Genomic DNA, 56,533 nt, shown 5'->3' with positions numbered 1-56,533 from the left:
ACGGGGCCGGGTCGCGGGCCTGGCCCTAGCCCGCCGCTTCCCCCAGCGCGTCGAGCACCGGGCGGATCAGCGGATGTTCCTCCGCTCCGCACCGCACCGCCGCGAACACCCGGCGGGTGGGAGCGACGCCCTCCACCGGGCGGATCACCACCCCCGATACGTCCATGCCGCGCAGCGCCGACCGAGGCACCAGGGCCACACCCATGCCCGCCGAAGCAAGGGCGACCACCGCCCGGAAATCGTCCGACCAGTGTTCGAGCAGGGGCTGGAAGCCCGCGGCCTCGCAGGCGAGTATCACCACGTCATGGCAGGGGTTCCCCGCGAAGGGCCCGATCCACGCGTCCTTGGCGAGCTCCGCGAGCGGTACGCGCTCCACCGCGGCGAGGCGATGCGTCTCGGGGAGGACCGCGTCGAACGGCTCGACGTACAGCGGGACCCGCGTGAGGCGCGGATCGTCCGCGCCCGGCGCGCCCCGGTACTCCACCGCCACGGCGACATCCACCTGCCGGTCGAGCACCATCGGCAGGCTCGCGTCGCCCTCCGCGTCCTGGACCCGCACCCGTATCCCGGGGGCGCCGGACGCAAGACGGGCGAGGGCGGGACCGACCACCAGGGCGATGCCCGTGGCGAAGGACGCCACGGTCACCGTCCCGGCCTCGCCCGAGTCGTAGGCGGCCAGCTCCGCCTCGGCCCGTTCCAGCTGGGCGAGGACCGCGTTCGTGTGGGAGAGCAGGATCTCGCCCGCCGGGGTGAGACGGACCCCGCGGGCGCCCCGCTCGACCAGGCGGTGGCCGGTCTCCTGCTCCAGGGCGGTCAGCTGCTGGGAGACCGCGGAAGGCGTGAGGTAGAGCGCGGCGGCAGCGGCCGTCACCGTGCGGTGGTCGGCCACCGCACGGAGGATGTGCAGCCGCCGCGCTTCGATCATGGGGTCGATTGTCCCAAACCGCGGACCTCACCGACACCAGCGGTCCGGCCAAGCCCCTGGGGCGCTCGTGGGCGCGCTCAGGCACCCGTGGGCACTCAGGCGCCCGAAGCGTCCAGCTCCGCCCGCGCCGCGACGAAGGCGTCCACGGCACGGTTCACGTCATCCGTGGAGTGCGCGGCCGACAGCTGGACGCGGATGCGGGCAGCGCCCTGCGGCACCACGGGGTACGAGAAGCCGATCACGTACACGCCGCGCTCCAGGAGCAGCTCGGCCATCCGTCCCGCGACCGAGGCGTCGCCGATCATCACCGGGGCGATCGCGTGGTCGCCCGGCAGGATGTCGAAGCCCTCTTCCGTCATCCGCGAGCGGAAGAGCGCCGTGTTCGCGGCGAGCCGTTCCCGCAGGTCGCCCGCGGACTCCAGGAGGTCGATGACCTTCAGCGAGGCCGCCGCGATCACCGGGGCGAGGGTGTTCGAGAAGAGGTACGGGCGCGAGCGCTGGCGAAGGAGCGCGACGATCTCCGCGCGCGCCGCCACGTAGCCGCCGGAGGCACCGCCGAGCGCCTTGCCGAGGGTGCCCGTGATGATGTCGACGCGGTCCATGACGCCGTGCAGCTCGGGTGTGCCGCGTCCGCCGGGGCCCACGAAGCCGACGGCGTGCGAGTCGTCGACCATCACCATGGCGTCGTAGCGCTCGGCGAGGTCGCAGATCTCCCGCAGCGGGGCGACGTACCCGTCCATGGAGAAGACGCCGTCGGTGACGACCAGCTTGCGGCGTGCGCCGCCCTCGGAAGCCTCCTTCAACTGCTGCTCCAGGTCCGCCATGTCGCGGTTGGCGTAGCGGAAGCGGCGGGCCTTGGAGAGCCGGATGCCGTCGATGATCGACGCGTGGTTGAGGGCGTCCGAGATCACCGCGTCCTCGGCGCCGAGCAGCGTCTCGAAGACTCCGCCGTTGGCGTCGAAGCAGGACGAGTAGAGGATCGTGTCCTCCTGGCCCAGGAACCCGGACAGGCGCCCCTCCAGCTCCTTGTGCACCTCCTGCGTACCGCAGATGAAGCGCACGGACGCCATGCCGTAGCCCCAGCGGTCCAGGGCCTCGTGCGCGGCGGCGGTCACCTCGGGGTGGTCGGCGAGGCCGAGGTAGTTGTTCGCGCAGAAGTTCAGCACCTCGCCGGGGCGGCCCCCCGCGGTGACGGAGACCGTGGCGGACTGCGGGGTGCCGATGACGCGCTCGGGCTTGTGCAGGCCCGCGGCGCGGATCTCGTCGAGGGTGGTGCGCAGGTCGTCGCGTACGGAGTCGAACATGCTTGATTCCTTCAGCAGCTGAGGCGGTCGGGACGGCAGGGACGGTCGGGTTTCAGGAGGTCCAGTCGAGGATGATCTTGCCGCCGCGGCCGCTCGCCGCGTCGTCGAAGGCCGCCTCGAAGTCACGGTGGCCGTAGCGGCCCGTGATCACGGGGGCGAGGTCGAGGCCGCCTTCGAGCAGCACCGACATGGAATACCAGGTCTCGAACATCTCGCGGCCGTAGATGCCCTTGATCGTGATCATGGAGGTGACGATCCGGGACCAGTCGACGGCGAATTCCTCGGCCGGCAGACCGAGCATGGCGATCTTGCCGCCGTGCGTCATGTTGGCGAGCATGTCGCGCATCGCGACGGGGTTGCCGGACATCTCCAGGCCGACGTCGAAGCCCTCACGCAGGCCCAGTTCGCGCTGGCCGTCGGCGATCGAGGTCTCGGCGACGTTCAGCGCCAGGCTCGCGCCGACCTTGCGGGCGAGCTCGAGGCGCTCCTCGCTGACGTCCGTGACGACGACGTTGCGGGCGCCCGCGTGGCGAGCCACGGCCACCGCCATCAGGCCGATCGGCCCCGCCCCGGTGATCAGTACGTCCTCGCCGACCAGCGGGAAGGACAGTGCGGTGTGCACCGCGTTGCCGAACGGGTCGAAGATCGCGGCCACGTCGAGGTCCACGGGGACGCGGTGCACCCACACATTGGCGGCGGGCAGCGCGACGAACTCCGCGAACGCCCCGTCCCTGCCGACGCCCAGGCCCACCGTCGCGCGGCACAGGTGGCGGCGGCCCGCCTGGCAGTTGCGGCACTTGCCGCAGACCAGGTGGCCCTCGCCGCTGACCCGGTCGCCGATCTTGATGTCCGCGACGTCACGCCCGGTCCCGACGACCTCGCCGACGAACTCGTGCCCGACGACGAGCGGCGCCTCGATCGCCTGCTGCGCCCAGCCGTCCCAGGCCCGGATGTGCAGATCGGTGCCGCAGATCCCGGTGCGCAGCACCTTGATCAGGACGTCTCCGTTGCCGATCACCGGCTCCGGCACGTCCATCAGCCGGAGACCCGGCTCCGCTTTCTCCTTGACCAGCGCCTTCAACGCAGCGGCTCCTGTCGTACGTCGCTTGTTCCACCGACGACACAGGAATCTTCCCTACGGCGGCGCCCCGGTCCATCGAGGATTTCTTAAGCGCCGCCGCAGCTTTCCTTCAGGCCCCTCGTTCAGGCCCGGGTCTGACCCCCCTCGAAGTACGCGATGAGTTCCGGATCGAGGACCGGCACCTCCCGCGGCGTACCCCCGTCCCGCAGCGACTGCGTCGCGCGCACGCCCGCCGCGACGGCCATCCGGGCGGCGACCGGAGAGGTGTCGGTGCGCCCTCCCTCGCGTGCGAAACGGACGAACTCCTCGATGAGCAGCGGGTCGGATCCGCCGTGCCCGCCCTCGTCCTCGGCATCCGGCACCGGGTACTCGGCGTCGGCGTCGGGGCGGTAGGTCGAGCGCTTCGTGTTCCAGACCTTGACCACTCCCCCGGGGCCGTCGCCGAAGTTCTCCAGGCGGCCCGCGTCCCCGATGACGGTGTAGTTGCGCCAGTAGTCGGGCGTGAAGTGGCACTGCTGGTAGGAGGCGAGAACCCCGTTGTCGAGGCGCATGTTGACCAGGGAGACGTCCTCCACGTCGATCACCGGGTTGAGGTCGCGCTGGGTGTTCGGCGGCCAGTGGCCGTCCTCGGTGTACCAGTCGTCCGTCTTCGGCTCGCCCGGCTCGCGGCGGTGCGGATTGTCCCCGTAGACCATGAGGTCGCCGAGCGCCTGCACCTGGCGGGTGTAGCCGTCGGCGAGCCAGTGCAGGACATCGATGTCGTGGGCGGCCTTCTGGAGCAACAGGCCGGTGGTGTTCTGCCGTTCGGCGTGCCAGTCCTTGAAGTACCAGTCGCCTCCGTAGGCGACGAAGTGGCGCACCCAGACCGTCTTGACCTCGCCGATGTCACCGCGCCCGATGATGTCGCGCATCAGCCTGACCACGGGCATGTGGCGCATGTTGTGGCCTACGTAGAGGCGGGTTCCCGTCTCGTACGCGGTCCGCAGGATCTCGTCGCAGGCCTCGATGCCGATGTCGAGGGGCTTCTCCACGAAGACGGGCTTCTTCGCGCGCAGCGCCTCGCAGGCGAGCTGCGCGTGGGTGTGGTCGGGGGTGAGGATCACGACGGCGTCGATGTCCGGATCCTCGATGACCTTGCGGTGATCGGTGGATATCAGGGCGCCGGGGAAGGCCACGGCCGCCTCCGTCCGCGCGGTGACGTCGTGGTCGGCGAGCGCGGTGACGCGGTGGCCCTCGCCGGGCCGGTGTGCGGTGCGGGCCAGCGAACCGCGCAGGCCGTAGCCGAGGACGCCGAGACGGAGGTCGGTCATGGTGTGCCTTTCCGTACAGATATCTATGAGACTTCGGGTGTTGCCTACGTACGTGACGGATGGACGAGCACATGGGCGAGCGCCACGCGTCCCGTCCCGGAGAGCTTGATCCTTATGTATCCGGCTTCCGCGTCCGTGTCGAGGAGTGTGGGCTTTCGGGGACATCGGCGGTCCAGGTGACGGTGTGCCCGTCGCGCCCGGAGTCGGCCGCGCCCAGCTTCAGCGGCTCGCTCATCTCGTAGGGTCCGTCGGCGAGTTCGCCTCAACGCAGGACTTCATCGACAACGCCGTCGCGGCACGGGCGGTCCGGGTACTGCGAGCACGTACGGTTCGGATCCTGTTCTCAGGCATGGGGCCGCAACGTAGTAATCGCTTACTGCCAGCGTCAACACCCCAGATATAGCCGGTGAACCCACTGACACCCACCACATAGACCCACGCCGGACAGAAAGAACATAGAAAGATTCCCGGCCCTCTTGCGCGTCATAGCAACCGCTTACATGCTGTCGCGGGATCACTCAGGCACCCCACTCCACTCCACGCCACCCCATGCCCTGACGCCCCCGACGCCCCGACGCCTCACGGGAGTTCCCCATGCGCACGCCCCACTCCGGCTCCGCCCCCGGACCACGACGCCGCACGATCCTCGCCGCGAGCGCCGCATCCGCCTTCGTGCCGCTGGCCGCGGGCGGTACGGCCTGGAGCGCATCGGACGTGGACGCGGACCCGTACGACACGCTGCTCGCCCACGCGGCGGCCCAGCTCACCGGCGGCGCGTTCGACGCGACCGACCCGGACTTCGCGGCGGCGCTCAAGGTCCTGGACACCCAGGCGTCCGGCTGGTGGCGCGACTTGGACCGGTCCGCGGGGCGCAGCGCCCTGTGGGCCGACCTCTCCCCGGTGAAGGACCCGGGCAACTTCGGCCAGAGCTACACCCGCCTGCGCACGATAGCGACGGCCTGGGCCACGCCCGGCACCTCCCTCAGCGAGAGCGCCGAGGCGGCGGACGCCCTGCTCGACGCCCTGCGCTTCCTGCACGCCGGCGCCTACAACACCGGGCTCCCCGAGTCCGGCAACTGGTGGTTCTGGGAGATCGGCGCGCCCCGCGCCCTGATGGACACCTGCGTGCTGCTGCGGGAGAAGATCCCCGCGGCCGACCTGACGAAGTACGTCTCCACGGTGGCGAAGTTCTGCCCGGACCCGGACCGCCGCACCAACGCACCGACCCTGGCTGAGACGGGCGCCAACCGCGCCGACAAGGCCGTCATCGTGGCGCTGCGCGGACTTGTGGCGAAGGACGCGGCCACGCTGGCCCTTGCCCGCGACGGTCTGTCCGACGTCCGGGACAAGGGCAGGAACAGCCTGTTCACGTACGTCACTTCGGGCGACGGGTTCTACGAGGACGGGTCGTTCGTGCAGCACGGCTCCGTCGCGTACACGGGGACGTACGGCAGTGTCCTGCTCGGCAGCGCGGGACAGCTGATCGCGCTGCTCGCGGACTCCGAGTGGGCCGTCACCGACCCGAAGACGTCCGTTCTGTACGAGGCGGTGGACCGGACGTTCTCGCCGGTGGTCTTCGACGGTCTGATGATGGACGCGCTGCGCGGGCGCGCGACATCCCGCGAGAAGGCACCGGACCACAAGGACGGCGCGGCAGCCCTCACCAACATCCTGCAGCTGGCGGACGGAGCCCCGGCCGCGTACGCCGAACGCTGGCGCGCGCTGGCCAAAGGGTGGATCCGCCGCAACAAGACCCATCCGTACCTGAGCCTGGTGGGCGTCCCGGCACTCGCCCGCGCCAAGACCGTCCTCGACGATTCCGCCGTACCGGTCACCGACCGGCTCACCGGGCACTTCGCCTTCGCTGACATGGACCGGGTGGTGCACCGGCGCCCCGGCTGGGCGCTCACGCTCTCGCTCTCGTCGAAGCGCATCGCCGCGTACGAGGCGGGCAACGGCGAGAACCTGCACGGCTGGTACACCGGCGACGGCATGGCCTATCTCTACGACGGCGACGACCTGGGGCAGTTCGGGGACGGCTTCTGGGCGACGGTCGATCCGTACCGCCTGCCGGGCACCACCGTGGACACCCGTACGCGAGCCGACATCGGCTCGGGCGGTGGCACGGGGACCTACCTTCCGAAGAACGCCGTCGCGGGCGGTGCGGTGCTCGACGGCACGTACGGCGCCGCCGCGATGGAGCTCATGGCCGACGGCAGCACACTGCGGGCGAGGAAGGCGTGGTTCTTCCTCGACAACGCGGTCGTCGCCCTGGGCGCGGACATCACCGCGAGCGACGGCCGGACCGTCGAGACGGTCGTCGAGAACCGGAACCTGTACGAGGACGGGGCGCCGCGGCTCACGGTCGACGCCCGGCGCCAGCCCTCCCGCACGGGCTGGTCGGCGTCCCTGCCCGGCGCCCGCTGGGCCCATCTCGACGGTACCGGCGGCTATGTCTTCCCCGCGGGCCCCGATGACCGCTCCGAGCGCCCCGCCCGCCTGCACGCCCTGCGCGAGGAGCGGACCGGCACTTGGCGGGAGATCAACACCGGCGCGGACACCGGAGGCAGCACGAATCCGGTCACCCGCCGCTATCTGACCCTCTGGCTCGACCACGGCGTCTCCCCCGCCGCGTCCTCGTACGCCTATGTCCTCCTCCCCGGCGCGAGCGCCACCGCGACCGCCGCCTGGTCCCTCTCGCGGCCGGTCCGCGTCGTCGCCAACAACGCCACCGCGCAGGCCGTCGAGGCACGCCGCCACGGCCTCGTCGCCGCGCACTTCTGGCAGCCGGGCAGCGCGGCCGGGATGACGGCATCGGGCCCCTGCACCGTGCTCGCCCGACGCGGCGGCGACGGCATATCCCTTGCCGTGGCCGACCCGGGCCGCACGGGTACGACGGTCACCCTGGAACTGCCCTTCCCCGTACGGAAGGTGGTCCGCGCCGATGACACGGTCACCGTCACCCCGGGCCGCCGCGCGCTCGTCACCGTCCGCGTCGCGGGCTCGCGCGGCCATACGCACACCGCCCACCTGCGCTGATTCACCCATGCCGAAGAAGGGCGACGGTGTCGCCCTCCACCGTGCACGTGATGGACTCCCTCAACGCCGACGGCCGGACGGTGTCCTGGGACAGAACGACGAGCGTGACGTGGATGCCGGCGACGCCCGGATGCCCGGCGAAGGGGTATGAGTCAGGGCAGGAGCATGAGTCAGTGCGGGAGTCAGATCCCGCCGTCCTCCCGGCGGTGAATCTGCTCGATCAGCTCCGCCGCCATCGCCTTGATCGTCTCCAGACCCGCCCTGCCCCAGGGCCGGGGCTCGACGTCCACGACGCAGACCGTGCCGAGCGCGATGCCCGTGCGGTCGATGAGCGGCGCGCCCAGATAGGAGCGGATCCCGATCTCGTCGACCACCGGGTTCCCCGCGAAGCGCGGATAGTCGCGGACGTCCTCCAGGACCAGGGCCTTGCGCCGCACGACCACATGCGGGCAGTACCCGTGATCGCGCTCCATGTAGCGGCTCGCCGTACCGTCCGGGGTGTGCAGTCCCGCGAAGAACTGCCGTTCCTCGTCGATGAAGTTGACCATGGAGTACGGCGCGCCCGTGACCGCGGCGAGCCTGTCGGCGAAGGCGTCGAAGGCGAGGTCGGGACGGAGTCCTATGCCGAGCCTGTGCAACCGCCGCACCCGGCTCGGCGCCTCCTTGTCGACGGGAGTGAGCAGCAGGTGCGCGGTCGAGTCGTACATCAGGTGTGGGCTCCGTAGCTCGGGGCGGCCGGGGCGTGGGCGAGGAGGTGTTTGACGAGGGTGAGGAGGGTCGCGATGCCCGAGCTGGAGATCCGCGCGTCGCACCGCACGACGGGCACCTGCGGATGCAGGTCGATGGCGGAACGTACCTCTTCGGGCTCATAGCGGTGACCACCGTCGAATTCGTTGATGGCGACGATGAATCCCATGCCGCGCTGCTCGAAGAAGTCCACGGCCGCGAAGCAGTCCTCGAGACGGCGGGTGTCGGCGAGGACCACCGCGCCGAGCGCGCCTTCGGAGAGTTCGTCCCACATGAACCAGAAACGTTCCTGGCCGGGCGTTCCGAAGAGATAGAGCACATGCTCCGGATCGAGGGTGATGCGCCCGAAGTCCATGGCCACGGTCGTCGTGGTCTTGTTCTCGACACCCGACAGATCGTCGGTGCCCTCGCTGACCGTGGTGAGGAGCTCCTCCGTGCTCAGCGGCGAGATCTCGCTCACCGCGCCCACAAAGGTCGTCTTGCCGACCCCGAAGCCTCCTGCGACCAGGATCTTCAGGGCGGTGGGGAAGGGGTCAGAGCTGTCGTCGTAGTCCATCGAGCACTGCCTCCAACAGGGACCGGTCGGTGGGGTTGTGGTAGAAGTCCGGGGCTCTCAGGGTGAGCGCCCCGCAGTCGACGAGATCGGAGAGCAGCACCTTGGTCACGACCGCGGGCAGCTTCAGCTGCGCCGCGATCTCCGCGACCGATGTGGGTGCCGCGCAGAGCCCGAGCGCCGCCGAGTGCTCAGGGCCCAGGTAGCCGATGACCGATCCTCCGGTGGCCATCACCTGGGTCAGGAGGTCCAGTTGGGCGGTCGGACGGGTCCGTCCGTCACTGACCGTGTAGGGACGGACGAGCCGTCCGGCGGATTCGTCGAGCCATGGCCCGTCGTGCGGGGCCGCCACGCTCAATGCCTCATCGGAGCGGGTTCGCCGGCGAGCTGCCGGGGAGCCGTCATGAGGTAGGGGCGCACGCTCTTGACCAGCATCGCCATTTCGTAGCCGAGCACCGCCGCGTCCGCGTCGCGCCCGGCGAGCACCGCCAGACAGGTGCCCGAGCCCGCCGTCGAGACGAACAGGAGGGTGGAGTCGAGTTCCACGACGACCTGGCGCACGTCCCCGCCGTCGCCGAACCGGATGCCGGCACTGCGCCCCAGTGAGTAGAGCCCGGACGCGAGGGCCGCCATGTGGTCGGCGCTGTCCGGGTCGAGGCCGTGGACCGACTTCACGAGTCCGTCGGACGAGAGCAGGACCGCGCTGTGGGTGTGCGGCACGCGCTGTACGAGTCCGCTCATCAGCCAGTCGAGGTCGGATACCTGCCCGGTCGGCGCATCGCTGGCCATGGTGGATCGACTCCTTGGGGTACGAGGGTCTGCCGGGGCAGACGTGGGGCTTGCGGGGTGGTGCGGTTCAGCCACCCTGGTCGCCTCCGTCACGGGGGGCGTTGATGTCGGGTCCGGGCGCCGGGTCACGCATCTCCTGTGCGGCGGCGAGTCCGATGCCGCGCTGGAAGGCGGCCATCAGGCCCGGGTCGTGACCGATGTGGTGTTCGCTCTCCGGGCGGGGCGAAGGACCGTCCCGCAGCTGGGGCGCGATGTGTTCCTGGGCCCGCCGCTTGGGCAGCCGGGGCTTTCCCACCCGGCCGTGCACGGCGCCGTTGAGGGGTGTCGGCGCGGTCCCGGCGTGCTCGGCCGCTGCCTGCCGGTCTTCCGGCCGGATCCCCGGCACGGCTTCGGCCGGGGTCGGCCTGCCCTCCCTGCCCCGCACGGGCAGCGGGGCGGGCGCGGAGCCGTTCACCGCGGGAGCGTTCACCACGGGTTCCTGCGGCGCCCTCGGCGGCGCGTCCCGCTGCGGCTGCCGCACCGCGGGCACCGGTTCCGGGTGCGGCGCCACCGCGGGTACCTGTGCCACTTCTCGTACGCCGTCGGGGGCGACCGGCGGCGCGACCTGCGGGGCCCGCTGCGGTCGTCCCGCGGCGGCGGGCTCGTCCTGCGGCTCGGTGCCCAACAGGCCCTGCGGCAGGATCAGTACGGCCTGCACGCCTCCGTAGATGTTGGTCTGGAGGCGGACCGCGATGCCGTGTCTGCGGGCGAGCGCCGAGACCACGTAGAGGCCGATCCGCCCGTCCTGGAGGAGGCTCGCGACGTTGACCTGGTCGGGGTCGGTGAGCAGGTGGTTCATCTTGTTCTGCTCGGTCAGGGGCATGCCGAGCCCGCGGTCCTCGACCTCGACGGCGAGCCCGGCCGTCACCAGGTTGGCGCGCAGCAGGACCTGGGTGTGCGGGGCGGAGAACACCGTGGCGTTCTCGACGAGTTCGGCGAGGAGGTGGATGACGTCGGCGACGGCGTGACCGCGCAGGGTGCCGGCGATCGGCGGCACGAGCTTGACCCGTGAGTACTGCTCGACCTCCGCGATGGCCGAGCGGAGCACCTCGGTCATGGAGACCGGGTTGCTCCACTGGCGGCGCGAGATGGCGCCGCCGAGCACGGCGAGGTTCTCGGCGTGCCTGCGGATGCGGGTGGCCAGATGGTCGACGTGGAAGAGGCCCTTGAGGAGCTCCGGGTCCTCGACCTCGTTCTCCAGGTCGTCGAGGATCGAGATCTCGCGGTGCACGAGGGACTGCAGCCGCCGGGCCAGATTGACGAAGACCTCGACCTTCTGTTCGCTGCCCGCGTGGCTGGAGAGCTGCGAGGCCTGCACGACGGCGGTGACGGCGACGTCCTGGGCCCGGGAAAGTTCATCGGCCAGCAGCCCGAACTCGTCGCCGTCCTGTGCGGATCTGACCGGCGCCCGGCGCGGGGGCGGACCGTCGCCGCGGCGCAGCTTCTCGACGACTTCGCGCAGTTCGGCCTGTCCGCGCGCGGTGGTGCGTCGCAGGGTGCCGACGCGGTCGCGTACGGAGGTGGCGGTGCGGTCGGCGGCGACGGCGGCGATCACGACGCTGGCGAGGCTGATGGCCCCGGCGGCGGCGAGGATGACAAGGAGCGCGGGGTCGAGCGGGCCGGGGGCCGACCGGACGATGAAAAGGACGGCGGCACCGGCGCAGAGCACCACCGCGACGGCCGGAAGCACGGCGATGCGCAGGAGCTGGGGCCGTATCCGGGCCTCGGGCAGCAGTGTGGCGGATCGGCTCCCGGGCCTGCCGTGCCGACCGCCCTCACGGCGGTCTGCGCGGGCGGCCGGTGCACGAAGGTGAGACATCAGCGTCCTCGGTCAGGGTGCGGGCTCCGACGGGCGCGCGACGCGTGGCTTCGCGGCATCGCCGTACCGGTCGGGAGGGCACAGACGTGATCGCTGTCATGATCCCTGCGTCGACCGGCGGACACTCACGGTAGTCACCAACGCGTGAAGTGCGGGGGTCAGTTGCCAAAGTCCGGCACCCGGCGTCCCGCTCTGGTATGACACGTCGCACGGTCGTCCGAATACGGCCCTCGGACGCCAGTTCGCCGAATTCCGTTGAAAATCCGGTGTCCGCTGGACGAGAGTCCGTGGCATGGAATTCTTCTGCTACCACCGTGACCGGCCCGGCTCCCTCACGTTGCGCGAGGACCTCATCGAGGACCACTGGTCGTACATGGACCAGTACGCGAAGGAACTGATCGCACGCGGCCCGACGTTCGCCGCTGACGGCGAGACGCCAACCGGCAGCGTGCACATCGTCGACCTGCCGAACCCCGCCGCCGCCCGCGCGTTCGCCTTCGACGAGCCCAACTACCAGGCGGGTGCGTACCGGGACGTACTGCTGCGCAGGTGGCGCAACCTCCTCGGCCGCACCATGTGGGACTTCCCCGGTGGCAAAGAGGGTGGCAACCGGTATCTGGTCATCGGCCTCGGATCGGGAAAGCCGGCCGACCTCGACGTGCCGCCCGGCCGGGACGAACTGATCGCGTACGGGCCGCTCCTGTCCGACGACGACACCCTATGGCTGGGCACGGCCGCACTGGTCCGGTCCCCTGACCCGGACACCGCACGCGCCGTCCTGACCCCGGACCGGTACGCCGACATCGAGGTCCACGACTGGGAGTTCGGCGGGCGGCGGTGAACCGACAGGACGCCCGACGTTCCTGACGCGACCGAAATTCTCAATATGACATCCGGTACACCGGGATATCGCGGACAAAGGACAACTGCGAATCCGTATCAGTGAAATACCGGCAGAACCCTGAAGGCGATCTCCGATGTGCTGCAACATCCGTCATCACAACAGGTGATGGACGACGTGGACGTGCGGCGGTGCGGAGGACGCGGTTCTCTGCCCGGGTGCGGATACGTCAGGTGAAGCGAGGCATCAATGATGTCAGTGGAAAAGCTGCGGGGCGCAGGAAGCCAGCCGGGGTTCTTCCGGGAGTTGGTCGAATCCTCGCAGGACGCGATCCTCATGAAGACCCTCGACGGGGAGATCACCTTCTGGAACGCGGCAGCGCAACGGCTCTACGGATACACGTCCAAAGAGGCCATCGGCCACCACGTCGGCATGCTCATGCCACCCGATCTCAAGGACGAGGAAGCCTGCCTGCTCGAGCAGATCGCCCGCGGCGAGCGGATCGAGCACTACGAGACCCGCAGGACGACCAGCGGCGGCCGCGTCCTGGACATCGACGTGACCCTGTGGCCGATCCGCACGCACGACGGATCCATCACCGCCGTCTGCTCGCTCATGCGCGACATCACCGAACGCAAGACGGCCGAGGCGGAGCTCACCGAGTTGCACGCGCAGCAGCGGCAGATCTCGCTGGCCCTCAACCTGATGGGGAACGCCCGGCAGATTCCCGGTGCGCAGGCGGCCAGCCGCTATCTGCCGTCGACCCAGGGGCAGGGGGTCGGCGGGGACTGGTTCGACCTGATCGACCTGGGTGCCGGGCGGGTCGGGGTCTTCGTCGGGGACGTGATGGGGCGCGGTCTGAACGCGGCCGTGGTCATGGGGCAGTTGCGCTCGGCGGCCCGCGCCCTGGCCCTCGCGGGCCTCCCGCCGTGCGAAGTGATGCAGACACTCGACGCCTTCACCCGTGATCTGCCCGAGCCGTTCGTCACCTGCGTCTATCTGGAGGCAGACCCGGCCCAGGGCGAGATGACCGTATGTTCGGCCGGTCACCTGCCGGTTCTCCTCATCGAACCGGACGCGAGGGTCCGCGAGCTGCCGGTGCCGACCGGCATCCCCCTAGGGGTGGGCGGTGTGCCGCACCAGCAGGTCCGTCTGCCGCTGCGGGCCGGGACGATCCTGACCCTCTACACCGACGGTCTTGTGGAGACGTCGAGCAGCGACATCGACCTCCGCCTGAAGCTGGTGACCAGCATGCTGGAGGACGCCGTCGCCAGCGCCGGTGGCCTGGAGAGCGCCGCCGACCGCGTCCTGCACACGCTGCTTCCGGACACGAACACGTACGCCGACGACGTGACCCTGCTGCTCGTCAGTTTCCCCACGGCGCCGCTGGCCACCGCGGACACGGGCCTTGAGTGCGAGGCGGTCTCGATCCCGGCCGGACGACGGTTCCTGCGGGCGAAGCTCCAGGAGTGGGGGCTCACCGCACAGGCCGACACGGCGCTGCTGCTGGCCTCGGAACTCCTGACCAACGCGTTCCGCCATGCGCGGGGGCCCCTGAATCTGCGGGTATGGCACAGCGTCCGCGAACTGGGCGTGGAGATCACCGACCACAGCACGCCGCGGCCCCGGGCCCGGCTCGCCGAGAGCACGGAGGAGGACGGCCGCGGCCTGTGCCTGGTCGAAGCCCTCGCCGACGCCTGGGGCACCCGGCCCACCACCAGCGGAAAGACCGTCTGGTTCACCATGCTCATCGCGGCGGCGGGCCAGGGCGCCGGCCGGTCGGCCCTGACGCCCGCGCCCGGCTGACAGGGCCGACACGGCTCACACGGCTCCGGGTCGGTCAGCCGACGCGCGCCGCCTCGGGCTCCCCGGTGCCCTCCGTGCCCTCTGCACCGTCTGCGCCCTCCGGACGCTCACTGCGGTCGGCGGCCTCGGCTCGCTCGGTACCTGCGGCGATGTCCTCCGGACGGGTCCACCCGCCCTCCGGCTCGATCGCGACGCCGCGCCACCACGGCTGTGTGGGAGCGGAGTCCGACGCGGGCTCGAACGGCTCTCCCGGGACGGGCAGCGCGACCCTCGCCCCCGCGCGGCCCGCCGCGGCGAGTGTGCCCTCGCCCGGCGCGGACCACGGGTGCGGTGCGAGGTTGAACGTGCCCCAGTGGATCGGCAGCATCACACCGTCGGTCCGCCCGCCCTGGAGGTCCAGGTGCGCGCGCACCCCTTCCTCGGGCGTCATGTGGATGTCGGGCCAGAACTCGCTGTACGCGCCGATCTGGATCATCGTGACGTCGAACGGGCCGTGCTCCGCCCCGATGTCCTTGAAACCGCTGAAGTAGCCGGTGTCCCCGCTGTGGTAGATGCGGTGCTCGGATCCCGTGACGACCCAGGACGCCCAGAGGGTGTGCTGCTGGTTGCGCAGGCCGCGTCCGCAGAAGTGGCGCGCGGGCGTCGCCGTCAGGGTCAGGCCCGCCACCTTCGTGGCCTCGTTCCAGTCGAGCTCGCGCAGCCGGTCGGCGGGGACGCCCCAGCGCTCCAGATGGGCGCCGACGCCGAGCGGCACCGCGAACACCGTGTCCGTGCCGGCCAGGGCCCGGATGGTGGGCATGTCGAGGTGGTCGTAGTGATCGTGCGAGATCACCACGACGTCCACCGGGCCGAGCGCGGCGAGCGGCACCGGCACGGGGTGCAGCCGCTTGGGCCCGACCCAGGAGAAGGGAGAGCAGCGCTCACCCCAGACCGGGTCGAAGAGCACCCGCTGCCCGTCGATCTCGGCGAGCACGCTGGAGTGCCCCATCCAGGTGATCCGCAATCCGCTGACCGGAGGCTCGGCGAGGTCGGCGAGGGTCGTGGGATGCACGGGAACGGTGCCCGATGGGCCGCGCCGAATCCGCTCCTCCTTGCGGAAGTAGATCTTCGCGAACTCGAGCGAGGAACCGGTGGGCCGGGTCCGCGCCCCCTCGGGGTTCTGGAAGGACCCGTCGGCGAAGTTCGGTGATCTGTGGATCCTCGCGAGCCGCTCACCGGCCGGATCCGCACCGAAGGGGGCGGTCCTGAGCGAGCGGAGCCCAGAGCTCAGCGAACGGGACACAGCGCCTCCTGAAATGGGTAGGTCAGATCTCCATTATGTGCACCGCCTCCGGCAACGGTCGTCCGGAGGGGCCCGCACCGGCCACGTGCCCGCCCGTGCGTGATGTACTCATACTGATTCCCCATTCAGTAGGAGTGCGCTCCATGCCCTCAGTTCCCGCAGCTCCCCTGCTCTCCCTCACCTGGACCGACCACATCACCGGCCACCGGGGCTTCCTGGTCATCGACCGCCTCGTACGGGGTGTCTGCAGCGGCGGCCTGCGGATGCGCCCCGGCTGCACCCTCGACGAGGTCGCGGGGCTTGCCCGTGGGATGACCATGAAGGAGGCCCTGCACTACGACCCGAGCGCCCGCTACATACCGCTCGGCGGCGCCAAAGGCGGCATCGACTGCGATCCGCGCGCCCCGGAGGCGTACGACGTCCTGGTGCGCTATCTGAGGGCGGTGCGTCCGTACATCGAGAGCTCCTGGACCACCGGCGAGGACCTGGGCCTGACCCAGGAGCTGGTCGACGATGCGGCGACGGAAGCAGGCTTGATCTCTTCCGTCCAGGCCGTCTACCCGCTCCTGGACGACGAGGCGGCGGCCCGCGCACGCCTGGCGGACGCGTTCGCCGTGGAGGTCGAGGGGATCGGCCTCGGCGAGCTGGTCGGCGGCCATGGGGTCGCCGAAGCGGTGCTCGCGGCGCTTGATCGTGCGGGCCACGCACACGCGGGCGCGCGCGTGGCGGTGCAGGGCCTTGGCACCATGGGCGGCGCGACCGCCCGCTTCCTCACGCGCGCGGGTCTCAGGACGGTGGCCGTCGCCGACATCAAGGGCACGATCGCCAACCCGGCAGGACTCGACGTGGAGGCGCTGCTCGCCGCCCGTGACGCGCACGGCACGGTGGACCGCTCGGCACTGCGCCCCGGCGACCGCGAGCTGCCGGGCGACGCATGGCTGTCCACCGAGGCCGAGATACTGGTCCCCGCCGCCGTGTCGTACACGATTGACGAGGTCAACCAGGCGCGGATCACGGCCCGTTGGATAGCGGAGGCGGCCAACATGCCGGTCCTGCCGGAGGCGGAGCGGCTTCTCGCGGAGCGCGGTGTCACCGTCCTGCCGGACGTCGTGGTCAACTCCGGGACCAACGCCTGGTGGTGGTGGACGCTGTTCGGTGACATCGGGGCCGACGCGGACGAGGCCTTCGCGCACACGCGCCGCTCGATGTGGGCCTTGGTCGACGTGGTCCTGGGCCGGGCGGAGGCGGACGGCACGACGCCGCGCGCGGCCGCCCACGCGCTGGTCGCCGACCGGCTTCCGGTGATCGGGGAGCGATTCGGCTGGTGGGCAAACCCATGAGCAGGCACAGACGGACAGCCGGACAGACGGGCATCGACACGTGTGGGCCGGCGGCGGATAGGCTGCCCGGCGTGGCGAGAGTGCGGTTGAGCGTGGCGGAACGGCGGGCGGAACTGCTTTCCGCCACCGTCGAACAGATCGAGGTGCGCGGCGTGGCAGCCGTGCGCATCGCGGACGTGGCCGCGGCGCTCGGGGTGAGCAACGCGCTGGTCCTGTACCACTTCTCGACGAAGGAGAGGCTGGTCGCGGCGGCTTTCGCGCACGCCGCAGAAGGCGACCTGGCCCATCTCCGCACCCTCCTGAGCCGCCGCACCACGGCCCTGCGCCGTCTGCGTGCCGCCGTCCGCTGGTACGCCCCCACAGGCCGGGCCAAGGGCTGGCGCCTCTGGATCGAGGGCTGGTCCGCGGCACTGCGCGAGCCCACGCTGCGTACGGTGACGCGCGACCTGGACCAGCAGTGGAAGGCGGCACTGGCGGAGGTGATCGAGGAGGGCGTCGCAGCAGGCGAGTTCACCTGCCCCGACCCCCGGAGCACGGCCCTTCGCCTCACGGCCCTGCTGGACGGCCTCGCGGTCCAGACGACGGCGTACGAGGGCACGCTGCCCCGCGCCCGCATGCTGGCCTGGGTGGACGAGGCCCTGACACGCGAGCTCGGCCTGCTCCCGGCCACCTCCCCGGCGAGCTGACGGCCCCCCTCGGGGGCCGGTCAGGGGCTGGTCAGGCTCCGCTCAGGGCGCCGACTCGATGTGCATCCTGACGGTGTACGGGTCCACGCTGCCCTTGGCCTCCACGTGGTCCCCCGACGACTCTCCCCTGAGCCGACGCCCGAACCACGGCACCAGGTACTCGCGCGCCCAGTTGATGTCGTCGCGCCGCACCTCGAGCGTGCCGCGCGGCGGCTCCGGGGGCCACGGCTGGTCCGGGTCCGCGGGGACCTCGAGGCCAAGGACCTGGGCCGCGCGCAGTGCTACGCGAGTGTGGCCCTCGGCCGAGAGGTGCAGGCGGTCGCCGTCCCAGGCGCGGCGGTCCTGGATGGTCTTGAGGGACCACAGGTCGAGGACCGGGCAGCCGTAGCGGTCGGCGATCGCGCGTACGTGGCCGTTGTACGTGGCGATCTTGCCGCGCAGGTGCTTGAGGACCGGCACCCCGCGGGTGTCGAAGCCCGTGGTCACCATGACGGTGCCGACCGCCGACGTGAGGTCGGCGACCGCTCGCTCGAACCGCTCGGCGACCTCGTCCGGGTCGGTGCCGGGACGGATGATGTCGTTGCCGCCCGCGCAGAACGTCAGGAAGTCGGGGCCCATCCGCTTGGCCAGGGGCACCTGGTCCGCGACGACCTGGTCGAGCAGCTTCCCGCGCACGGCGAGGTTGGCGTACTGGAAAGTGTGCTCCGGCATTCGGTCGTCGAGCAGGACGGCGAGGCGGTCGGCCCAGCCGACGAACGTTCCGTCAGGACCGGGGTCCCCCACGCCTTCGGTGAAGCTGTCGCCGACCGCTGCGTAGGAGGTGAATGTGTCTGGGATGAAGGATGTCGACTCTGCTCTCACGTCGTCATATCTTTCACCTTGCTAAGTGACCTACGCCACCGTAGGGAGGGGTTGACGGGGGGTGAGATAAGCCACCGGTCAAGTTTCGTTCAAGCCCGGAATACACGGCGGACCGTGCGGCAGCGGGTGCGGTCGAGGGGGCATCACCTTTGAGGCAACGCTCATGCACCGGCAGTGATTGCCTCAGGAACCCATGTCGTATGGTCGAAGCCGCAATCCCCACCGGCGAGTCGCGCCGGCGGCCGCATGGGAGGAGCCCCCGTGACGCAGCAAGTCCCGCCGACAGAGCTGTCGGAGCCCGAGCTGACCGGAGTCCGCAACTTCCGTGATGTGGGCGGACTTCCGACGGTGGACGGCCGCAGGGTCCGGCCGGGCCGGCTCTTCCGCAGCGGTCACCTCGCGCACGCCACGGCGGCCGACGCCGCGTTCCTCTCCACCCTGAACCTGCGCACGATCTACGACTTCCGCAACGCGGCCGACCAGCGACTCGAAGGCCCGGACGTCGAACTGCCCGGCGTCCGCAACGTGAACCTGCCGCTGACCGACCCGGCCCACGGCGCCGAGTTCTGGACGATGGTCCGCGACGGAGATCTGGACCAGTTGCGCGCGGCCCTCTCCGACGGGCAGGCCGCGGGGCGCCTCTCCGACACGTACCGCGAGATCATCAAGGACCGCACCGCCGAACACAGCCGCATCCTGCACGAGATGGCCGCGGACAGCGTGCCCGCGCTGATGCACTGCGCCGCGGGCAAGGACCGTGCGGGCCTCTCCATAGCCGTCACCCTCCTTGCCGTCGGCGTCGAGCGCGACGCCATCGAGGCGGACTACCTGGAGTCGAACGCCACCCACCGCCGCTACAAGGTGCGCCGCGGCGACAACTCCCCGAACGCCATGTCCCCCGAGGTCATGCAGCTGCTCAGCCCGCTCTTCGAGGCCCGCGCCGAGTATCTGGCCGCCGCCTTCGAGACGATCGAGCAGACCTGGGGCGACACGGAGACCTACCTCGCCGAGGGCCTCAAGGTGACCCCGGAGATACGCGAGCGGCTACGCGAGCACCTCCTGGACTGAGCCCCCGCGCCGCTTCCCCTACTGGTTCTGCTACTGGTTCTGCTACTGGTTCTGGGCGCCCATGGTGAACAGCAGATAGATGAAGGCCGCGAAGAGGTGGCCGACGGCCACGTAGATGATCAGCCGGATCCACAGTCCGCGGGGGAGCTTCTCCTCCATGGACATCTTCCTCTTGGCGGGCACAGCCGCGGGATCCGTCCGGTCGGGCTGCTGCGCTTCAGGTTCCGTCATCGCGGGTCTCCCATGGTGGAGCTGTGCGGGGCCCCGCCGAGGCACAGCGCGGTGGCGGGACTCTGCAGCAGGGTGTGAACGAAGAGAAGGTCGGTGCCGAGGTGGTCCGCGGCGGCGATCCGGTGCGGGGTCAGCGAATCGAAGTGGGCGCTGTCCCCGGGTTCGAGCGTGTACGTGGCGTCACCGAGCCGCAGTCGCAGGCGCCCCTTCAGGACGTACAGCCATTCCTCACCGGGGTGGACGCGCACGATGTCGCCCTGCGCCCCGTGCGGTACGTGCACCCGCAGCGCCTGCATGCCACGGCCCTGCGCGCCCGCCTGCCAGTAGGTCCAGCCGCCCGCCCGGGTCGGCTCCATGTCCGCGGCGCGGACGATCGCGTCCCGGTCGGCGGGCGTCTCGCCGAGGAGCTCCGACACCGTCGTACCGTAGGTACGGGCGAGTGCGAGCAGCAGGGGCAGGGACGGCTGGCGCTGCCCGGTCTCCAGGCGGGAGAGATGGGCGGCCGAGAGCCCGGCGGCGCGGGCCGCGGCCTCCAGCGTCAGCGCGGCACGGCGCCGCAGCTCACGCAGTTGCGGGGCGACGGCCGGCAGGGCCTCTGTGTCCTGCGGGTCGACCGGTTCGGGCTCGGCATCGCTCATACGTCGATTGAGCCAGGCTCTTACCTCTGAGGCAACTTTATTGCCTCAGAGGCAAAACTGTCCGTCGTGATCCTTCAGCGGTTCGCGACCGCCTGCTTCACCAGTGTCTTCCCGAAGTCCCACATGAGGCCGCCCCCGCTGTGCGCCTCGTCCATCACCTCGGTGAAGGCCTCCACGAACCGGTCGACCTCCTTCTCCCCGACGGTCAGCGGCGGGATCAGTTTGATGACCTCCAGATGGTCGCCGGAGACCTGGGTCAGGATGCGGTGCTTCTGCAGCAGTGGCACGACGACCATCTGCGCGAAGAGCCCCTTGCGTGCCGCCTGGAGCATCGTCCAGCGGCTGCGCAGCTTCAGCGACTTGGGGCGGCCGAACTCGATGCCGACCATCAGGCCCCGGCCGCGCACCTCGCTCAGCAGCTCATAGCGGTCGACGAGCGCGCCGAGCCGTGATTTCAGGAGCTCACCGATCGCGCGCGCGTTCGCGACGATCTCCTCGTTCTCCATGACGGACAGGACGGCGAGCCCGGCCGCCATGGCCTGTGCGTTGGACCCGAAGCTCGCCGAGTGCACAAGGACCCGGTCCATGGACGAGAAGACCTTCTTGAAGATCCAGTCCTTGCCGAGGGTCGCGCCCACCGGCACATAGCCGCCTGACAGCGCCTTGGCGACGCACACCAGATCCGGCTCGACGCCCTCCTCGTGCTGGTAGGCGTAGAAGTCGCCGGTCCTGCCGAGGCCCGTCTGCACCTCGTCGGCGATCAGGAGCGCCTTGTGCTGGTGGAGCAGCTCCTGGGCGGCGCGCAGATAGCCGGGGGGTGTCGCGTGCACGCCCTTGCCCTGGACGGGTTCGAGGATGAGCCCGGCCACGTCGCCCTTCTTCAGTTCCTTGCGCAGGGCGTCAAGGTCGCCGAGCGGGATCGCCGTGTCGGGGAGCAGCGGGGCGAAGCCGTCCCGGAAGCCGGACTCGCCGTTGACCGAGAGCGAGCCCGTCGTCAGGCCGTGGAAGGCGTGCGTGCAGTACAGCACCCTCGGTCGGCCCGTCGCGTACCGAGCGAACTTCAGCGCGGTCTCGACGGCCTCCGTGCCGCTGTTGCCGAAGAACACCCTGTCCAGGTGCGGGCTGTGGGTCAGCAGCTTCTCCGCGAGCAGGCCGGGCAGGGGCTGGCAGTCGAAGCGCGTCAGGTCGGCGAGCGAGGCGTCCAGGACGTCGTGCAGCGCCTTGCGTACGACGGGGTGGTGGCGGCCGAGGCCCATCACCCCGAAGCCCGCGAGCATGTCGAGGTAGTCGTTTCCGTCCGCGTCCCAGAAGTAGGCGCCCTCGGCCCGCTCGTAGACCTTGTCGAAGCCGATGGTGTGCAGCATGCGCGGCAGCTGATGGTTCAGGTGGCGCGCGTGCAGTTCGTAGCGCTCCGCGCCACGCTCGGCGAGGAGTCTGCCGAGGTCGAACTCCTTGGTCATGCTCCGTGCTCCTTGGCTGCCAGGGTGGCGCTGATCCGCCCCGCGATCTCGACCGGGGTGAGCCCGAGATCCGCGAGCACCTCGCCCCGCTTGGCGTGCGCGAGGAACTGCTCGGGGATGCCGAACCGCCTTACGGGTACGTCGACTTCGGCATCGCCGAGCGCGAGAGCGACCGCCGCGCCGACCCCGGCCGCCCTGCTGTTGTCCTCGACGATTCCCACGACACGGTGCCCTGCGGCGAGGGCGGGCAGTTCGGCGTCGACCGGCTTGACCCAGCGCGGGTCGACCACGGTGACGCCGAGCCCCCGCTCCCGCAGCAGATCGGCGGCCTGCAGGCAGACGGGCGCCATCACGCCGACCGCCACCAACAGCACGTCCGCGTCGGTGTCTTGAGGTCCTCGGCTCAGCACGTCCATGCCGCCGATCCGCTCCACCGCGGGTATCGCGGGGCCCACCGACTCCTTGGGGAAGCGGAGCAGCGTCGGCGCGTCGTCCACGGCGACCGCCTCCCGCAGCTGCGTGCGCAGTTGGTCGGCGTCGCGCGGCGCCGCGATCCTGAGGCCCGGCACGACCTGGAGGATCGACATGTCCCACATGCCGTTGTGCGAGGCGCCGTCGACACCGGTGACCCCGGCCCGGTCGAGGACGAAGGTGACGCCGCACTCGTGCAGTGCGACGTCCATCAGGAGCTGGTCGAAGGCCCGGTTGAGGAAGGTGGCGTAGACGGCGACGACGGGATGCAGTCCCCCTGTCGCGAGCCCGGCCGCCGACACCGTGGCGTGCTGTTCCGCGATTCCGACGTCCCACACGCGGTCGGGATAGGCCTGGGCGAACTTGGTCAGGCCGACCGGGCCCAGCATGGCCGCGGTGATCGCGACCACGTCGTCCCGCTCGGCACCGATGCGTACGATCTCGTCGCCGAACACCGAAGTCCAGGAGGGCCCGTTGGAGGGTGCGAGGGGCTCGCAGGTCAGCGGGTCCATCACGCCGACCGTATGAAAGCGGTCGGCCTCGTCCGCGAGCGCGGGTTCGTAGCCGCGCCCTTTCTCGGTGAGGCAGTGGACGATGACGGGGCCGTGGAAGCGTTTCGCACGTCGCAGTGCCGACTCGACGGCTCCGGTGTCGTGCCCGTCGATCGGCCCGACGTACTTGAGTCCGAGGTCCTCGAACATGCCCTGCGGCGCGAAGGCGTCCTTGAACCCCTTCTTGGCGCCGTGCAGCGACTCGTACAGGGTGTGCCCGACGACGGGTGTGCGCTGGAGTATGTCCTTCCCCCAGGCAAGCACCTGCTCGTAGCTGTCGGTGGTGCGCAGCGTGGCGAGGTGGTTGGCGAGGCCGCCGATGGTGGGAGCGTACGAACGCTCGTTGTCGTTGACGACGATGATCAGCGGCCGGTTCTTCGCGGCCGCGATGTTGTTGAGCGCCTCCCACGCCATGCCACCGGTCAGCGCGCCGTCACCGATGACGGCGACGACATGCCCGCGCTCCCCCAGGACCTGGCGCGCCTTGGCCAGGCCGTCGGCCCAGCCGAGCGCGGTCGACGCGTGGCTGTTCTCGACGATGTCGTGCTCGGACTCCGCGCGCGAGGGGTAGCCGGAGAGGCCGCCCTTGCCGCGCAGCTTGGAAAAGTCCTGGCGGCCCGTCAGAAGCTTGTGGACGTAGCTCTGGTGGCCGGTGTCCCACACGAGGCGGTCGAGCGGCGACTCGAAGACCCGATGGAGGGCGATGGAGAGTTCCACCACCCCCAGATTGGGCCCGAGATGCCCCCCGGTTCTTGCGACCGCGTGCACCAGGAACTCCCGTACCTCCTCGGCAAGTTCGTCGAGCTCGGCCTCGGTCAGCGCCTTCAGATCGCGCGGCCCCCGAATGGTTTCCAGAATGGTCATGCTCGGGCCCCCTCTCTGGTTGATCTCAGCTCACGGTGACGTCGGGCATCCCTGAGGTGACGCCGTCGCCCTCCATCTGTGCGGCGATCTTCATCGCCTCTTCGATGAGCGTCTGGACGATCTTCGACTCCGGGACGGTCTTGATGACCTCGCCCTTGACGAAGATCTGCCCCTTGCCATTGCCGGACGCGACGCCGAGATCCGCCTCACGGGCCTCCCCAGGCCCGTTCACGACACACCCCATCACCGCGACGCGCAGCGGCACTTCCATGCCGTCAAGGCCCGCGGTGACCTCTTCGGCCAGCTTGTACACGTCCACCTGGGCCCGCCCGCAGGACGGGCAGGAGACGATCTCCAGGCGCCGTTGGCGGAGGTTCAGGGACTCCAGGATCTGGATGCCGACCTTGACCTCCTCGGCGGGCGGCGCGGACAGCGAGACCCGGATGGTGTCGCCGATGCCCTCGCTCAGCAACGCCCCGAAAGCCACTGCCGACTTGATCGTGCCCTGGAAGGCCGGACCCGCCTCGGTCACGCCGAGGTGCAGGGGGTAGTCGCTGGCGGCGGCCAGCTGGCGGTAGGCGTTGACCATGACCACCGGGTCGTTGTGCTTGACCGAGATCTTGATGTCGCGGAAGCCGTGCTCCTCAAAGAGCGACGCCTCCCACAGCGCGGACTCGACCAGGGCCTCCGGAGTGGCCTTGCCGTACTTCGCGAGAAGGCGCGCGTCCAGGGAGCCCGCGTTGACACCGATCCGGATCGGCGTGCCCGCGTCGTTCGCGGCCCGCGCGATCTCGCGCACCTTGTCGTCGAACTGCCTGATGTTGCCGGGGTTCACACGGACCGCGGCGCATCCGGCGTCGATGGCGGCGAAGACGTACTTCGGCTGGAAGTGAATGTCCGCGATCACCGGGATCTGTGACTTGCGCGCGATGGTCGCAAGCGCGTCCGCGTCGTCCTGCGTAGGACAGGCGACCCGCACGATCTGGCAGCCGGACGCGGTGAGTTCGGCGATCTGCTGCAGCGTCGCCCCGATGTCGGACGTACGCGTCGTCGTCATGGACTGCACCGAGACCGGCGCGCCACCCCCCACGGCCACCGGTCCGACCTCGATGCGCCGCGAGAGGCGACGCTCGGCGATCGGCCGGACCGGCAGCTCAGGAAGGCCCAGTGCGACAGGCGTTCCAGGGGTCATGACGTCACCCGCGGTTTCCGGAGACCGTCTCACGGGCGGCGCGGATGGACTCCTTGAGTGAGCCCATGGTGGCGAGGACGGCGGTCGGCTCGTAGCCGCAGTGCGCCATGCAGTTGGCGCACCTCGGGTCCTTGCCGCGGCCGTACTTGCTCCAGTCGGTCTCCTCGATGAGCTCCTTGTACGTGGGGACGTACCCGTCGCTCATCAGGTAGCAGGGGCGCTGCCAGCCGAAGAGCGAGTAGTTCGGGATCGCCCACGCGGTGCACGGGAAGTCCGCCTTGCCCTCGAGGAAGTCGAGGAACAGCGGCGAGTGGTTCAGGCGCCAGCGCCGCCTGTTGCCGCCCGCGAAGGCCTTCTTGAAGAGTTCGCGGGTCTGGTCGACGCCCAGGAAGTGCTCCTGGTCCGGCGCCTTCTCGTAGGCGTAGGCGGGCGAGAGCATCATCTCGTCGACTTCCAGCTCGTCGTTGAGGAAGTTGAGGACCTCGATGATGTTCTGCGGTGTGTCGTTGCTGAAGAAGGTGGAGTTGGTGGTCACCCGGAAACCGCGTTTCTTGGCTTCCTTGATGGCCTCCACCGCCTCGTCGAACACGCCCTCCTTCGCGACGGATTCGTCGTGCCGCTCGCGCATGCCGTCGATGTGCACGGCGAACGCGAAGTACGGGGACGGGGTGAACTTCTCCAGCTTCTTGCGCAGCAGCATGGCGTTGGTGCAGAGGAAGACGTACTTCTTCTTCGCCACCAACTGCCGCACGATCTCGTCGATGTGAGGGTGCATCAGCGGTTCGCCACCGGCGATGGACACCATCGGCGCACCGGATTCGAGCACGGCGCCCACGGCCTGGGCCACCGGCATGCGCTGTTTGAGCACGCCGGCCGGGTGCTGGATCTTTCCGCATCCCTCGCACGCGAGGTTGCACGCGAAAAGCGGTTCCAACTCGACGATCAGCGGAAACTTCTCACGCTTGCGGAGCTTCTGTTCAAAGAGATACGTCGCGACCTTGACGGTCTGGCGCAGCGGCATGGCCATCTGGCTCACCTCCGAGGGAGCAAAGAAGAACGGTGCCATTCGAAAAATGCGGGAAGCACGGCACGAAGGACGCGGAAAGCCGATATTCCACCGCGTACCGTGCCGATGCGGACGAGTTCGTGCTGTGGGGCGTCCACGACCACCCGGACGGCGGCAACCGGCCGGGCTCCCGCCCGCATCGCGCTGTGCAGCGTCGCGGCGGACTCCATGTCCACCGCGATCGCGCCCGTGGCGAGCAGGGCGGCGCGTTCGTGTCCGCGGACGACGTGGTCGGAGCCGGTCAGCGGGCCGGTGTGCACGGTGCGCCCGGGCACGGCCCGCACCAGCTCCTTGACAAGGAGTTCCGTACCGACGCACAGCGTGTGGCCGTGTACGTCGCGGGTCTGGTCGGCGACGACCAGATCGCCGGGGTGCATGCCGGGGACGAGCCCGGCACAGAAACCGGTGGCCACGACGGCGGCGTGGCGCAGCTGTTCCTTGCCGAGAGCTCCGGTGACGGCGCGCTCGGCGTTCTTGGGGCCCATGCCCGTACGGAGCACGGTGACCCGTCCGCGCGAACCCCCGCGGTCACCCGTGCGCAGGGCGAGGTGCTCGATGCCGAGGGCGCAGGCGATGAGGAGCGGCGTCGGGCTCTGAGCGGCCGGGGTCCGGTCCATCAACCCCCCTTGACGGCGAGGCCCGCGAACGGCTCCCCGTTCACGTACCGGCCGAGCGCGGTGAGCGGGAACACCTGCCGGTAGAGGTGGTAGTTGATGGAGAAGTCCCAGGGGAAGCCGGTGCCGGTGAAGTACGGCTCGTCCCAGGAGCCGTCGTCCCGCTGGGTCTCGGCGAGCCAGGTGATGCCCCGCTCCACGGCCTTGGACTGCCCCTCGCCTGCCGCGAGCAGCGCGAGCAGCGCCCAGGCGGTCTGCGACGCGGTGGAGACGCCGTGGCCCCGCCACTCCTCGTAGCGGTAGGAGCGCAGGTCCTCGCCCCAGCCCCCGTCGTCGTTCTGCACCGACTCCAGCCAGCCGACGGCGCGGCGCAGCGCGGGGTGCGAGCCCGGCAGGCCCGAAGCGGTGAGGGCGGGCACCACGGACCCTGTCCCGTATACGTAGTTGACGCCCCAGCGGCCGAACCAGGAACCGTCCGGCTCCTGTTCGGCGAGCAGCCACTCGATACCGCGCCGGGTGCGCGGGTCGTGCGCCTTGCCCTCGATGGCGAGCATCTCGACGACGTGCCCGGTGACGTCGGCCGACGGCGGGTCGATGACCTCGCCGAAGTCGCAGAACGGCAGCCGGTTGGGGAACGGGCTCGTGTTGTCCGCGTCGAAGGCGGCCCACGCGCCGTTCTTGGACTGCATGCCCAGGTTCCAGCGCACCCCGCGGGAGATCGCGTTCTCCATGCGCGGGCGGTCCGGGTGGTCGACGCGCCGCAGGGCCAGGATGACCTCGGCGGTGTCGTCGATGTCCGGGTAGTTGTCGTTGTGGAACTCGAACGCCCAGCCTCCAGGGGCTAGTTGGGGCCTCCGCACCGACCAGTCGCCCGGCCGTACGATCTCCTCGCCGAGCATCCAGTCGGCCGCCTTGACGAGCTGCGGGTGGTCGGCGGGCACGCCCGCGTCGGCGAGTGCGATGGTCGCGAGGCAGGTGTCCCAGACCGGCGACTGGCACGCCTCGATCATCCGGGCGCCGTCATCGCGCCAGACCGCGAACCGGTCGAGCGAGGCGAGGCCCGCTTTGAGGACCGGGTGTTCCAGGTCGTAGCCGAGCAGGTGAAGGGCGATCACGGAGTAGACGGCGGGTGGCTGAATGCCGCCCCAGCAGCCGTCGTTCTCCTGCCGTTCGATGATCCAGCGGGCGGCGCTGTTCATCGCGGCCTTGCGCACTTTGCGCGGGGCGAACTTGTGGTAGACGTGCAGCGCCTTGTCGAGCCGCTGGAAGACGCCGTCCCAACTCCCCATGCGGGCAAGGGGCTTACTGGGGTTCGGTACGCGCACGTCGCTGTGCAGCTCTTCCAGCGGGAAGGGCGCGGGCCGGACGGGGCGCAGGGCGGAGACGACCGTGAGCGGCACGATCGTCTGGCGGGCCCAGCACCCGAAGTCGTAGATGTTGAGGGGCAGCCACTTGGGGAAATAGATGAGCTCCGGCGGGAGTTCGGGCAGGTCGTCCCACTTCCACCAGCCGAACAGGGCGAGCCAGATGCGGGTGAAGACGCGGCTCTCGGCGATGCCGCCCTGGCCGCGGATCCAGGCGGCGGCCCTCGCCATGTGCGGATCGCTCGGGGCGTCGCCCGCCAGACGCAGCGCGACGTACGCCTCGATGGTGGTGGAGAGTTCACCGGGGCCGCCGTAGAACGTGGCCCAGGTCCCGTCATCGCGCTGCTCGCCGCGGATGAACAGCGCGGCGGCGCGGGTGGTCTCCTCGTCCCGGATCCCCAGGAACTGACGGAGCAGCAGGTCCTCGGCGTCCATCGTCACGTTCGTGTCGAGGTCGCCCTTCCACCAGCCTTGGGCGTCCTGCTGAGCGAGCAGGAAGTCGGTGGAGCGTTGTATGGCACGCGCGGCAGCGTCAAGTGGCCCTGGCGGCGCGGCGGTCGGGTCGAGTGGCTGGCTGGCCGAGGCTGCGCGGGGCGTTACCGCTCCGGTGCTTCCGTCGGTCGTCGCTGTCATGGCTTCCCCTTCGTGCAGTCGTCTTCTCTGCTGTGGGTCCGCCGTCGGCCGACGCGCTGGGCGCCGGCCGGCGACTGCGAGTCATATGCGCTCGATAGTGATCATCTCTTCCGTACGACAACGAAATCGGCGAGCGCGACGAGCTGCGCCCGCACCCGCTCCGGCATCTGGATGGTGTCGAGGGCCTCGATGGCGATGGTGTGCTGGCGCCGGGCCTCCTCGGCGGTCCACTCGCGGCCGCCCGCCTGCTCGATCAGGGCGGCGCGTGCGGCGAACTCCTCCTCGGAGAAGCTGTCGAAGTCATTGCTCTTGGCGTCGGCCGCGAGCAGCTCGCCGAGCTGCTCGGACGCGGGCCCGCCCGCGGCGAGCGCGGCCACGACCGGCAGTGACTTCTTGCGCTGGCGAAGGTCGCTCCAGGTCTGCTTGCCGGTGGACTCCGGGTCGCCCCAGATGCCGAGCAGATCGTCCACGGCCTGGAAGGCGAGGCCGAGGTGGTAGCCGTACTTCTCCAGGGTGTCGGCGGTGCGGTCGTCGGCGCCGCCGAGTACGGCACCGATGGAGACCGCGCAGGCGAGGAGGGCGCCGGTCTTGTTGCCCTCCATCTCCAGGCACTCCTCGACGGTGACCCGCTCGCGGTGCTCGTAGGAGATGTCCTGCGCCTGACCGTCGATCAGGGCGCGGGTCGCGGTGGTCAGACGGCGCGTGGCGCGGCCCGCCTCGACGGTGCCGATCTCCAGGAGGATCTCGTTGGCGAGCGCGAAGAGGGCGTCGCCGACGAGGATGGCCTGGGCCGGGCCGTGCACCTTCCACACCGTGTCGCGGTGGCGGCGCTGCTCGTCGCCGTCCATCAGATCGTCGTGCAGCAACGAGAAGTTGTGCACCAGCTCGACGGCGACGGCTCCGGGTACGCCGACTTCCGGCGCGGCACCCGCGGCCTCCGCGGAGAGCAGGGCGAGCGCCGGGCGCACGGCCTTGCCGCCGTCACCGTCCGACGGGTTGCCCTCGGCGTCGATCCAGCCGAAGTGGTAGGCGGCGACGGTGTCCATGGGCGGCGCGAGGCGGTCCACGGCGGACCGCAGCACCGGGGTGGCCAGCGTCCTTCCGCGCTCGAGCAGTGAGGTCACGTCCACCGTGTCGGCAGCCGTTTCGGCCGAGGGCACAGTCGGCACAGTCTCTCCTCTTGTTCCGGTGCTGGATTTCTGGGGACCTGACCCCAGAAGGGCTGGCTTCACGCGGCCTCCTCGGCGTCGAAGAGGTGGTCGCGGGGGCGGTCGAGTGCGAGGAGAGCTGCCTCGGCGGCACTGATGCCACTGCGCACGGCGCTCTCCATGGTCGCGGGCCACCCGGTGGCGGTCCACGCCCCGGCGAGATACAGGCCGGGAGCCTTGGTGCGAGCACCGGGCCGCAGCCGGCCCACGCCGGGAGTCGGTGCGAACGTCGCCGTACGCTCCCGGGTCACGAAGAAGTCCCGTACTTCCGCGCCGTGCGCGGCGGGCAGCATGCGCTCCAGCTCCGGCAGATAGCGCTCGCGCAGCGCGGAGACGGGAGCGTCGATCTCGTCCTGGGCCGCGGACTGGGACAGTGCGAGGTACTGACCCTCCGCGAGCCCGGAGGCGTCGGTCCGGTCGAAGACCCACTGCACCGGCGAGCCGATGGCCGCGAAGAAGGGGCGCCGCAGGACCTTGCGGTCGTAGACGACGTGGATGTTGAGGATCGGGGCGGTGTCGATGTCGAGCAGCCGGTCGGGCTCGTCGAGGACACCTTCCGGCAACAGGTCGTGCGTCTCGTGCTGCGGCACGGCGAGGACGACCGTGTCCGCCTGGATTTCCTCGCCGGGAACTTCGACCTGCCAACCCCCGTTCTCCGTACGGGAGATGGAGGTGACTCGTGTCTTCAATTCGGTTCGCACGCCCGCGGAGTCGAGCGCCTTGCGGGCGAGCGTGTCATGGATGTCACCGAGGGGCACGTGTGCCCAGCCGATGTCGGCGGCGCCCGGCTGCGAGAGCAGCCCGGTCTTGAAGACCATCGCGGCGAGGCCGAGCGAGGAGTCCCCCGCGACGGCGTTCAGCGTGGCCACACCGACCAGGTCCCACAGGGCCTCGATGGCGCGCGCCGACTGACCGTGCGCGGCGAGCCAGCTGCCGAAGTCCTGGCCGTCGAGCCTGGGGTCGGCCGGGTCGAGTCCCTTGAGGGCGAGCGCGGCGCGTCCCACGTTGGCGCGCTCCGCGAGCGACAGATGCGGATACGTGGCGAGGCTCGCCGCGAGGTGCAGCGGCACGGGAAGGGCGGTGCGTCGAAGGCGTCCGAGGCGGTTCCGGTCGGCGTCGAGTACAGGCACGTCGAGACGTTCCTGCAGGGGTGCGAGAGCCGCGCCGTCGACGCGGTCGAGAAACCAGCGGTAGGCGGTGCAGCAGCGCAGATAGACGTGCTGGCCGTTGTCGACGGTCAGCTCGCCGCGCTTGAAGGAGAAGGCGAGCCCGCCGAGGCGCGGCCGCCCTTCGAGCAGTGTCACGCGCAGCCCCGCGTCGGCGAGGGACAGCGCCGCGGTGATACCGGCGAGACCCCCGCCGACCACCACGGCGGCCCCCCGCCCGGCTTGGCCGTCGGCCTCCTCAGCCGATCGCATGTCGTCGTCCCTCATGCCCTCTCCCCCTCGGCCGTTGCAGTCTGGGACGCCAGGGCGGAGCGGAGGGTTGCCGGACGGTTGCAGGGTCTTGCCCTACGTTCACCGCATTCGCCGTGGATGCCCATCAAGTACGCCTCCGGACGGTCTGTCGGGAGATGGTGCGTGCGTCGAGACCGGAGAGACCGCGCACGGCGACATACGCCTTTTCGTGCCCCGGCAGCGAGACACGGCCGCGCAGGACCGCCTCCGGCTCCCGCTCGATGCGGTCGAGAAGCCGTCGGTAGATGCCCGCCATGGCGGCGACGCAGGCCCCGCTGCGCCGGTCCAGCATGGGAAGCAGTCGGTACCCCTCGGCGAAAAGGGCCCGCGCCCTGCGCACCTCGAAGTGCACGAGTCCGGCGAAGTCGGAACCGGCGGGCGGCTGTGAACCCGAGAACCCGGCGGAGCAGCCGAACTTGGCGAGGTCGTCGGCGGGAAGATACGTACGGCCGTTCTCCGCGTCCTCGCGAACGTCGCGCAGGATGTTGGTGAGTTGGAGCGCAAGGCCGAGCGTGTCGGCATACTCCGGCGCGCGCTCGGCATGGAGCGCCCCCCGCTCCGTACCGAATACGCCCAGGGAGAGCCGTCCGATGGCCCCGGCCACGCACCGGCAGTAGACCTTGAGGTCCTCCCACGTCTCGTACGTCTCACCGCGGACATCCATCAGGACTCCGTCGATCAGCTCGTCGAGACCGCCGAGCGGGAGGGGGAAGTGCTCCGCGGCATGCGCGAGCGCGACCGCCACGGGGTCGGTGTCGTCCTCGTCCACCTCGCCCCCGCGGATCCGGACGAGCAACGCCCGGGTCTCGTCGAGGCGCTCGGCCTTGACGTCCGGCGCGAGCGCGCCGTCACCGATGTCGTCCACGCGCCGCGAGAGGGCGTAGAGCGCCGACATGGCGCGGCGCTTGGGCATCGGGAGCAATCTGATGCCGTAGGCGAAATTGCGTGCTTGCTGTCCGGTGACGGCCTCGCAGTAGCTGTATGCGGCGAGAACCGGCGCGGACACGTTCGGGCCTGACTCCACGGTCCGGCTCACCCCTCTCCTCGCAGAACCGCTCCCACCTCACGCAGCAAACGCGGCTTGGTGGGCTTCGGCGGTCCAGGAAGTACGTCGTATCCGGCGGCGGCGATCGCATGGACCGCCGCCCTCCCCCCAGCCACGAAGCCCGCAAGCAGCACCTTCAGCCTGCCGTGGACGCTACCCACCAAGGGGGTTCCTTCATTCAGGAGGCAGCGGGCGCGTTCTGCTTCATATGCAACCAGTGCGCGCACCGATGCGCCTGCTGTCGATGCGGCCAGATCCCGCTCCCGCACATGAAATCGCTTCATGTCTTCGGCGGGCAGGTAAATACGGTCCCGTTCCAGGTCCTCGGCGACGTCCTGCAGGTGCTCGACGATCTGGAGGGCGGTGCACACCGCGTCCGAGCGGCGGATCCGCTCCGGGGTCGCGGTGCCGGTGATGCCGAGGACCAGACGGCCCACGGGGTTCGCTGAAAGCTCGCAGTAGGCCAGGAGGTCGTCGTACGTCTCGTAGCGCGCGACGAGCTGATCCTGGCGGTTGGCCGCGATCAGGCCGAGGAAGGGTTCGGGCGTGAGGTCACAGCGCCGCACGGTGGGCTGCAGCGCGCGCATCAGGGGGTGGCGGGGCTCACCGGGCCCGAAGACCCGGTGCAGGTCGGCCTCGAAGGCGTCCAGGAGAGCGAGCCGGTCGTCGGCGGCATCGGGGTCCACACCGAGGTGGCGGGCGTCGCCGCCGCCGGGGGCCAGGTCGCCGTCGCCGATGTCGTCGACGAGTCGGGCGTAGCCGTACACCGCCATGAGGTCGTCGCGCCAGGCGCGGGGCAGGAAGAAGGGCGCCACCGGGAAGTTCTCGTCCGCGGCCTTCGCGAGGACGGCGGATGCGTCGCGCAGCTGGAGATCATCCGTAGCCATTGCCGTCACATCTCCCGTTCTACACTGCCGACCCAATACAACCCATTTCGGACACGCCGCCCGGCCCGCCACGAGGCGGACCGAGTCATGAGCCGGGGCGCCGCGCGATATCGCCCCACTTGCCGCGAATCAGCACCCGTACAGCTTACGTTGTACAACGCAGCCTGCATCGTCGGGGTGTTCCGCGCATCACAACAACACACCGATTGGCGTCAATCTTCCCTGGGCCCAAGGGACTTGAGACACCACCGGGGCAGTCGAAGACTCAGGACGCACAAGGGCCCCACCGGGTTGACTCCGGTGGGGCCCTGACACATTCGGGTGTACGGGGCGGGCTACTTGCCCGTGAACTTCTCGTACTCCTTGATGACCTCGTCGGTCGGCCCGTCCATGCGCAGCTCGCCGCGCTCGAGCCACAGCACGCGGTCGCAGGTGTCGCGGATGGACTTGTTGTTGTGGCTGACGAGGAAGACCGTGCCGGCCTCCTTGCGGAGCTCGCGGATGCGGGCCTCGGAGCGCTTCTGGAACTTCCGGTCGCCGGTGGCCAGGGCCTCGTCGATCATCAGCACGTCGTGGTCCTTGGCGGCCGCGATGGAGAAGCGCAGACGGGCCGCCATGCCGGACGAGTAGGTGCGCATCGGCAGCGTGATGAAATCGCCCTTCTCGTTGATGCCCGAGAAGTCGACGATGTCCTGGTAGCGCTCCCTGATCTGCTCGCGCGTCATGCCCATCGCGAGCCCGCCGAGTATGACGTTGCGCTCGCCCGTCAGGTCGTTCATCAGGGCCGCGTTGACGCCGAGCAGCGAGGGCTGGCCGTCGGTGTAGACCTTGCCCTGCTCGGCGGGGAGCAGGCCTGCGATGGCACGGAGCAGGGTCGACTTGCCGGAGCCGTTCGAGCCGATCAGGCCGATGGCCTCGCCGCGGTAGGAGGTGAAGCTGACGCCGCGCACGGCGTGCACCTTGCGTACGCCCCGCTCCTCGCCGCGCTTGAACATGCGGCTCAGTGCGGAGGTGGCGCTGCCCTTGCCCGTCTTCGCGCCGTTCACGCGGTAGACGATGTGCAGCTCGTCGGCGATGACGGTGGGGATGTGCCCCTTGTCGGTGATCGTGTCTTCGATCTTGTCTTCGTCAGCCACGGCCGTAACGCTCCTCAGCCTTCCAGAAGTACACGAAGCCGACCACGCCGAACAGGACCGCCCAGCCGGCGGCGATGAACCAGACGTGTTCCGGCAGGTACGACTTGCCGTAGTCGTCGATCATGGCGAAGCGGATCAGGTCCATGTAGACGGCGGCGGGGTTCCACTGGAGCACGTCCCCGACCCAGCTGGGCACGCCCTCCTTGGTCGAGAGCATCGCGGGGATGCTGAACATGACGCCCGAGGCGTACATCCAGGTCCGCATCACGAACGGCATGAGCTGTGCCAGGTCGGGCGTCTTGCTGCCCATCCGGGCGAAGATCAGCGCCAGGCCCATGTTGAACACGAACTGCAGGAGCAGCGCGGGCAGGACCAGGAGCCAGGAGAGGGCGGGGTAGATCCCGAACGCACACATGATGATGACGAGCACGATCATCGAGAACAGCAGCTGCTGGAGCTGCTGGAGCGCGAAGGAGATCGGCAGCGAGGCGCGCGGGAAGTGCAGGGCCCTGACCAGGCCGAGGTTGCCGGAGATCGCCCGCACGCCCGCCATGACGGAGCTCTGCGTGAACGTGAAGACGAAGACACCGGTCACCAGGAACGGCACGTAGATGTGGTGCGGAATGCCGTCCCTGGCGCCGAGCAGCAGTCCGAAGATGAAGAAGTAGACCGCGGCGTTCAGGAGCGGCGTCGCCACCTGCCACAGCTGGCCGAGCTTGGCCTGGCTGTACTGGGCGGTCAGCTTCGCCTGCGAGAAGGCGAGGATGAAGTGGCGCCGCCCCCAGAGCTGGTTGACGTACTCGAAAAGTCCGGGCCGTGCGCCGCTGACGGTCAGACCGTACTTGGCGGCGAGATCGGCCCGGGAGAGCCCGTCATCGGGCGGCGGGGTCGACGGGGATGCTGTCACCGCGACTCCGCCGTCATGCGTTGTCTCACTCACGAGTGGAAACTTTCGTCTTCAGATGCGCAGCCGGTCGGGCGTAGGCATGGGCCAGGGACCGGGGTATGGCCCAGATGTTCTCAGACCCGAGCTTCTCAGATGACAGGAGGTCGGCCCAGTCGGGTCAGGCGCCACACCGTACGCCACCTCATCGGTTTGCGAGGTCCGCAGGGCGTGGTCCAGCCCTCCTTGAACCCGCCGAACCACGCCTTGAGCGCGGGGCCGGACGGGCGCCTGGCCAGGGTCAGGAGCATCCACACACCGAGGTAGACCGGGACCAGGAGCGCGGGCAGATTGCGGCGGGCGAGCCAGACCCGGTTGCGGGCGACCATCCGGTGGTAGACCGCGTGCCTGGAGGGGGCGGTCGTCGGGTGGAAGAGCACCATGTCGGCGCGGTAGTCGATCATCCAGCCCGCGTTCAGCGCACGCCAGGCGAGGTCGGTCTCCTCGTGGGCGTAGAAGAACTCGCCGGGCAGAGGGCCGACATCGGCGAAGACCTGCGTACGGACGGCGTTGCCGCCGCCGAGGAAGGTCGTCACGCGCGATGAGCGCATCGGATCGGCCGCGCGCAGCCGCGGAACGTGGCGACGCTGGGTCTCCCCCGTGTCCGGGTCGGCGATGCGGAAGCTGATGATCCCGAGCTTCGGGTCGGCGGTGAAGGCCTCTCGGCACAGCTGGGCCGTGTCCATGTTCGCGAGGAGGCCGTCGTCGTCGAGGAAGAGAAGGATGTCGACGTCCGTGCCGCCGGGACCGAACGCCTCGATGCCGACGTTGCGGCCGCCGGGGATGCCGAGGTTCTCGGGAAGCTCGACGGTGCGTACGCCCTCGGGGACCTCGGGCACGGGGGCGCCGTTGCCGACGACCACCACCTCGACCGGGTCGCCGTCCTGCTTGGCGACCGAGTCGAGCAGGGCGCGCAGCTCCTGCGGCCGGTTGCCCATGGTGATGATGACCGCGCCGACCTTCAGGGGCCGGCTCCCCGCCGCACTCACTTCAGCCTGCTGGAAGCGAGGATGGACACGAGGTGCAGCAGGGTCTGGAGCAGCGCGATACCGGCCAGTACGGCGACACCGATCCGCGAGAAGAGCAGATCGCCGCGGACCGAGTCCACGATCGCGAGGACCAGGATGAGCAGGGACGCCTCGATGCCGAGCACGAGCCGGTGGAACTTCAGCGCCCCCGCTGCCTTGCGGGCCAGGGCCATGCCGGACGAGCGCGGCTCGGAGGCCGACTCCTTGACCGGTGCGAGGCCCTGCTGGTGCCGGGCGACACCGACGAGGTCGGTCTCCGCCTTGATCAGGATGGCGCCGAGCGCGGCGAGCGTGCCGAGGAAGGCCCACAGCCAGTCGATCCGGCCCGAGCCCCACAGGTCGGCGGCGCGAAGACCGAAGCCGACCAGGACCGCGGCGTCGCACAGGTAGGCGGCGACCCGGTCGAGGTAGACCCCGGCCATCGAGTACTGCTTGCGCCAGCGGGCGATCTCGCCGTCGACACAGTCGAGCAGGAGATACAGCTGGACCATGAGCACGCCGAGCACGGCGCCCGTGATCCCCGGTACCAGGAGGGCCGGGGCGGCGAGGGCGCCTGCCACGGTCATCAGATACGTGAGCTGGTTGGGCGTGATCCTGGTGTTCACCAGGTAGCGGTCGCAGCGCAGCGAGATCTCTCGCATGTACAGGCGTCCCGCCCAGTGCTCACCGCTGCGCCGGTCCTTCACCCCTGCGGGGTGAACGACGGGGCGGAGTTCAGCTACCGATGGCCTTGGCATAGTCGGCGTATGCGTCCTTGATCTGGTCGGAATTCAGATTGAGGTGCTCGAGGATCGTGTAGCGCCCGGGGCGCGTCTGCGGGGCGTACTCCACGACCTGGACGAACTCGTCCACGGTGAAGCCGATCTCCTCGGGCGTCACGGGGAGGCCGTGCCTGCGCAGTACCTCCACCATGTAGGCGGACTCCTCCTTCGCCCCTCGCAGGAACATCGCGAAGGCCGCACCCAGGCCGCACTGCTCGCCGTGGCTCGCCGCGCGCTTGGGGAAGAGGAGGTCGAAGGCGTGGTTGATCTCGTGGCAGGCGCCGGACGCCGGGCGGGAGTCGCCCGACACGGACATCGCGATGCCGGTGAGGACCAGACCCTCGGCGAGGACCTGCAGGAAGGCGTCGTCGCCGACGCCACCGGGGTGACGCAGGACCGCCTCGCCCGCCTGGCGCGCCATCGCGGCCGCGAGGCCGTCGATGTCCTCGCCGCGCTCACGTGCGGCGAGCTCCCAGTCCGCGATCGCGGAGATGTTGGACAGGGCGTCGCCGATGCCGGAGCGCACGAAACGTACGGGGGCCTCGCGGATCACATCGAGGTCGATGACGACCGCGATGGGGTTCGGCACTCCGTACGAGCCGCGGCCCGCGTCGTTGTCGAGCGTGGCGACCGGCGAGCAGAGGCCGTCGTGCGACAGGTTCGTCGCGACGGCGACCAGCGGCGCGCCGACCCGCGCGGCGGCGAACTTGGCGCAGTCGATGATCTTGCCGCCGCCGAGGCCGACGACCGCGTCGTAGCGGCCCTTCTTGATGGCGTCGGCGAGCTTGATGGCGTCGTCGAGCGTGCCGCCGCCCACCTCGAACCACTCGGCGGTGGGCAGCGACGCTTCGAGCCGCTGCCGCAGGACCGCGCCGGATCCGCCGCTGATGGCGATGGCGAGCTTGCCGGTTGACGAGCAGATCCGCTGGTCGGCCAGGACCCCGGCCAGGTCGTTGAGCGCCCCCGGCCGGATGTCCACGACGACCGGCGAGGGGATGAGCCTCGTCAGTACTGGCACGCGATCTCCCGGCCCTTGGCGAGGTCGTCGTGGTTGTCGATCTCGACCCACTTGATGTCGCCGATCGGCTCCACGTCGATCTTGAAGCCGCGGTTGACGAGCTCCTGGTAGCCGTCCTCGTAGTAGAGGTCGGGGTCGCGCTCGAAGGTGGTCTTCAGGGCGTCGGCCAGCTGCTCGGCGGCGTCGCCCTCGATGAGCGTGACACCGATGTACTCACCGGTGGCGGACGCGGGGTCCATCAGCTTGGTGATCTTCTGGACGCCCTTCTCGGGGTCCACGATGACCTTCATCTCCTCGTCGGCGAGGTTCTTCACCGTGTCGAGGGCGAGGATGATCTTCTTGCCCTCGCCGCGGGCGGCGAGCAGCGTCTTCTCGACGGAGACGGGGTGCACGGTGTCGCCGTTGGCGAGGATCACCGTGTGCTTGATCGCGTCACGACCGCACCAGAGGGAGTAGGCGTTGTTCCACTCCTCGGCCTTGTCGTTGTCGATCAGCGTGAGCTTGAGGCCGTACTTCGCCTCGAGCGCCGCCTTGCGGTCGTAGACCGCCTCCTTCTTGTAACCGACGATGATCGCGACCTCGGTCAGACCGATCTCCGCGAAGTTGCCGAGGGTCAGGTCGAGGATGGTGGTGTCACCGTCGACCGGCACCAGGGCCTTGGGAAGCGTGTCGGTGTAGGGGCGAAGACGCCGTCCGGCGCCGGCCGCCAGCACAAGGCCGATCATGCGGGTTCTCCTTCATCGTGTACGGCGGGTGCGCCGCGCTTGTGAGCGGTCACCCAGTAGCGGATGCTCTCGACGAGCACCACGAGTGCCACGGCCACGGCGAGTGCCGTGAGCGCGACGGTGAAATCTGTGTCGGTGAGCAGGGCGGCGGCGACAGCGACCACGAGGGTCCTGCCTTCGTGTCCGACGATCGCCCGCACCAGCCAGTGCGGAGGGGCGCCGGCGTCGCCGCGGATGCGGTACACCGTGTCGTAGTGATGGTAGGCGACTGCGGACACCAGCCCGAAAGCCGCGGGCAAGGCGCCGTTCACGTCCGCCTTGGCGGCGAGCAGCAGGATCGTGCCGTACTCGGCCGCGCGGAAGAACGGCGGGACCAGCCAGTCGAGGGTGCCCTTGAGGGGGCGGGCGACAGCCAGACCCGAAGTGATGACGTAGACGACGGCGGCGACGACCACCCAGGGGCTGCCGTAGGACGTGAGGCCCGCCACGCAGACGACCACCGCTCCGCCGACGAAGGCGAGGGCCGGGGCCGGGACGGGCAGGGAGAGGCGGCCGCGCCCGAGCGCCGCGAAGGCGGAGGCGAGCGGCCCGCTGTCGGCGAGGTCCGCGAGTGCCTGTGCGGCGCGGTCGGTGCGGGTCGCCCTGCGGGTCAGCGAGCGCAGGACGCGCCCCGCCGTGGTGTAGCAGGCGGCGAGGCCGCAGCCGATGAGCAGCACGATCAGGGTGATGCGCGGCGTGGTGACCGCGGTGAGCACGGCGATCAGCGCCCAGCGCTCACCGATCGGAAGGACGATCATCCGGCGCAGCCAGACGGTCCACCCGACGCTGTCGAGCTTGTCCGAGAGGGCCGCGGTGGGGCTGGTGTTGGCGGTCGCGTCGTGGTTCGCCTCGTTGAAGGAGAAGTCCACGACGTGCCGGGACGTCTGCAGGACCATCGCGCCGAGCGCGAGCGCCCATACGTCGTCGCCCGTGGCGTTGGCCGCGCCGAGCGCCAGGCCCGCGTAGTAGGCGTACTCCTTGGCGCGGTCGAAGGTCGCGTCGAGCCAGGCGCCGAGGGTCGAGTACTGCAGGGAGTAGCGGGCGAGCTGCCCGTCCGTGCAGTCGAGGACGAAGGAGAAGAGCAGAAGCAGGCCCGCCGCGACGAAGCCGGCGCGGGTGCCGGTGGCCGCGGAGCCCGCCGCGATCAGGGCGACGAGCAGCGACGCGGTGGTGACCTGGTTCGGGGTGAGGCCGCGGCGCGCGCACCAGCGGGCGATGTAACGCGAGTAAGGGGAGATGCAGTACGTCGTGAAGAAACCGTCCCGCGACTTGACCGCGGTCCGCAGGCGTACGGCTTCGTCGTCCACGGCGGCGACGGCCTGGCGTGCCTCGTTGCGGGCCTGCGGATCCCTTGCCACGGTGGCGACGAGGGTGCCGAGGTCGGGGCGGTGGAGTGCGCGGCCCCCGGCTTCGATCGCCTCGGCGACGTGGTCGGCGATCGCCTCGACCGTGAGGGCGGAGCCGCCGCCGTTGCCGGAGCCGGTGGTGGCGCGCAGCGCGTGCGTCAGGTCGGCCCGTGCCTCGGGCCGCGCGCTGACGGCGCCGGGGACGGCGGATGCGGCGAAGCGCGGGTCGGTCAGGCCGAGGCGGAGCGCGTGGACGTGGCCCACGAAGCGCGCGTCGACGACCGCGACCCGCTGACCGGCCGGGACGGCGGCGAGCAGCGTCTCGGTGTCCGCCGCGTCGGAGGCGACCCGGACGTCAAACCCCAGGGACCGCAGATCGCCTTCGAGCGGCGACCCGGGGACCGGCTGACCGGTCAGGATGGCGGTCGACAGACGAACTCACTCCTTGATTCCCGGCGCGGCTCGCGCCGGGCACGTGCGTGATGAGGGGCGCCCCTGGCCGGCAGGGGCCGGGCGGCACGTCGGCAGAGGCTATCGGATGATGGGAAGCAGGCGTTCACCGCCCGTTTACGGCCCGATAAGCGCAGCCTGCCAGGGCCGCCGCCAACTCGATCATCATGGTCGATCGGAGGCGGCACCCACAAACCGCACGTCATTCGACCGGCACAAACGACATAAAGTCGACGTCCATGACATGGATGATCACAGGTGGAGCGGGATATATCGGGGCGCATGTAGCGCGGGCGATGGCGGGCGCCGGGGAGCGGGTCATCGTTCTTGACGACGTCTCGGCGGGGGTGCCTGAGCGGCTCCCCGCGGACATCCCTCTCATTAGGGGCTCTTCGTTCGACGGTGAGCTGCTGCGGCGGGTCTTCGCCGAGCACGGCGTGACGGGTGTGGTGCATCTCGCGGCGCGCAAGCAGGTCGGCGAATCCGTGGAGCAGCCGCTGCGCTACTACCGGGAGAACCTGGGCGGCCTGGTGACGCTCCTCGAAGCGGTGGCCGAGGCCGGGATCAAGCGGTTCGTCTTCTCCTCGTCGGCCGCCGTGTACGGGAACCCGCCCGACGTGGACCTGGTGACGGAGTCCACCCCCTGTGTCCCGATCAACCCCTACGGCGAGACGAAGCTCGCCGGGGAGTGGCTGGTACGGGCCGCGGGGCAGGCGCACGGCATCGCGACCGTGTGCTTGCGCTACTTCAACGTGGCGGGCGCCGCGTCCCCCGAGCTCGCGGACACCGGGGTCTACAACGTGATCCCGATGGTCTTTGACCGGCTCACCCGCGACGAGGCGCCGCGGATCTTCGGCGACGGCCACCCGACGCCGGACGGCACGTGTGTGCGCGACTACATCCACGTCGCCGACCTCGCCGACGCCCACCTCGCGGCGGCCCGCCGCGTCGAGGCGCACCCCGAGGGCGATCTGACGGTGAACATCGGCCGGGGCGAGGGTGTTTCCGTACGCGAACTCGTCACCCTCATCGGTGAGATCTCCGGCGACGACCGCCCGGCGCTCGTCGAACCGGGCCGTTCGGGCGACGCCCCGCGCGCCGTCGCCGACACGGGCCTCGCCGCCGAGGAACTGGGCTTCAAGGCGCGGCGCGGTGTACGCGAGATGGTCGAATCCGCGTGGGCGGGCTGGTGCCACCACCACCCCGATGCGCGCCGCGGCTAGCTGTGCCAGCGCTCTGACCTGCGGTCATTTCCGCAGGTCAGAGCATATGACAACGGTGTTCAGTGCCGTGTTGCCGGGTACCCCCCACCCGTAGTTCACTGTGATCGCGACAGACGCGCGACCGGGGAACAGAAGACCGACACCGAGCACACGGAGGCGGCCGCCATGGGGGCTGGGCACGACCACGGACACACACACGGGGGGACCGCGACGGCTGCGTACCGAGGGCGCCTTCGCATCGCGCTGTCGATCACGATCACCGTCATGGTGGTCGAGATCGTCGGCGGCATCATGGCGGATTCGCTCGCGCTCATCGCGGACGCGACGCACATGGCGACGGACGCGCTCGGCCTCGGCATGGCGCTGCTCGCGATCCAGTTCGCGAACCGCCCGGCGACGGAGAACCGCACCTTCGGCTATGCCCGCGCCGAGATCCTCGCCGCGCTCGCCAACTGTCTGCTGCTGCTCGGCGTCGGCGGCTACGTCCTGTTCGAGGCGATCCAGCGGTTCATCACGCCCGCCGAGACCGAGGGCGGACTGACCATCGTCTTCGGCGTCATCGGCCTGGTGGCGAACATGATCTCGCTCTCGCTCCTGATGCGCGGCCAGAAGGACAGCCTGAACGTGCGCGGCGCCTTCCTCGAGGTCATGGCCGACGCGCTCGGCTCCTTGGCCGTGATCGTCGCGGCGGTCCTGATCCTGACGACCGGCTGGCAGGCGGCGGACCCGATCGCCTCCCTCGTCATCGGCCTCATGATCGTCCCGCGTACGGTGAAACTCCTTCGGGAGACCCTGAACGTGCTCCTGGAGTCCGCCCCCAAGGGCGTCGACATGGCCGAGGTCCGCTCGCACATACTGGATCTGCCGGGCGTGGAGGACGTCCACGACCTGCACGCCTGGACCATCACATCGGGAATGCCGGTCCTTTCCGCACACGTGGTCGTCAGTTCCGAGACGCTGAACGGGATCGGGAACGAGAAGATGCTGCACGAATTGCAGGGATGCCTGGGCGACCACTTCGACGTCGAGCACTGCACCTTCCAGCTGGAACCGTTCGGCCACGCGGAGCACGAGGCGAAGCTCTGCCACTGAAGCACTCCCACTGAGGGTGACTTCCGGTGGTTCCTTGCCGGGAGGGCCCCTCGCGTACGGCAGACTTGAGGTTCGAAGACCGAAGCGAAGGATGCGTATGCCGACCACACCTGCCACCGCGGCGAACAACTCGTCGAACGGCACCGGAGAAGCGATCTTGCTGGAACTCGTGGACGAGGACGGCAGGACGATCGGCACAGCGGAGAAACTCTCCGCGCATCAGGCGCCCGGGCAATTGCACCGGGCGTTCTCTGTTTTCCTCTTCGACGAACAGGGGCGGCTTCTGCTGCAGCAGCGCGCCCTGGGCAAGTACCACTCCCCCGGCGTCTGGTCGAACACCTGCTGCGGCCACCCGTACCCCGGCGAGGCGCCGTTCGCGGCCGCCGCGCGCCGGACGTACGAGGAGCTGGGTGTCTCGCCCTCGCTGCTCGCACAGGCGGGCACCGTGCGCTACAACCACCCGGACCCCGACTCGGGTCTGGTGGAGCAGGAGTTCAACCATCTCTTCGTGGGGATGGTCCAGTCGCCGCTGCGGGCCGACCCGTCCGAGGTCGGCGAGACCGCTTTCGTGACGGCCGACGAGCTGGCGCTGCGGCATGCCGAGGGGCCGTTCTCCGCGTGGTTCATGACCGTCCTGGACGCGGCGCGGCCCGCGATCCGGGAGCTGACGGGGCCTTCCGCCGGCTGGTGAGTCAACTCCCGCCCGGGGCGGATCCGTTGGGTTTCAGGGGCAGGGCGGCCCAGATGACCTTGCCCCCGCTCGCGGTGTGTTCGACGTCGCAGGTCCCGCCCGCCTCCTGCGTGATCTCGCGGACGAGGAGGAGACCGCGGCCACCGGTCTGGCCGTGGTCGGCCACCAGGGCGGTCGGGCGGTAGGGGTGGTCGTCCTCCACGGAGACCCGCACCCACTCGGCGCCCACCGCCACCTCCACCGCGAGCATGGGCGAGAGCAGGGCCGCGTGCCGCACCGCGTTGGTGACCAGTTCGGAGACGATCAGAAGCAGCCCCTGCACGAGGTCGTCCGACGCGGGCACGCCCTGCCGGGCCAGCAGGTCGCGTACCGCGTGCCGTGCCTGGGGCACGGAGGCGTCGACGGCGGCGGCTGTGAACCGCCACACGCCCTCGTACGGCACCTTTCCGGTCTCCGGAGGGAGTGGGCCGGGCCCCCTCCCGTCGTCGTCCATCGTCCGGTCGCCGCCCTTGCGCTCGATTGTCACCACACATCGAGTGTTGGGAATGCACTGGTCCGGACCGGATGACTGACCAGAAGTCAGCGACTATCGGCGGTATTTGATCACTGACGGCCAATCGAGTCAGTTATGTGGCTGCTCCTGTTCCTCCGGTTTCGCTTTCAAGCTTTCTTCGGGTTGTACGGGTTGTGAGCGCTGTTCGGAATCCGGCGCCTCGGCGACCATGCTCACGATCCGGCGGCCGCCCAATCCCGTGGCGAGCAGGCCGAGACCGTCGAAGAGCAGTGCGAGCGAGAAGAAGCAGCCGATCACGTACTGGCTGCTGCTCGGCCAGTTGGCGAGCACCAGGATGCCGAGAAGGAGACCGAAGGCGCCCTGCACGAGCGTCCAGCCGAACTGCGGGCCGCGCACCACCAGACTGCCGACCAGACGGAAGACACCACCGGTCAGGAACAGCAGCGCCGCGAACATCGTCAGCGCCTCCGCCGCCACATCCGGCCTACGGATGATCACGACACCGGCCGCGAGGTTCAGCGCGGCGACGACCACGCCGAGCCAGAAGAAGTTCGTGCCGCGCGACTGCACCGCGTGCAGCAGTCCGACGCAGCCGCCGACCAGGAGCAGCCAGCCGAAGAGGAGCATCGAGGTGAGGGTGGCGAAGCCTGTGTAGACGAGGCCCACGAGCCCCGCAACGGCCAGGACCGCGCCGAGGAGGGCCAGCAGGCCGAGGCTGCGGTTGAGCTGCTTGGCGCCCTGGGCCTGAGGTGTGGCGGCCTTGGCGCTCTTGGGTCGGGCCATCAGCGTCTCCGTCCTGCCGCCCCCGCTGCGCACAGTTCTCGACCGTTCTCAGGGCCACCCCTTCTTGATCGTACGTTCGAGGAGTGCGGATAGCATCCGGCGCATGGAGCCGCAGCTGAGGCAGGCCGTCACCCACGGCGTCGCCACCGTCGTCATCGACCATCCGGCCAAGCGCAACGCCATGACGGCGGACATGTGGCGTCAGGTGCCGCCGCTGCTCGCCGGGCTCGCCGCCGACAGGGCCGTACGGACCCTCGTGCTGACCGGCGAGGGTGCGACCTTCTGCGCGGGCGCCGACATCTCGTCGCTGAGGGAGTCGCCGGGCGAGGCGCAGGATCTTGCGGTACGGGCCGAGGAGGCGCTCGCGGCCTTCCCGAAGCCGACGCTCGCCGCGGTGCGCGGCTACTGCGTGGGCGGGGGGAGTCAGCTGGCGGCGGCCTGCGATCTGCGGTTCGCGGACGAGGGCGCCCTGTTCGGGATCACTCCGGCGAAGCTGGGGATCGTCTACCCGTCGTCGTCCACCCGGCGCCTGGTGTCCCTCGTGGGGCCCGCCACCGCCAAGTACCTGCTGTTCTCGGGCGAGTTGATCGATGCGGGGCGTGCGCTGCGCACCGGTCTGGTGGACGAGGTGCTGCCCGCGGGCGACCTCGACAAGCGGGTCGCGGATTTCACCAAGGTCCTCGCCGCGCGCTCGCAGCTGACGCAGGCGGCCGCCAAGGAGTTCGCGGCGGTCCGCCCTGACCAGGCAGCCCGGGACGACTACTGGAGCGGACAGGCGCGCGCGGGCGGGGAGGCGGGCGGGGACACCGCCGAGGGGGTCGCCGCCTTCCTGGAGCGCCGCGAGCCGCGCTTCACCTGGACTCCCGGTTCGGGACAAGGGCTCTGACCGGGGCTGCGACAGTGGCCGCGAGAGGTGCGCGGAAGCGCCGCCGGTACTCGGCGGGCGCCGTGCCGAGGGTCTTCACGAAGGCCCTGCGCATCGCCTCCGGGGTGCCGTAGCCACAGGCGCGCGAGACCTCCTCGATCCCGCCGGAGGTCTCCTCCAGGAGGCGGCGCGCATGCTCGACGCGTACGCGCTCGACGTACTTGCCCGGCGTCATCCCGGTCTCCGTCTGGAACGCGCGGGCGAAGTGCCGGGGAGAGAGCCGTGCGCGGGCGGCCAGCGACTCGACGCAGAGGTCCTCGTCCGGGTGCTCGGTGATCCACTGCTGGACCTCGCGCAGGGGTTCGCGCTGCGCGGTCTGCGCGGCGAGCTGGGCACTGAACTGCGCCTGGTTTCCCGGGCGCCGCAGGAAGACGACGAGATACCGCGCGACCGTCAGCGCCTCGTCCCGGCCCAGGTCCTCCTCGACGAGCGCAAGGGCCAGGTCGATGCCCGCGGTCACGCCCGCGGACGTCGCGACATGACCGTCGCGGACGAAGATCGGGTCGGGGTCGACCTCGACGGCGGGGTGGTCACGGGCGAGCTTGGCGCAGAATGCCCAGTGGGTCGTCGCCCGGCGGCCGTCCAGGAGACCGGCTTCGGCGAGCAGGACGGCGCCGGTGCAGACCGAGACCAGGCGCCGGGCGCGCGGGGCGTTCGTCCGCAGCCAGTCGATCAGGCGGGGATCGGCCTGGCCACCGTCGAGGCCGCCCGGGGTGAGCAGGGTGTGCGGAACGGGGGCGTCGGCGAGAGAGGAGTCCGGTACGAGCGTGAGCCCGCTGGAGGTGCGTACGGGAGCGCCGTCGAGCGACGCGGTGCGGATGCGGTACGCCGACACGTCGCCGCCGCGGCAGGCGGCGGCGCCCGCGAAAACCTCCACCGGTCCCGTGACATCCAGGCTCTGTACCCCGTCGAAGAGGACGACCAGGACGGTTCGCTGCTCCATGCCCTTGATTCTTGGCCTCGCGCGCGATGGCTGCAATGCCGAACAGCCCACTTTTCCTGCCATCGGGGCCCGCTCCATAGTCCGCTTCCTCTGCCGTCCCATCAGCGCATACGGCTCAGTGCGTACGGCACTGTGGCGGCCCGGCTGCGCGAGCGCCCCGGGCTTCACCTCATACCAACCAGTCGGTAACGTGCATCCATGACTTCTCTTACGCCTCCCTCCCCGGCCGCCGCACTGCACCCCCGCGCGGGACGCCGATGTCACAACGTGCTCAATTCGCTGCACTCGACGCACTACTTCTCGCCCGACGCTGCGCGCGAGCTGGCCGAGATCGGGATCACCCACCCCAAGGCCGTCAATTTCGCCGTACGCACGGCGGCGATGGGGCCCGTCGGCGCCGGAGTGGTCACCGCGGCGTTCTACAACTACAAGCACGAACTCGTCGCCCGGCACGTGCCCGGCATCTGGCGCACCGCGTCCCCCGAGGACGTCCTCGCGGCACGCGCGCGCACCGTCGACTCGACGCTGCGGCGCCTCCTGGGCGAAGAAGCCATCGCGTCCCCGGAGATGGCGGAGGCGGCCGAGCTCGCGCTGCGCGCCACCGAGGCCTGCTCCCGTTCCGCGCGCCCGCTGTACTCCGCCCACGCGGACCTGCCCGTCCCCGAGCAGCCGCACCTCGCGCTCTGGCACGCCGCGACACTGCTGCGCGAGCACCGGGGCGACGGGCACCTCACGGCCCTCCAGAACGCCGAACTCGACGGCCTCGAGGCCCTGGTGAGCCACACGGCGACCGGCAAGGGCATGACGCCGAAGTGGAACTTCTCCACCCGCGGCTGGAACCAGGAGGAATGGGATGGAGCCGTGCGGCGGCTCCACGCCCGCGGACTGCACGACGGGGTGTCCGAGCTGACGGAGGCCGGTGTCGAGCTGCGCCGGGACATCGAGGAGGCCACGGACCGCCTCGACCGGGCGCCCTACGAGCACCTGGGCGCGGCGGGCGTCGAGCGCCTCACCGACCTCGCCACGGGGTTCGCGGGCGCGGCGCTGAAGGCGGGGGCGTTCCCGGCGGACCTGCTCGGCAAGGCGTAGACGGACGCGTGGACAGCGGACCGGTCGGGGCGGGCACGCCGGGTCTGATCCCCCCGCTGTCGGTGCCACCTGCCACAATTACCCCGCAACCCCAGTGAGAAGGCGGGAAACGTGGCACCTCTGCAGACGTCCACTCCAGCATCGATCGAAGGCAGGATCGCCGAAGAACTCGGCGTACGGGAGCGGCAGGTGAAGGCCGCCGTCGACCTGCTCGACGGCGGCTCGACGGTGCCCTTCATCGCTCGCTACCGCAAGGAAGCGACCGAGATGCTCGACGACGCGCAGCTGCGCACACTCGAGGAGCGCCTGCGTTATCTGCGGGAGCTCGAGGAGCGGCGCGCGGCGATCCTCGAATCGGTGCGCGAGCAGGGCAAGCTCACCGACGATCTTGAGGCACGGATCCGCGCGGCGGACACCAAGGCGCGGCTCGAGGACATTTACCTGCCGTTCAAGCCGAAGCGCCGCACGAAGGCACAGATCGCCCGTGAGGCAGGGCTCGAGCCGCTGGCCGACGGCCTGCTCGGCGACCCGTCGGTCGATCCGGTCGCCGCGGCCGCGGCCTTCGTCGACGCCGACAAGGGCGTCGCCGAACCGCAGGCCGCCCTGGACGGCGCCCGCGCGATCCTCGCCGAGCGGTTCTCCGAGGACGCCGATCTGATCGGCGAGCTGCGCGAGCGCATGTGGGTGCGCGGCCGCCTCGCCGCGAAGGTCCGCGACGGCAAGGAGGAGGCGGGCGCCAAGTTCGCCGACTACTTCGACTTCGCCGAACCCTTCAAGGAGCTGCCGTCGCACCGCATCCTCGCGATGCTGCGCGGCGAGAAGGAGGACGTCCTCGATCTCGTCCTCGAACCGGAGGAGGCCACAGAGGGCCCGTCTTCGTACGAGGGGATGGTCGCCCACCGCTTCGGTGTCCAGGACCGTGGGCGCCCCGGGGACAAGTGGCTGCAGGACACCGTGCGTTGGTCCTGGCGGACCCGCATCCTGGTGCACCTGGGCATCGACCTGCGCCTCCGCCTCCGTACGGCCGCCGAGGACGAGGCCGTGCGGGTCTTCGCGTCGAACCTGCGCGACCTGCTGCTTGCCGCACCGGCGGGCACGCGCGCGACGCTGGGGCTCGACCCCGGTTTCCGTTCGGGTGTGAAGGTCGCCGTGGTCGACGCGACCGGCAAGGTCGTCGCCACCGACGTCATCAACCCGCATGTCCCGGCGAACAAGTGGGACCAGTCCCTGGCCACCCTGGCGAAGCTCGCCAAGGAGCACGCGGTCGACCTGATCGCGATCGGGAACGGCACGGCGTCGCGCGAGACGGACAAGCTCGCCGGTGAACTCATCACGAAGCACCCGGAGTTGAACCTCACGAAGGTGATGGTCTCCGAGGCGGGCGCCTCGGTGTACTCGGCGTCGGCCTTCGCCTCGCAGGAGCTGCCCGACATGGACGTGTCGCTGCGCGGCGCCGTGTCCATCGCGCGGCGGCTTCAGGACCCGCTCGCCGAGCTGGTGAAGATCGACCCGAAGTCCATCGGTGTCGGCCAGTACCAGCACGACCTCTCCGAGATGAAGCTGTCGCGCTCGCTCGACACGGTCGTCGAGGACTGTGTGAACGGCGTCGGCGTGGACGTGAACACGGCGTCCGCCCCGCTGCTCGCCCGGGTCTCCGGCATCGGCGCGGGCCTCGCCGAGAACATCGTGTCGCACCGCGACACGAACGGCCCCTTCTCCTCCCGCAAGGGCCTCAAGGGCGTGGCGCGCCTCGGCCCCAAGGCGTACGAACAGTGCGCGGGCTTCCTGCGCATCCGGGGCGGCGACGACCCGCTCGACGCGTCCAGCGTGCACCCCGAGGCCTATCCCGTGGTGCGCAAGATGGCGAAGAAGACGGGCGGCGAGGTCGCCTCGCTCATCGGCGACACGGCGACGCTGCGCTCCCTGCGGGCCGACGAGTTCGTGGACGAGTCCTTCGGTCTGCCGACCGTGAGCGACATCCTCAAGGAGCTGGAGAAGCCCGGGCGCGACCCGCGGCCCGCGTTCAAGACGGCGACCTTCAAGGACGGCGTCGAGAAGATCTCCGACCTCGCGTCCGGGATGGTCCTCGAAGGGGTCGTCACGAACGTGGCGGCGTTCGGTGCCTTCGTGGACATCGGCGTCCACCAGGACGGGCTCGTGCATGTCTCCGCGATGTCCAAGACGTTCGTCAAGGACCCGCGGGACGTGGTGAAGCCGGGCGACATCGTCAAGGTGAAGGTGATGGACGTCGACATTCCGCGCAAGCGGATCTCGCTGACGCTGCGTCTGGACGACGAGGCGAGCCAGGCCGACGGCGAGCAGCCCAAGCGGGGCGGGCGTCCCCCGCAGCAGCGGCAGCAGGGCGGCCAGCGCCCTCAGCGCCCCGCACGACAAGGCCAGGGCCAAAGTCAGGGCCAGGGCCAGCGGCAGGGCGGCGGCCAGGGTCAACGCAAGGAGCGGCAGGGGCCACCACCGGCCAATGACGCGATGGCGGACGCGCTGCGCCGTGCCGGATTGCTGAAGCCCTAGCGGCGCCGATCCAGTTAAGAGTCGGCGGAGGTCAGGGTGACAGCTCGGTCACCTTGCCCTCCGTCACCTCGAGACGGCGTGTGACCCGTACGGCGTCCAGCATCCTGCGGTCATGCGTCACCAGGAGCAGGGTGCCCTCGTACGCGTCGAGCGCCGACTCCAGCTGCTCGATCGCGGGCAGGTCGAGGTGGTTAGTGGGCTCGTCGAGGACCAGGAGATTGACGCCCCGTCCCTGAAGCAACGCGAGGCCCGCCCGGGTGCGCTCTCCCGGGGAGAGAGTGGCGGCGGGGCGCAGGACGTGCGCGGCCTTCAGGCCGAACTTGGCGAGCAGCGTGCGCACTTCGGCCGGTTCGGTCTCCGGCACGGCCGCGCAGAACGCGTCAAGGAGCGACTCCGGGCCGTGGAACAGCGCGCGGGCCTGGTCCACCTCGCCGACGAGCACCCCTGAGCCGAGGGCCGCGTGGCCCGCGTCCGTGGGGATGCGGGTCAGCAGGGTGCCGAGCAGGGTCGACTTGCCCGAGCCGTTCGCACCGGTGATCGCCACCCGGTCCGCCCAGTCGATCTGCAGCGTCACGGGCCCGAGCGTGAAGTCGCCGCGGTGCACCTCGGCGTCGCGGAGGGTGGCGACGACGCTGCCGGAGCGCGGCGCCGACGCGATCTCCATCTGCAGCTCCCACTCCTTGCGGGGCTCATCGACGACGTCGAGCCGTTCGATCATGCGCTGCGTCTGGCGTGCCTTCGCCGCCTGCTTCTCGCTGGACTCGCTGCGGAAGTTCCGGCCGATCTTGTCGTTGTCGCCCGCCTTGCGCCGGGCGTTCTTGACGCCCTTGTCCATCCAGCCCCGCTGCATCTGGGCACGGCCCTCAAGGGCGGACTTCTTGTCGGCGTACTCCTCGAACTCGTCGCGTGCGTGGCGGCGCGCGACGTCCCGCTCCTCCAAGTAGGCCTCGTAGCCGCCGCCGTAGAGGTTGATCTGCTGCTGGGCGAGGTCGAGTTCGAGGACCTTGGTGACGGTGCGGGTGAGGAACTCGCGGTCGTGGCTGACGACGACCGTGCCCGCGCGCAGTCCGCGGACGAAGCTCTCCAGGCGTTCGAGGCCCGCCAGGTCGAGGTCGTTGGTCGGCTCGTCCAGGAGGAACACGTCGTAGCGGGAGAGGAGGAGCGAGGCGAGGCCCGCGCGGGCGGCCTGACCGCCGGAGAGGGATGTCATGGGCTGATCGAGGCTGATGTCGAGGCCCAGCGAGGCCGCGACCTCCTCGGACCGCTCGTCCAGGTCGGCGCCGCCGAGCGCCAGCCAGCGCTCCAGGCTGAGCGCGTACGCGTCGTCCGCGCCCGGGGTTCCATCGACCAGGCCCTGGGTCGCCTCGTCCATGGCCCGCTGGGCCTCGTCGACGCCGGTGCGGCGGGCCAGGAAGCTGCGGATGGACTCGCCGGGGCGGCGGTCGGGCTCCTGCGGGAGGTGCCCCACGGACGCGCTGGGCGGGGAGAGCCGGAGCTCACCGGCCTCCGGGGTGTCCAGGCCCGCCAGGAGGCGGAGCAGGGTCGACTTGCCGGCGCCGTTGGCGCCGACCAGGCCGATGACGTCGCCGGGGGCGACGACAAGATCCAGGGCGGAGAAGAGGGAGCGGTCGCCGTGGCCGGCGGCGAGATTCTTGGCGACGAGGGTTGCGGTCATCAGGGGGTCGAGTTTAAGCGAGGCGCGGACCGCGCCTCACGGGGCGGGCCGTCACGACAGGTGCAGGCCGCTCAGTTTGTCCGGGTTGAACTGGAACCGCATGTTGTGGATCAAGCCGTCCGCGAGGTCGTAGGTCAGGCACCCTCCGACGTAGTCGCCGAGCTTGAACAGGACGCTCAGTTCGCCGTTGACGGTGGCGGGCTCCAGCGTGACGCCCGTCAGCGCGGGCTTGCCCAGGACGCCGAGGAACCAGCGCGCCACGTGATCCGTGCCGTACAGCGGGCGGCGGGCCGCCGTGACCTTGCCGCCGCCGTCGGACCAGGCGGTGACATCGGGGGCGAGGAGTTCCATGACCGCGTTCAGGTCGCCGCCCGAGCAGGCAGAAAGGAACCGCGCGGTGACCTGGCGGCGCTGATCGGCGTCCGTGTCGAAGCGGGGGCGGCGCGCCTGGACGTGAGCGCGGGCGCGGCGCGCGATCTGCCGGACGGTGGCCTCGGGGCGGTCCACGGTCTCGGCGATCTCCGCGTGCGAGTAGCCGAAGACCTCGCGGAGCAGGAAGACCGCGCGCTCCACCGGGCTCAGGGATTCGAGGACGACCAGCATGGCCGTCGAAACGGTGTCGGCGAGCTCGCTCTCCTCGGCTATGTCGGGTGAGGTCAGCAGAGGTTCGGGGAGCCACGGGCCGATGTACGTCTCGCGGGTGGCCCGCGCCGAAGTGAGCCGGTTCAACGACAAGTTGGTGACCGTGCGCACGAGGTAGGCCTTGGGATGGCGGACCGTGTCGCGGTCCGCCGAGCTCCAGGTCAGCCACGCGTCCTGCAGGACGTCCTCGGCATCGGCGACGCTGCCCAGCATCCGGTAGGCGGTGGAGTGCAGCAGTCGCCGGTGCTCGAGGAACGGGTCAAGTACGGGCGTGGCGTCGGTCATCGGGGCATGCTCCCAGCGTGGCGAACAGGGCGACAAGGTGCACAGGGCCCGCACCGCACCTCTTCACTTGCGGAGCCGGGCCGCCCGTATCGCGGTGACCACGATCCAGAGGATCGCCGTGAAGCGGCCCAGGGGCAGGAGCAGCATGACGGACTCGCTCGCGAAGGAGAGGACCGACAGGAGCGCGAGGCCCGCCGACACGAAGCCGAGGGCGGTGGTCCAGCGGGGAGCCGAGGCGCGGAGGACGAGTGCGCTCGCGCCGACGAGGATCCCGAGGAACGGGACGTGCGCAGGGCCTCCCGCCATGAAGGTGAGGTGGTGCAGCGTGTGCAGGGTGTCGCCGCTCGCGTCGAGCACCGGGATGGCGAGACCGATCAGTGCGCAGGCCGCCAGGCCCGCAGCGGCGCACAGGCCGCTCGCCCGCGCGAGGCCTGCGCCCGCCCGCCTGGTCAGCGCCAGGACGAAGGCGGCAAGCGGCACGACCGACAGGAGCTGCAGGACGCTCATGCCGACGACGACGCCTCCGTTGTCGGCGAAGTACGCCTCCGTCACCTTGTCCGCGTCGAACGGCGAGGGATAGGTGGCGCTTCCGGCGAGGCCGGAGAAGACCAGACTGGCGATGAACAGGACGGCGAACGCGATTCCGGTGAGGGTGAGGGTGAGGGTGTGGGTGTGGGTGAGGGCCTGGCGGCTGGATACGCGTGTCGCTGCCGTGGTGGCCGATGTGGGTGAGGCGACTGCGGTCATTTGGACAACTCCTTGATGGGGATGGGGTGTTGCTGGCATTCCGGTGCGGCAGCGACCTCATGACCATCGGGGCTCGCGCCGCCTGCCGCGTCGCCGATGGCACCGGCCGGCGGAACCCTCATCGCGCGTTCCTCGCGGCGCGGGTCGCGCGACCCCCCTTGGACAGGGATGCGGAGACGGAGACTCGCCTGCTGAGGCGGTACATCTTCAGCGGGCTGCCGCTGATCGTCTCCTTGTAGGCGACGGCCGCCCTGCCGCTGAGGAACCAGCGGCGCGGGGTGTCGTCGGCGTGGGTGAACTGGATGACGGCGTCCCTGCGGCCGAGGCTGACCGGCTGATGGAAGTAGCCGAAGCGGAACGGCTTGACGCTCTTGCCGCGCAGCCGCCCGGCCAGGGAGTCGGCGGTGTACGCGGCGGCAGGGAGACCGCTCTGGCAGGTGCCGTGGACCTGCCCCCAGGCCTGACGGACGGCGGCCGCGTCGCCGATCGCGTGGATCTGAGGGTGCGAGGTCGAGCGGAGGGTGGCGTCGACCACGATCAGACCGCGTTCGTCGACGGCGATACCGGCGTCGGCGGCAAGGGCCGGGACCCGCACGCCGGTGGTCCACAGACACGCGTCGGCGGGGATGAGTGCTCCGTCGGCCAACTCGACGCCCTCGGGCAGGACTTTGCTGATCGCGGAGCCGACCCGGAGGGTGATGCCGAGGCGCTCGAACGCGGCGTGCAGGTGAGCGCGCGCCTTCGCGTTCATCAGGGGGCCGGGTTCGCTCCGGCTGATCAGCGTGACCCGGAGGCCGGGGTGGCTCTCGGCGATCTCGGTGGCGGCCTCGACGCCGGTGAGGCCGCCACCGCAGACGTTCACGGCGCCGCCGGCAAGGGCCAGTTCCGCGAGCCGCTCCGCGAAGCGACGCGCGACGCGCGGGCTGTTCAGGGTGACGGCGTGCTCGTCCGCCCCAGGAACCGTGCTCGTGTCGGTGGAGCTGCCGAGTGCGTACACCAGACTGTCGTACGTGAGCGTGGCAGGCCCGTCAGGCGTGTCGACCGCCACCGCCCGGTGCTCGGCGTCGATGGCCGTCGCCGTGCCCCGCACGAAGACGACGCCCGTCCCGCGCAGGATGTCGGAGATCTGATGGACCGCCAACTCCTGGCCGCCGACGATCTGATGCATCCGCAGCCGCTCGGTGAACCGGGGCGAGGGATTCACCAGCGTGACACGCACGCCGGTACGCCGGGTGCGGCGCGCCAGGCGGATAGCGCACAGCAGGCCGGTGTAACCGGCACCCAGGACGACGATCCGGTGCTCGCTCTTCATCCGCAACTCCCGCGTTCGTGCCCCGGGTCCCGGGGGCGTCGTATCGGTGACGCCCATGGGACAGACGGGCCCGCCCCGGCGTGACACATCACGAATGTGAGCCACGTCACATCGGTGGGAGCCTCGGAGTCGCAGAGGCACGTCGCAGAGATGCAGAGTTGCGGGCTACCCCACTATCGGCGCCACCAGCACACTGCCCGTCGTCCGTGCCACCACGAACGACTCCCCCTTCGTCGCCTTCGCGTCCAGCGTGATGCGGTGCTCCCCAGGCTCCAGTACGCCGTCGAACACTTCGTGGACCTGGGTGCGCCGGAGCCGGTCAAGGCGGTACGCGAGGATCTTGACCCGGCAGGTCGATGTGGTCTCGACGTCCGCCGTGCCGTCCACCGCCACGAGCCGCGTCAGGCGACGCTGCTCCAACGGGCTCTGATCCAGGGCGTGTTCTATCTGCGCGACCAGGAGCGGAATGATCGGGGCCAGGCCGTCGACGTACGCGGCCCGGATCCCCGCCGCGTCGAACGCCGCGCACACTCCGTCCCGCGTGGCCGCCGGGACGGCCTGCCCGAAAGCCACCGCCCCGTACGTCCGCAGCTCGTCCGGCGGCACGCCCGTCGCGTCCGCCGCGATCTCGGCGCCGACGCCGATCGTGCGCAGCGCCGCCGCGAGCTTGGCCAGGACGGCTACGCGGGCGCCGATCAGGAGCACCCTGCGTCGCGCCGCGGGTTCCCCTTGTGTCAGCAACTGGTGCAGCGCGTCGCGGTATTCGGCGCCGTCGAAGCGGAAGGGCCCTATGCCGTGGTAGCCGTTGAGTTCCAGGTCGGCCCGCTCGGCCGTCTGCCAGGCGAAGTCCCGCCATACGTAGGTGTCGGTGCCGTCCGGTGCCCGCTCGATGACCGCCGTGACCGCCCCGCACTCCAGGCCTTCGCACTCGGGACAGCCGTAGATGACGTGCCGGTCGTCGATCAGGGGTGCTTCCGCCTCGAGGAGAAGACCGCGTACATGGTGGGTGAAGATCGCGGGCGGCACGTCGGAGGCGAGTGGGGAGACGGCGTCGAGGTCGGAGAGCTGGAACAGCAGCGGGCGCCCGTTCACGATGAAGTCGACGAAATCCCGGTGGACTTGGTAGTCACCGTTGGCGAGAACTCCACCGGCGCGCATGGCCGGTGCCAGACCGAAAGTCGCGTACTCGGCAGACATGGTGTGAGTATCCCCATCTGGGGGGTGATGTGAGCACGGCACGACTTATTCCGCTAAGTTCCGATCGAACCGACGACGCCTGTTCGATGGCCGCTCGCCTCAATCCCCCTTCCTGTACGCCGCGTTGGCGACTCGGGCGGCGACGGCGGGCGTACGCATGGTCGATGGCGTACGAGGTGAGACGCGGCTGGACGAGTCGCTGTCCGAGGCGCCCCGTGTGGTCGGGGCGGGGATGCACACAGGAGGCGGCGCGCTTCACGGACGAAGCG

General features: G+C 70.3%; 51 protein-coding genes. 13 read left to right on the top strand and 38 right to left on the bottom strand.

The window, feature by feature from the left end; all coding sequences use genetic code 11:
• Positions 1-25: 25 nt before the first annotated feature.
• The 4 genes from ACFQ7F_RS01480 to ACFQ7F_RS01465 form a co-directional block, all read right to left on the bottom strand.
• Positions 26-925: a LysR family transcriptional regulator gene (locus ACFQ7F_RS01480; protein ID WP_383264361.1), complete on the bottom strand. Its 900-nt coding sequence runs from the start codon at positions 923-925 to the stop codon at positions 26-28.
• 95 nt (positions 926-1,020) lie between these two features.
• Positions 1,021-2,229 carry a glycine C-acetyltransferase gene (locus tag ACFQ7F_RS01475; RefSeq protein WP_383264359.1) on the bottom strand — a complete coding sequence of 403 codons (1,209 nt, stop codon included), beginning with the start codon at positions 2,227-2,229 and terminating at the stop codon, positions 1,021-1,023.
• A 52-nt stretch (positions 2,230-2,281) separates the two neighbouring features.
• Positions 2,282-3,310, bottom strand: a complete 1,029-nt coding sequence (gene tdh, locus ACFQ7F_RS01470; RefSeq protein ID WP_383264357.1) for an L-threonine 3-dehydrogenase — start codon at positions 3,308-3,310, stop codon at positions 2,282-2,284.
• A 122-nt stretch (positions 3,311-3,432) separates the two neighbouring features.
• Positions 3,433-4,620, bottom strand: a complete 1,188-nt coding sequence (locus ACFQ7F_RS01465) for a Gfo/Idh/MocA family protein (protein WP_383264354.1) — start codon at positions 4,618-4,620, stop codon at positions 3,433-3,435.
• Positions 4,621-5,214: 594 nt separating this feature from the next.
• Between ACFQ7F_RS01465 and ACFQ7F_RS01460 the strand changes: the two genes are divergently transcribed.
• Positions 5,215-7,659: a polysaccharide lyase 8 family protein gene (locus ACFQ7F_RS01460; RefSeq protein WP_383264351.1), complete on the top strand. Its 2,445-nt coding sequence runs from the start codon at positions 5,215-5,217 to the stop codon at positions 7,657-7,659.
• A gap of 182 nt (positions 7,660-7,841) precedes the next feature.
• On the opposite strand, the gene ACFQ7F_RS01455 is transcribed toward ACFQ7F_RS01460, so the two are convergent.
• The 5 genes from ACFQ7F_RS01455 to ACFQ7F_RS01435 form a co-directional block, all read right to left on the bottom strand.
• Positions 7,842-8,369, bottom strand: coding sequence for a GAF domain-containing protein (locus ACFQ7F_RS01455; RefSeq protein WP_383264836.1), 528 nt, complete (start codon positions 8,367-8,369; stop codon positions 7,842-7,844).
• Entirely contained in the window at positions 8,366-8,962 is a 597-nt protein-coding gene (locus ACFQ7F_RS01450; RefSeq protein WP_383264348.1) for an ATP/GTP-binding protein, read from the bottom strand. The genes ACFQ7F_RS01455 and ACFQ7F_RS01450 overlap by 4 nt, the downstream gene beginning before the upstream one ends.
• The gene (locus tag ACFQ7F_RS01445) at positions 8,940-9,311 is read right to left on the bottom strand and encodes a DUF742 domain-containing protein (protein WP_383264346.1); all 372 of its coding nucleotides are present in this window, start codon (positions 9,309-9,311) and stop codon (positions 8,940-8,942) included. The genes ACFQ7F_RS01450 and ACFQ7F_RS01445 overlap by 23 nt, the downstream gene beginning before the upstream one ends.
• Positions 9,312-9,313: 2 nt before the next feature.
• The gene (locus ACFQ7F_RS01440) at positions 9,314-9,748 is read right to left on the bottom strand and encodes a roadblock/LC7 domain-containing protein (RefSeq protein ID WP_365855210.1); all 435 of its coding nucleotides are present in this window, start codon (positions 9,746-9,748) and stop codon (positions 9,314-9,316) included.
• 67 nt (positions 9,749-9,815) lie between these two features.
• Positions 9,816-11,606, bottom strand: coding sequence for an ATP-binding protein (locus tag ACFQ7F_RS01435; RefSeq protein WP_383264344.1), 1,791 nt, complete (start codon positions 11,604-11,606; stop codon positions 9,816-9,818).
• A 292-nt stretch (positions 11,607-11,898) separates the two neighbouring features.
• Here ACFQ7F_RS01435 and ACFQ7F_RS01430 point away from each other — a divergent pair, with 292 nt between their 5' ends.
• Together ACFQ7F_RS01430 and ACFQ7F_RS01425 are read left to right on the top strand one after the other, a co-directional pair.
• Positions 11,899-12,447 (top strand): YciI family protein, encoded by a 549-nt coding sequence (locus tag ACFQ7F_RS01430; RefSeq protein WP_383264342.1) that lies wholly within the window; start codon positions 11,899-11,901, stop codon positions 12,445-12,447.
• A gap of 249 nt (positions 12,448-12,696) precedes the next feature.
• Positions 12,697-14,253: a SpoIIE family protein phosphatase gene (locus tag ACFQ7F_RS01425; RefSeq protein ID WP_383264340.1), complete on the top strand. Its 1,557-nt coding sequence runs from the start codon at positions 12,697-12,699 to the stop codon at positions 14,251-14,253.
• Between the two features lie 34 nt (positions 14,254-14,287).
• Here the strand turns inward: ACFQ7F_RS01425 and ACFQ7F_RS01420 are convergent, their stop codons facing one another.
• Positions 14,288-15,535, bottom strand: a complete 1,248-nt coding sequence (locus ACFQ7F_RS01420) for an MBL fold metallo-hydrolase (protein WP_383264337.1) — start codon at positions 15,533-15,535, stop codon at positions 14,288-14,290.
• 143 nt (positions 15,536-15,678) lie between these two features.
• Here ACFQ7F_RS01420 and ACFQ7F_RS01415 point away from each other — a divergent pair, with 143 nt between their 5' ends.
• On the top strand, positions 15,679-16,875 hold the full coding sequence (locus tag ACFQ7F_RS01415; RefSeq protein ID WP_383264334.1) for a Glu/Leu/Phe/Val dehydrogenase dimerization domain-containing protein: 1,197 nt from the start codon (positions 15,679-15,681) through the stop codon (positions 16,873-16,875).
• Positions 16,876-16,946: 71 nt separating this feature from the next.
• A complete protein-coding gene (locus ACFQ7F_RS01410; protein ID WP_383264331.1) occupies positions 16,947-17,561 on the top strand; it encodes a TetR/AcrR family transcriptional regulator in 615 nt (204 codons plus the stop codon).
• 42 nt (positions 17,562-17,603) lie between these two features.
• Here ACFQ7F_RS01410 and ACFQ7F_RS01405 read toward each other — a convergent pair whose 3' ends face one another.
• Complete coding sequence (locus ACFQ7F_RS01405; protein WP_383264328.1) at positions 17,604-18,422, bottom strand: SGNH/GDSL hydrolase family protein; 819 nt, start codon at positions 18,420-18,422, stop codon at positions 17,604-17,606.
• 261 nt (positions 18,423-18,683) lie between these two features.
• On the opposite strand from ACFQ7F_RS01405, the gene ACFQ7F_RS01400 reads away from it, so the two are divergent.
• Positions 18,684-19,490: a tyrosine-protein phosphatase gene (locus ACFQ7F_RS01400; protein WP_383264325.1), complete on the top strand. Its 807-nt coding sequence runs from the start codon at positions 18,684-18,686 to the stop codon at positions 19,488-19,490.
• A 42-nt stretch (positions 19,491-19,532) separates the two neighbouring features.
• On the opposite strand, the gene ACFQ7F_RS01395 is transcribed toward ACFQ7F_RS01400, so the two are convergent.
• The 19 genes from ACFQ7F_RS01395 to ACFQ7F_RS01305 all read right to left on the bottom strand — a co-directional run bounded on the left by ACFQ7F_RS01395 (position 19,533) and on the right by ACFQ7F_RS01305 (position 40,431).
• Positions 19,533-19,649 carry a DUF6126 family protein gene (locus ACFQ7F_RS01395; protein WP_383264833.1) on the bottom strand — a complete coding sequence of 39 codons (117 nt, stop codon included), beginning with the start codon at positions 19,647-19,649 and terminating at the stop codon, positions 19,533-19,535.
• A 68-nt stretch (positions 19,650-19,717) separates the two neighbouring features.
• On the bottom strand, positions 19,718-20,359 hold the full coding sequence (locus ACFQ7F_RS01390) for a cupin domain-containing protein (RefSeq protein ID WP_383264323.1): 642 nt from the start codon (positions 20,357-20,359) through the stop codon (positions 19,718-19,720).
• A 74-nt stretch (positions 20,360-20,433) separates the two neighbouring features.
• Complete coding sequence (locus ACFQ7F_RS01385) at positions 20,434-21,819, bottom strand: aspartate aminotransferase family protein (protein ID WP_383264320.1); 1,386 nt, start codon at positions 21,817-21,819, stop codon at positions 20,434-20,436.
• The gene (dxs, locus tag ACFQ7F_RS01380) at positions 21,816-23,705 is read right to left on the bottom strand and encodes a 1-deoxy-D-xylulose-5-phosphate synthase (RefSeq protein WP_383264317.1); all 1,890 of its coding nucleotides are present in this window, start codon (positions 23,703-23,705) and stop codon (positions 21,816-21,818) included. The genes ACFQ7F_RS01385 and dxs overlap by 4 nt, the downstream gene beginning before the upstream one ends.
• A gap of 25 nt (positions 23,706-23,730) precedes the next feature.
• Positions 23,731-24,897, bottom strand: coding sequence for a flavodoxin-dependent (E)-4-hydroxy-3-methylbut-2-enyl-diphosphate synthase (gene ispG / locus ACFQ7F_RS01375; RefSeq protein WP_383264314.1), 1,167 nt, complete (start codon positions 24,895-24,897; stop codon positions 23,731-23,733).
• 4 nt (positions 24,898-24,901) lie between these two features.
• Positions 24,902-25,924, bottom strand: a complete 1,023-nt coding sequence (hpnH, locus tag ACFQ7F_RS01370; protein ID WP_383264311.1) for an adenosyl-hopene transferase HpnH — start codon at positions 25,922-25,924, stop codon at positions 24,902-24,904.
• A 5-nt stretch (positions 25,925-25,929) separates the two neighbouring features.
• The gene (locus tag ACFQ7F_RS01365; protein WP_383264308.1) at positions 25,930-26,580 is read right to left on the bottom strand and encodes a 1-hydroxy-2-methyl-2-butenyl 4-diphosphate reductase; all 651 of its coding nucleotides are present in this window, start codon (positions 26,578-26,580) and stop codon (positions 25,930-25,932) included.
• Positions 26,580-28,574: a squalene--hopene cyclase gene (gene shc, locus ACFQ7F_RS01360; RefSeq protein ID WP_383264305.1), complete on the bottom strand. Its 1,995-nt coding sequence runs from the start codon at positions 28,572-28,574 to the stop codon at positions 26,580-26,582. Before shc ends, ACFQ7F_RS01365 begins: the two co-directional genes overlap by 1 nt.
• A 101-nt stretch (positions 28,575-28,675) precedes the next feature.
• Positions 28,676-29,806, bottom strand: coding sequence for a polyprenyl synthetase family protein (locus tag ACFQ7F_RS01355; RefSeq protein ID WP_383264302.1), 1,131 nt, complete (start codon positions 29,804-29,806; stop codon positions 28,676-28,678).
• Entirely contained in the window at positions 29,803-31,284 is a 1,482-nt protein-coding gene (gene hpnE / locus ACFQ7F_RS01350) for a hydroxysqualene dehydroxylase HpnE (RefSeq protein ID WP_383264831.1), read from the bottom strand. The genes ACFQ7F_RS01355 and hpnE overlap by 4 nt, the downstream gene beginning before the upstream one ends.
• Positions 31,285-31,324: 40 nt before the next feature.
• Positions 31,325-32,275: a presqualene diphosphate synthase HpnD gene (hpnD, locus tag ACFQ7F_RS01345; protein WP_383264299.1), complete on the bottom strand. Its 951-nt coding sequence runs from the start codon at positions 32,273-32,275 to the stop codon at positions 31,325-31,327.
• Complete coding sequence (gene hpnC / locus ACFQ7F_RS01340) at positions 32,272-33,171, bottom strand: squalene synthase HpnC (protein ID WP_383264296.1); 900 nt, start codon at positions 33,169-33,171, stop codon at positions 32,272-32,274. The genes hpnD and hpnC overlap by 4 nt, the downstream gene beginning before the upstream one ends.
• 335 nt (positions 33,172-33,506) lie before the next feature.
• Positions 33,507-34,307: an ABC transporter ATP-binding protein gene (locus ACFQ7F_RS01335; RefSeq protein WP_383264293.1), complete on the bottom strand. Its 801-nt coding sequence runs from the start codon at positions 34,305-34,307 to the stop codon at positions 33,507-33,509.
• Positions 34,300-35,247, bottom strand: coding sequence for an ABC transporter permease (locus tag ACFQ7F_RS01330; RefSeq protein ID WP_383264291.1), 948 nt, complete (start codon positions 35,245-35,247; stop codon positions 34,300-34,302). The genes ACFQ7F_RS01335 and ACFQ7F_RS01330 overlap by 8 nt, the downstream gene beginning before the upstream one ends.
• A 95-nt stretch (positions 35,248-35,342) precedes the next feature.
• Positions 35,343-36,215, bottom strand: coding sequence for a glycosyltransferase family 2 protein (locus ACFQ7F_RS01325; RefSeq protein ID WP_383264828.1), 873 nt, complete (start codon positions 36,213-36,215; stop codon positions 35,343-35,345).
• A 20-nt stretch (positions 36,216-36,235) separates the two neighbouring features.
• Positions 36,236-37,015: a CDP-alcohol phosphatidyltransferase family protein gene (locus ACFQ7F_RS01320; protein WP_383264288.1), complete on the bottom strand. Its 780-nt coding sequence runs from the start codon at positions 37,013-37,015 to the stop codon at positions 36,236-36,238.
• Complete coding sequence (locus tag ACFQ7F_RS01315; RefSeq protein ID WP_383264285.1) at positions 36,993-38,057, bottom strand: iron-containing alcohol dehydrogenase family protein; 1,065 nt, start codon at positions 38,055-38,057, stop codon at positions 36,993-36,995. Before ACFQ7F_RS01315 ends, ACFQ7F_RS01320 begins: the two co-directional genes overlap by 23 nt.
• Positions 38,045-38,782, bottom strand: a complete 738-nt coding sequence (locus tag ACFQ7F_RS01310) for a sugar phosphate nucleotidyltransferase (RefSeq protein WP_383264282.1) — start codon at positions 38,780-38,782, stop codon at positions 38,045-38,047. Before ACFQ7F_RS01310 ends, ACFQ7F_RS01315 begins: the two co-directional genes overlap by 13 nt.
• Positions 38,779-40,431 carry a DUF5941 domain-containing protein gene (locus ACFQ7F_RS01305; protein WP_383264279.1) on the bottom strand — a complete coding sequence of 551 codons (1,653 nt, stop codon included), beginning with the start codon at positions 40,429-40,431 and terminating at the stop codon, positions 38,779-38,781. The genes ACFQ7F_RS01310 and ACFQ7F_RS01305 overlap by 4 nt, the downstream gene beginning before the upstream one ends.
• Here ACFQ7F_RS01305 and ACFQ7F_RS01300 point away from each other — a divergent pair.
• From ACFQ7F_RS01300 to idi, 4 genes are all read left to right on the top strand, one after another.
• Complete coding sequence (locus ACFQ7F_RS01300; RefSeq protein WP_383264276.1) at positions 40,423-40,650, top strand: hypothetical protein; 228 nt, start codon at positions 40,423-40,425, stop codon at positions 40,648-40,650. The genes ACFQ7F_RS01305 and ACFQ7F_RS01300 overlap by 9 nt on opposite strands.
• A 206-nt stretch (positions 40,651-40,856) precedes the next feature.
• Positions 40,857-41,840, top strand: a complete 984-nt coding sequence (galE, locus tag ACFQ7F_RS01295; RefSeq protein ID WP_383264273.1) for a UDP-glucose 4-epimerase GalE — start codon at positions 40,857-40,859, stop codon at positions 41,838-41,840.
• Positions 41,841-42,005: 165 nt separating this feature from the next.
• Positions 42,006-42,932 carry a cation diffusion facilitator family transporter gene (locus tag ACFQ7F_RS01290; RefSeq protein ID WP_383264270.1) on the top strand — a complete coding sequence of 309 codons (927 nt, stop codon included), beginning with the start codon at positions 42,006-42,008 and terminating at the stop codon, positions 42,930-42,932.
• A gap of 97 nt (positions 42,933-43,029) precedes the next feature.
• On the top strand, positions 43,030-43,623 hold the full coding sequence (gene idi, locus ACFQ7F_RS01285; protein WP_383264267.1) for an isopentenyl-diphosphate Delta-isomerase: 594 nt from the start codon (positions 43,030-43,032) through the stop codon (positions 43,621-43,623).
• Between the two features lies 1 nt (position 43,624).
• Here idi and ACFQ7F_RS01280 read toward each other — a convergent pair whose 3' ends face one another.
• Together ACFQ7F_RS01280 and ACFQ7F_RS01275 are read right to left on the bottom strand one after the other, a co-directional pair.
• Complete coding sequence (locus ACFQ7F_RS01280) at positions 43,625-44,116, bottom strand: ATP-binding protein (RefSeq protein ID WP_383264825.1); 492 nt, start codon at positions 44,114-44,116, stop codon at positions 43,625-43,627.
• Between the two features lie 129 nt (positions 44,117-44,245).
• Entirely contained in the window at positions 44,246-44,920 is a 675-nt protein-coding gene (locus ACFQ7F_RS01275; RefSeq protein ID WP_383264264.1) for an HdeD family acid-resistance protein, read from the bottom strand.
• 103 nt (positions 44,921-45,023) lie between these two features.
• Between ACFQ7F_RS01275 and ACFQ7F_RS01270 the strand changes: the two genes are divergently transcribed.
• Positions 45,024-45,806 carry an enoyl-CoA hydratase/isomerase family protein gene (locus tag ACFQ7F_RS01270; RefSeq protein ID WP_383264261.1) on the top strand — a complete coding sequence of 261 codons (783 nt, stop codon included), beginning with the start codon at positions 45,024-45,026 and terminating at the stop codon, positions 45,804-45,806.
• On the opposite strand, the gene ACFQ7F_RS01265 is transcribed toward ACFQ7F_RS01270, so the two are convergent.
• Complete coding sequence (locus ACFQ7F_RS01265; RefSeq protein WP_383264258.1) at positions 45,772-46,788, bottom strand: GlxA family transcriptional regulator; 1,017 nt, start codon at positions 46,786-46,788, stop codon at positions 45,772-45,774. The two genes, ACFQ7F_RS01270 and ACFQ7F_RS01265, sit on opposite strands and share 35 nt — an antisense overlap.
• A 198-nt stretch (positions 46,789-46,986) precedes the next feature.
• Between ACFQ7F_RS01265 and ACFQ7F_RS01260 the strand changes: the two genes are divergently transcribed.
• Positions 46,987-47,877 carry a hypothetical protein gene (locus ACFQ7F_RS01260; RefSeq protein WP_383264255.1) on the top strand — a complete coding sequence of 297 codons (891 nt, stop codon included), beginning with the start codon at positions 46,987-46,989 and terminating at the stop codon, positions 47,875-47,877.
• A 111-nt stretch (positions 47,878-47,988) separates the two neighbouring features.
• Positions 47,989-50,406, top strand: coding sequence for a Tex family protein (locus ACFQ7F_RS01255; protein ID WP_383264252.1), 2,418 nt, complete (start codon positions 47,989-47,991; stop codon positions 50,404-50,406).
• Between the two features lie 31 nt (positions 50,407-50,437).
• On the opposite strand, the gene ACFQ7F_RS01250 is transcribed toward ACFQ7F_RS01255, so the two are convergent.
• The 5 genes from ACFQ7F_RS01250 to ACFQ7F_RS01230 all read right to left on the bottom strand — a co-directional run bounded on the left by ACFQ7F_RS01250 (position 50,438) and on the right by ACFQ7F_RS01230 (position 56,264).
• Positions 50,438-52,081 carry an ABC-F family ATP-binding cassette domain-containing protein gene (locus tag ACFQ7F_RS01250; RefSeq protein ID WP_383264249.1) on the bottom strand — a complete coding sequence of 548 codons (1,644 nt, stop codon included), beginning with the start codon at positions 52,079-52,081 and terminating at the stop codon, positions 50,438-50,440.
• 51 nt (positions 52,082-52,132) lie between these two features.
• A complete protein-coding gene (locus ACFQ7F_RS01245) occupies positions 52,133-53,008 on the bottom strand; it encodes an RNA polymerase sigma-70 factor (RefSeq protein ID WP_383264246.1) in 876 nt (291 codons plus the stop codon).
• Positions 53,009-53,071: 63 nt separating this feature from the next.
• A complete protein-coding gene (locus ACFQ7F_RS01240; protein ID WP_383264243.1) occupies positions 53,072-53,755 on the bottom strand; it encodes a hypothetical protein in 684 nt (227 codons plus the stop codon).
• 118 nt (positions 53,756-53,873) lie between these two features.
• Positions 53,874-55,067, bottom strand: coding sequence for an NAD(P)/FAD-dependent oxidoreductase (locus ACFQ7F_RS01235; RefSeq protein ID WP_383264240.1), 1,194 nt, complete (start codon positions 55,065-55,067; stop codon positions 53,874-53,876).
• Between the two features lie 165 nt (positions 55,068-55,232).
• Positions 55,233-56,264, bottom strand: coding sequence for an oxidoreductase (locus ACFQ7F_RS01230; protein WP_383264237.1), 1,032 nt, complete (start codon positions 56,262-56,264; stop codon positions 55,233-55,235).
• Positions 56,265-56,533: the final 269 nt, after the last annotated feature.

The organism is Streptomyces sp. NPDC056486, from assembly GCF_042795295.1.
Taxonomy (GTDB): Bacteria; Actinomycetota; Actinomycetes; order Streptomycetales; family Streptomycetaceae; genus Streptomyces.
This window is presented reverse-complemented; position numbering and strand designations above follow the sequence as displayed.

What these genes read in the sequence shown, in the direction of transcription:
- shc (WP_383264305.1), bottom strand. Translation starts at nt 28,574, where the DNA reads ATGACAGCGACGACCGACGGAAGCACCGGAGCGGTAACGCCCCGCGCA.
- ACFQ7F_RS01250 (WP_383264249.1), bottom strand. Translation starts at nt 52,081, where the DNA reads ATGACCGCAACCCTCGTCGCCAAGAATCTCGCCGCCGGCCACGGCGAC.
- ACFQ7F_RS01425 (WP_383264340.1), top strand. Translation starts at nt 12,697, where the DNA reads ATGATGTCAGTGGAAAAGCTGCGGGGCGCAGGAAGCCAGCCGGGGTTC.
- ACFQ7F_RS01280 (WP_383264825.1), bottom strand. Translation starts at nt 44,116, where the DNA reads ATGGACGACGACGGGAGGGGGCCCGGCCCACTCCCTCCGGAGACCGGA.
- ACFQ7F_RS01395 (WP_383264833.1), bottom strand. Translation starts at nt 19,649, where the DNA reads ATGGAGGAGAAGCTCCCCCGCGGACTGTGGATCCGGCTGATCATCTAC.
- ACFQ7F_RS01415 (WP_383264334.1), top strand. Translation starts at nt 15,679, where the DNA reads ATGCCCTCAGTTCCCGCAGCTCCCCTGCTCTCCCTCACCTGGACCGAC.
- galE (WP_383264273.1), top strand. Translation starts at nt 40,857, where the DNA reads ATGACATGGATGATCACAGGTGGAGCGGGATATATCGGGGCGCATGTA.
- ACFQ7F_RS01245 (WP_383264246.1), bottom strand. Translation starts at nt 53,008, where the DNA reads ATGACCGACGCCACGCCCGTACTTGACCCGTTCCTCGAGCACCGGCGA.
- ACFQ7F_RS01390 (WP_383264323.1), bottom strand. Translation starts at nt 20,359, where the DNA reads ATGAGCGATGCCGAGCCCGAACCGGTCGACCCGCAGGACACAGAGGCC.
- ACFQ7F_RS01290 (WP_383264270.1), top strand. Translation starts at nt 42,006, where the DNA reads ATGGGGGCTGGGCACGACCACGGACACACACACGGGGGGACCGCGACG.
- dxs (WP_383264317.1), bottom strand. Translation starts at nt 23,705, where the DNA reads ATGACCATTCTGGAAACCATTCGGGGGCCGCGCGATCTGAAGGCGCTG.
- ACFQ7F_RS01465 (WP_383264354.1), bottom strand. Translation starts at nt 4,620, where the DNA reads ATGACCGACCTCCGTCTCGGCGTCCTCGGCTACGGCCTGCGCGGTTCG.
- ACFQ7F_RS01365 (WP_383264308.1), bottom strand. Translation starts at nt 26,580, where the DNA reads ATGGACCGGACCCCGGCCGCTCAGAGCCCGACGCCGCTCCTCATCGCC.
- ACFQ7F_RS01320 (WP_383264288.1), bottom strand. Translation starts at nt 37,015, where the DNA reads ATGCCAAGGCCATCGGTAGCTGAACTCCGCCCCGTCGTTCACCCCGCA.
- hpnC (WP_383264296.1), bottom strand. Translation starts at nt 33,171, where the DNA reads ATGGCTACGGATGATCTCCAGCTGCGCGACGCATCCGCCGTCCTCGCG.
- ACFQ7F_RS01385 (WP_383264320.1), bottom strand. Translation starts at nt 21,819, where the DNA reads ATGACCAAGGAGTTCGACCTCGGCAGACTCCTCGCCGAGCGTGGCGCG.
- ACFQ7F_RS01450 (WP_383264348.1), bottom strand. Translation starts at nt 8,962, where the DNA reads ATGGACTACGACGACAGCTCTGACCCCTTCCCCACCGCCCTGAAGATC.
- ACFQ7F_RS01240 (WP_383264243.1), bottom strand. Translation starts at nt 53,755, where the DNA reads ATGACCGCAGTCGCCTCACCCACATCGGCCACCACGGCAGCGACACGC.
- ACFQ7F_RS01480 (WP_383264361.1), bottom strand. Translation starts at nt 925, where the DNA reads ATGATCGAAGCGCGGCGGCTGCACATCCTCCGTGCGGTGGCCGACCAC.
- idi (WP_383264267.1), top strand. Translation starts at nt 43,030, where the DNA reads ATGCCGACCACACCTGCCACCGCGGCGAACAACTCGTCGAACGGCACC.
- hpnH (WP_383264311.1), bottom strand. Translation starts at nt 25,924, where the DNA reads ATGGCCATGCCGCTGCGCCAGACCGTCAAGGTCGCGACGTATCTCTTT.
- ACFQ7F_RS01235 (WP_383264240.1), bottom strand. Translation starts at nt 55,067, where the DNA reads ATGAAGAGCGAGCACCGGATCGTCGTCCTGGGTGCCGGTTACACCGGC.
- ACFQ7F_RS01275 (WP_383264264.1), bottom strand. Translation starts at nt 44,920, where the DNA reads ATGGCCCGACCCAAGAGCGCCAAGGCCGCCACACCTCAGGCCCAGGGC.
- ACFQ7F_RS01435 (WP_383264344.1), bottom strand. Translation starts at nt 11,606, where the DNA reads ATGTCTCACCTTCGTGCACCGGCCGCCCGCGCAGACCGCCGTGAGGGC.
- ispG (WP_383264314.1), bottom strand. Translation starts at nt 24,897, where the DNA reads ATGACCCCTGGAACGCCTGTCGCACTGGGCCTTCCTGAGCTGCCGGTC.
- ACFQ7F_RS01260 (WP_383264255.1), top strand. Translation starts at nt 46,987, where the DNA reads ATGACTTCTCTTACGCCTCCCTCCCCGGCCGCCGCACTGCACCCCCGC.
- ACFQ7F_RS01270 (WP_383264261.1), top strand. Translation starts at nt 45,024, where the DNA reads ATGGAGCCGCAGCTGAGGCAGGCCGTCACCCACGGCGTCGCCACCGTC.
- ACFQ7F_RS01310 (WP_383264282.1), bottom strand. Translation starts at nt 38,782, where the DNA reads ATGATCGGCCTTGTGCTGGCGGCCGGCGCCGGACGGCGTCTTCGCCCC.
- ACFQ7F_RS01475 (WP_383264359.1), bottom strand. Translation starts at nt 2,229, where the DNA reads ATGTTCGACTCCGTACGCGACGACCTGCGCACCACCCTCGACGAGATC.
- ACFQ7F_RS01460 (WP_383264351.1), top strand. Translation starts at nt 5,215, where the DNA reads ATGCGCACGCCCCACTCCGGCTCCGCCCCCGGACCACGACGCCGCACG.
- ACFQ7F_RS01265 (WP_383264258.1), bottom strand. Translation starts at nt 46,788, where the DNA reads ATGGAGCAGCGAACCGTCCTGGTCGTCCTCTTCGACGGGGTACAGAGC.
- ACFQ7F_RS01430 (WP_383264342.1), top strand. Translation starts at nt 11,899, where the DNA reads ATGGAATTCTTCTGCTACCACCGTGACCGGCCCGGCTCCCTCACGTTG.
- ACFQ7F_RS01440 (WP_365855210.1), bottom strand. Translation starts at nt 9,748, where the DNA reads ATGGCCAGCGATGCGCCGACCGGGCAGGTATCCGACCTCGACTGGCTG.
- ACFQ7F_RS01230 (WP_383264237.1), bottom strand. Translation starts at nt 56,264, where the DNA reads ATGTCTGCCGAGTACGCGACTTTCGGTCTGGCACCGGCCATGCGCGCC.